53 protein-coding genes (1 of these 53 cut by a window edge) are annotated in these 56,464 nt (G+C 62.9%); 34 read left to right on the top strand and 19 right to left on the bottom strand.

The window, feature by feature from the left end; all coding sequences use genetic code 11:
* Positions 1 to 53: the 5' portion of a fatty acid desaturase gene (locus I554_RS0122550; RefSeq protein WP_029659314.1), read on the bottom strand. The gene continues 979 nt to the left of window position 1, outside the view; 53 of the gene's 1,032 nt are visible here — the first part of the coding sequence; the start codon lies at positions 51 to 53; its stop codon lies off the left edge, out of view.
* A 330-nt stretch (positions 54 to 383) separates the two neighbouring features.
* On the opposite strand from I554_RS0122550, the gene ykgO reads away from it, so the two are divergent.
* From ykgO to I554_RS0122520, 6 genes are all read left to right on the top strand, one after another.
* Positions 384 to 509 (top strand): type B 50S ribosomal protein L36, encoded by a 126-nt coding sequence (gene ykgO / locus I554_RS0122545; protein ID WP_002713372.1) that lies wholly within the window; start codon positions 384 to 386, stop codon positions 507 to 509.
* A 136-nt stretch (positions 510 to 645) separates the two neighbouring features.
* On the top strand, positions 646 to 1,302 hold the full coding sequence (locus I554_RS0122540; protein WP_024574276.1) for a tetratricopeptide repeat protein: 657 nt from the start codon (positions 646 to 648) through the stop codon (positions 1,300 to 1,302).
* 112 nt (positions 1,303 to 1,414) lie between these two features.
* Positions 1,415 to 2,383: an alpha/beta hydrolase gene (locus I554_RS0122535; protein ID WP_024574277.1), complete on the top strand. Its 969-nt coding sequence runs from the start codon at positions 1,415 to 1,417 to the stop codon at positions 2,381 to 2,383.
* A 176-nt stretch (positions 2,384 to 2,559) separates the two neighbouring features.
* Complete coding sequence (locus I554_RS0122530) at positions 2,560 to 2,949, top strand: hypothetical protein (protein ID WP_024574278.1); 390 nt, start codon at positions 2,560 to 2,562, stop codon at positions 2,947 to 2,949.
* 159 nt (positions 2,950 to 3,108) lie between these two features.
* The gene (locus I554_RS0122525) at positions 3,109 to 3,510 is read left to right on the top strand and encodes a phasin family protein (protein ID WP_024574279.1); all 402 of its coding nucleotides are present in this window, start codon (positions 3,109 to 3,111) and stop codon (positions 3,508 to 3,510) included.
* Between the two features lie 364 nt (positions 3,511 to 3,874).
* Positions 3,875 to 5,356 carry a DUF1254 domain-containing protein gene (locus tag I554_RS0122520; protein WP_024574280.1) on the top strand — a complete coding sequence of 494 codons (1,482 nt, stop codon included), beginning with the start codon at positions 3,875 to 3,877 and terminating at the stop codon, positions 5,354 to 5,356.
* A 16-nt stretch (positions 5,357 to 5,372) separates the two neighbouring features.
* Here I554_RS0122520 and pyk read toward each other — a convergent pair whose 3' ends face one another.
* Together pyk and I554_RS0122510 are read right to left on the bottom strand one after the other, a co-directional pair.
* Positions 5,373 to 6,809, bottom strand: a complete 1,437-nt coding sequence (pyk, locus tag I554_RS0122515) for a pyruvate kinase (RefSeq protein ID WP_024574281.1) — start codon at positions 6,807 to 6,809, stop codon at positions 5,373 to 5,375.
* Entirely contained in the window at positions 6,806 to 7,333 is a 528-nt protein-coding gene (locus I554_RS0122510) for a DUF1036 domain-containing protein (protein ID WP_034461535.1), read from the bottom strand. The genes pyk and I554_RS0122510 overlap by 4 nt, the downstream gene beginning before the upstream one ends.
* A 297-nt stretch (positions 7,334 to 7,630) precedes the next feature.
* Between I554_RS0122510 and I554_RS0122505 the strand changes: the two genes are divergently transcribed.
* Complete coding sequence (locus I554_RS0122505) at positions 7,631 to 7,933, top strand: DUF1244 domain-containing protein (RefSeq protein WP_024574283.1); 303 nt, start codon at positions 7,631 to 7,633, stop codon at positions 7,931 to 7,933.
* Between the two features lie 175 nt (positions 7,934 to 8,108).
* Complete coding sequence (locus tag I554_RS0122500) at positions 8,109 to 8,381, top strand: DUF2312 domain-containing protein (protein WP_024574284.1); 273 nt, start codon at positions 8,109 to 8,111, stop codon at positions 8,379 to 8,381.
* Between the two features lie 135 nt (positions 8,382 to 8,516).
* Here the strand turns inward: I554_RS0122500 and I554_RS0122495 are convergent, their stop codons facing one another.
* The 3 genes from I554_RS0122495 to I554_RS0122485 form a co-directional block, all read right to left on the bottom strand.
* A complete protein-coding gene (locus I554_RS0122495; RefSeq protein WP_024574285.1) occupies positions 8,517 to 10,145 on the bottom strand; it encodes a DUF882 domain-containing protein in 1,629 nt (542 codons plus the stop codon).
* 405 nt (positions 10,146 to 10,550) lie between these two features.
* Positions 10,551 to 12,653: a L,D-transpeptidase family protein gene (locus I554_RS0122490; RefSeq protein ID WP_024574286.1), complete on the bottom strand. Its 2,103-nt coding sequence runs from the start codon at positions 12,651 to 12,653 to the stop codon at positions 10,551 to 10,553.
* A gap of 332 nt (positions 12,654 to 12,985) precedes the next feature.
* Positions 12,986 to 14,500, bottom strand: coding sequence for a sigma-54 dependent transcriptional regulator (locus I554_RS0122485; RefSeq protein WP_024574287.1), 1,515 nt, complete (start codon positions 14,498 to 14,500; stop codon positions 12,986 to 12,988).
* A 154-nt stretch (positions 14,501 to 14,654) separates the two neighbouring features.
* Here I554_RS0122485 and I554_RS0122480 point away from each other — a divergent pair, with 154 nt between their 5' ends.
* The 5 genes from I554_RS0122480 to I554_RS0122460 all read left to right on the top strand — a co-directional run bounded on the left by I554_RS0122480 (position 14,655) and on the right by I554_RS0122460 (position 19,818).
* Entirely contained in the window at positions 14,655 to 16,532 is a 1,878-nt protein-coding gene (locus I554_RS0122480) for a M3 family oligoendopeptidase (protein ID WP_024574288.1), read from the top strand.
* Positions 16,533 to 16,720: 188 nt separating this feature from the next.
* Entirely contained in the window at positions 16,721 to 16,873 is a 153-nt protein-coding gene (locus tag I554_RS0122475; RefSeq protein WP_024574289.1) for an aa3-type cytochrome c oxidase subunit IV, read from the top strand.
* A 71-nt stretch (positions 16,874 to 16,944) separates the two neighbouring features.
* Positions 16,945 to 18,072: a Re/Si-specific NAD(P)(+) transhydrogenase subunit alpha gene (locus I554_RS0122470; RefSeq protein WP_024574290.1), complete on the top strand. Its 1,128-nt coding sequence runs from the start codon at positions 16,945 to 16,947 to the stop codon at positions 18,070 to 18,072.
* A gap of 11 nt (positions 18,073 to 18,083) precedes the next feature.
* A complete protein-coding gene (locus I554_RS0122465) occupies positions 18,084 to 18,404 on the top strand; it encodes a proton-translocating transhydrogenase family protein (protein WP_006022158.1) in 321 nt (106 codons plus the stop codon).
* A 13-nt stretch (positions 18,405 to 18,417) separates the two neighbouring features.
* A complete protein-coding gene (locus I554_RS0122460; RefSeq protein WP_024574291.1) occupies positions 18,418 to 19,818 on the top strand; it encodes an NAD(P)(+) transhydrogenase (Re/Si-specific) subunit beta in 1,401 nt (466 codons plus the stop codon).
* A 62-nt stretch (positions 19,819 to 19,880) separates the two neighbouring features.
* On the opposite strand, the gene I554_RS0122455 is transcribed toward I554_RS0122460, so the two are convergent.
* A complete protein-coding gene (locus tag I554_RS0122455; RefSeq protein ID WP_024574292.1) occupies positions 19,881 to 20,267 on the bottom strand; it encodes a VOC family protein in 387 nt (128 codons plus the stop codon).
* 132 nt (positions 20,268 to 20,399) lie between these two features.
* On the opposite strand from I554_RS0122455, the gene I554_RS0122450 reads away from it, so the two are divergent.
* From I554_RS0122450 to I554_RS0122415, 8 genes are all read left to right on the top strand, one after another.
* Positions 20,400 to 21,482, top strand: a complete 1,083-nt coding sequence (locus I554_RS0122450; RefSeq protein WP_244432830.1) for an ionic transporter y4hA — start codon at positions 20,400 to 20,402, stop codon at positions 21,480 to 21,482.
* Positions 21,483 to 21,618: 136 nt separating this feature from the next.
* The gene (locus I554_RS0122445; protein ID WP_024574294.1) at positions 21,619 to 22,083 is read left to right on the top strand and encodes a hypothetical protein; all 465 of its coding nucleotides are present in this window, start codon (positions 21,619 to 21,621) and stop codon (positions 22,081 to 22,083) included.
* Between the two features lie 61 nt (positions 22,084 to 22,144).
* Positions 22,145 to 22,435 carry a hypothetical protein gene (locus I554_RS0122440; protein ID WP_024574295.1) on the top strand — a complete coding sequence of 97 codons (291 nt, stop codon included), beginning with the start codon at positions 22,145 to 22,147 and terminating at the stop codon, positions 22,433 to 22,435.
* Between the two features lie 79 nt (positions 22,436 to 22,514).
* Positions 22,515 to 23,909, top strand: a complete 1,395-nt coding sequence (locus I554_RS0122435) for a TolC family protein (protein ID WP_244432829.1) — start codon at positions 22,515 to 22,517, stop codon at positions 23,907 to 23,909.
* Between the two features lie 13 nt (positions 23,910 to 23,922).
* Positions 23,923 to 25,320, top strand: coding sequence for a copper oxidase (locus I554_RS0122430; RefSeq protein WP_024574297.1), 1,398 nt, complete (start codon positions 23,923 to 23,925; stop codon positions 25,318 to 25,320).
* Between the two features lie 2 nt (positions 25,321 to 25,322).
* The gene (locus I554_RS0122425; RefSeq protein ID WP_029659318.1) at positions 25,323 to 25,796 is read left to right on the top strand and encodes a cupredoxin family protein; all 474 of its coding nucleotides are present in this window, start codon (positions 25,323 to 25,325) and stop codon (positions 25,794 to 25,796) included.
* A gap of 26 nt (positions 25,797 to 25,822) precedes the next feature.
* Positions 25,823 to 26,125, top strand: a complete 303-nt coding sequence (locus I554_RS0122420; protein WP_024574299.1) for a copper-binding protein — start codon at positions 25,823 to 25,825, stop codon at positions 26,123 to 26,125.
* 136 nt (positions 26,126 to 26,261) lie between these two features.
* Positions 26,262 to 27,140: a cell envelope integrity/translocation protein TolA gene (locus I554_RS0122415; RefSeq protein ID WP_024574300.1), complete on the top strand. Its 879-nt coding sequence runs from the start codon at positions 26,262 to 26,264 to the stop codon at positions 27,138 to 27,140.
* A gap of 73 nt (positions 27,141 to 27,213) precedes the next feature.
* Here I554_RS0122415 and I554_RS0122410 read toward each other — a convergent pair whose 3' ends face one another.
* Positions 27,214 to 27,660, bottom strand: coding sequence for a hypothetical protein (locus tag I554_RS0122410; RefSeq protein ID WP_024574301.1), 447 nt, complete (start codon positions 27,658 to 27,660; stop codon positions 27,214 to 27,216).
* 87 nt (positions 27,661 to 27,747) lie between these two features.
* The gene (locus tag I554_RS0122405; RefSeq protein ID WP_024574302.1) at positions 27,748 to 28,854 is read right to left on the bottom strand and encodes a substrate-binding domain-containing protein; all 1,107 of its coding nucleotides are present in this window, start codon (positions 28,852 to 28,854) and stop codon (positions 27,748 to 27,750) included.
* A gap of 113 nt (positions 28,855 to 28,967) precedes the next feature.
* On the opposite strand from I554_RS0122405, the gene I554_RS0122400 reads away from it, so the two are divergent.
* Positions 28,968 to 30,458: an aldehyde dehydrogenase family protein gene (locus tag I554_RS0122400; RefSeq protein WP_024574303.1), complete on the top strand. Its 1,491-nt coding sequence runs from the start codon at positions 28,968 to 28,970 to the stop codon at positions 30,456 to 30,458.
* A 104-nt stretch (positions 30,459 to 30,562) separates the two neighbouring features.
* Here I554_RS0122400 and rpsU read toward each other — a convergent pair whose 3' ends face one another.
* Entirely contained in the window at positions 30,563 to 30,862 is a 300-nt protein-coding gene (rpsU, locus tag I554_RS0122395; protein WP_002713348.1) for a 30S ribosomal protein S21, read from the bottom strand.
* Between the two features lie 270 nt (positions 30,863 to 31,132).
* Here rpsU and aqpZ point away from each other — a divergent pair, with 270 nt between their 5' ends.
* Positions 31,133 to 31,846: an aquaporin Z gene (gene aqpZ, locus I554_RS0122390; protein ID WP_024574304.1), complete on the top strand. Its 714-nt coding sequence runs from the start codon at positions 31,133 to 31,135 to the stop codon at positions 31,844 to 31,846.
* A gap of 54 nt (positions 31,847 to 31,900) precedes the next feature.
* Here the strand turns inward: aqpZ and I554_RS0122385 are convergent, their stop codons facing one another.
* Positions 31,901 to 33,007 carry a 5-(carboxyamino)imidazole ribonucleotide synthase gene (locus I554_RS0122385; RefSeq protein ID WP_024574305.1) on the bottom strand — a complete coding sequence of 369 codons (1,107 nt, stop codon included), beginning with the start codon at positions 33,005 to 33,007 and terminating at the stop codon, positions 31,901 to 31,903.
* A complete protein-coding gene (gene purE / locus I554_RS0122380; RefSeq protein ID WP_024574306.1) occupies positions 33,004 to 33,495 on the bottom strand; it encodes a 5-(carboxyamino)imidazole ribonucleotide mutase in 492 nt (163 codons plus the stop codon). Before purE ends, I554_RS0122385 begins: the two co-directional genes overlap by 4 nt.
* A gap of 106 nt (positions 33,496 to 33,601) precedes the next feature.
* Between purE and I554_RS0122375 the strand changes: the two genes are divergently transcribed.
* Complete coding sequence (locus tag I554_RS0122375; RefSeq protein ID WP_024574307.1) at positions 33,602 to 34,333, top strand: GGDEF domain-containing protein; 732 nt, start codon at positions 33,602 to 33,604, stop codon at positions 34,331 to 34,333.
* 27 nt (positions 34,334 to 34,360) lie between these two features.
* Here I554_RS0122375 and I554_RS0122370 read toward each other — a convergent pair whose 3' ends face one another.
* Positions 34,361 to 34,567, bottom strand: a complete 207-nt coding sequence (locus tag I554_RS0122370; RefSeq protein ID WP_024574308.1) for a DUF465 domain-containing protein — start codon at positions 34,565 to 34,567, stop codon at positions 34,361 to 34,363.
* Positions 34,568 to 34,923: 356 nt separating this feature from the next.
* Between I554_RS0122370 and I554_RS26595 the strand changes: the two genes are divergently transcribed.
* Complete coding sequence (locus tag I554_RS26595; RefSeq protein WP_081710847.1) at positions 34,924 to 35,100, top strand: DUF465 domain-containing protein; 177 nt, start codon at positions 34,924 to 34,926, stop codon at positions 35,098 to 35,100.
* 92 nt (positions 35,101 to 35,192) lie between these two features.
* On the opposite strand, the gene I554_RS0122360 is transcribed toward I554_RS26595, so the two are convergent.
* Complete coding sequence (locus I554_RS0122360; protein WP_024574310.1) at positions 35,193 to 36,314, bottom strand: NAD(P)/FAD-dependent oxidoreductase; 1,122 nt, start codon at positions 36,312 to 36,314, stop codon at positions 35,193 to 35,195.
* A 211-nt stretch (positions 36,315 to 36,525) separates the two neighbouring features.
* On the opposite strand from I554_RS0122360, the gene I554_RS0122355 reads away from it, so the two are divergent.
* From I554_RS0122355 to I554_RS0122335, 5 genes are all read left to right on the top strand, one after another.
* Positions 36,526 to 39,234: an EAL domain-containing protein gene (locus I554_RS0122355; protein ID WP_024574311.1), complete on the top strand. Its 2,709-nt coding sequence runs from the start codon at positions 36,526 to 36,528 to the stop codon at positions 39,232 to 39,234.
* Positions 39,235 to 39,297: 63 nt separating this feature from the next.
* Positions 39,298 to 40,743: a glycerol-3-phosphate dehydrogenase gene (locus I554_RS0122350; protein ID WP_024574312.1), complete on the top strand. Its 1,446-nt coding sequence runs from the start codon at positions 39,298 to 39,300 to the stop codon at positions 40,741 to 40,743.
* On the top strand, positions 40,740 to 41,843 hold the full coding sequence (locus I554_RS0122345) for an ABC transporter ATP-binding protein (protein ID WP_024574313.1): 1,104 nt from the start codon (positions 40,740 to 40,742) through the stop codon (positions 41,841 to 41,843). Before I554_RS0122350 ends, I554_RS0122345 begins: the two co-directional genes overlap by 4 nt.
* On the top strand, positions 41,840 to 42,751 hold the full coding sequence (locus I554_RS0122340; RefSeq protein ID WP_024574314.1) for an ABC transporter permease subunit: 912 nt from the start codon (positions 41,840 to 41,842) through the stop codon (positions 42,749 to 42,751). Before I554_RS0122345 ends, I554_RS0122340 begins: the two co-directional genes overlap by 4 nt.
* Complete coding sequence (locus I554_RS0122335) at positions 42,751 to 43,566, top strand: ABC transporter permease (RefSeq protein WP_024574315.1); 816 nt, start codon at positions 42,751 to 42,753, stop codon at positions 43,564 to 43,566. The genes I554_RS0122340 and I554_RS0122335 overlap by 1 nt, the downstream gene beginning before the upstream one ends.
* 97 nt (positions 43,567 to 43,663) lie before the next feature.
* Here the strand turns inward: I554_RS0122335 and I554_RS0122330 are convergent, their stop codons facing one another.
* A complete protein-coding gene (locus I554_RS0122330; protein ID WP_024574316.1) occupies positions 43,664 to 45,760 on the bottom strand; it encodes an AsmA family protein in 2,097 nt (698 codons plus the stop codon).
* Positions 45,761 to 46,088: 328 nt separating this feature from the next.
* Between I554_RS0122330 and I554_RS0122325 the strand changes: the two genes are divergently transcribed.
* Together I554_RS0122325 and I554_RS0122320 are read left to right on the top strand one after the other, a co-directional pair.
* Positions 46,089 to 46,790, top strand: a complete 702-nt coding sequence (locus I554_RS0122325; protein WP_024574317.1) for a CoA transferase subunit A — start codon at positions 46,089 to 46,091, stop codon at positions 46,788 to 46,790.
* Between the two features lie 23 nt (positions 46,791 to 46,813).
* The gene (locus tag I554_RS0122320; protein WP_024574318.1) at positions 46,814 to 47,464 is read left to right on the top strand and encodes a 3-oxoacid CoA-transferase subunit B; all 651 of its coding nucleotides are present in this window, start codon (positions 46,814 to 46,816) and stop codon (positions 47,462 to 47,464) included.
* 50 nt (positions 47,465 to 47,514) lie between these two features.
* Here the strand turns inward: I554_RS0122320 and I554_RS0122315 are convergent, their stop codons facing one another.
* Positions 47,515 to 48,102: a hypothetical protein gene (locus I554_RS0122315; RefSeq protein WP_024574319.1), complete on the bottom strand. Its 588-nt coding sequence runs from the start codon at positions 48,100 to 48,102 to the stop codon at positions 47,515 to 47,517.
* A 149-nt stretch (positions 48,103 to 48,251) separates the two neighbouring features.
* Here I554_RS0122315 and I554_RS0122310 point away from each other — a divergent pair, with 149 nt between their 5' ends.
* On the top strand, positions 48,252 to 49,322 hold the full coding sequence (locus tag I554_RS0122310) for an AI-2E family transporter (protein ID WP_024574320.1): 1,071 nt from the start codon (positions 48,252 to 48,254) through the stop codon (positions 49,320 to 49,322).
* On the opposite strand, the gene I554_RS0122305 is transcribed toward I554_RS0122310, so the two are convergent.
* From I554_RS0122305 to I554_RS0122290, 3 genes are all read right to left on the bottom strand, one after another.
* Positions 49,319 to 50,962, bottom strand: coding sequence for an iron ABC transporter permease (locus I554_RS0122305; RefSeq protein ID WP_024574321.1), 1,644 nt, complete (start codon positions 50,960 to 50,962; stop codon positions 49,319 to 49,321). The genes I554_RS0122310 and I554_RS0122305 overlap by 4 nt on opposite strands.
* 114 nt (positions 50,963 to 51,076) lie before the next feature.
* Complete coding sequence (locus I554_RS0122300; RefSeq protein ID WP_024574322.1) at positions 51,077 to 52,099, bottom strand: Fe(3+) ABC transporter substrate-binding protein; 1,023 nt, start codon at positions 52,097 to 52,099, stop codon at positions 51,077 to 51,079.
* Between the two features lie 142 nt (positions 52,100 to 52,241).
* Positions 52,242 to 55,733 (bottom strand): PAS domain-containing protein, encoded by a 3,492-nt coding sequence (locus I554_RS0122290; protein WP_024574323.1) that lies wholly within the window; start codon positions 55,731 to 55,733, stop codon positions 52,242 to 52,244.
* 325 nt (positions 55,734 to 56,058) lie between these two features.
* Between I554_RS0122290 and I554_RS0122285 the strand changes: the two genes are divergently transcribed.
* Positions 56,059 to 56,433, top strand: coding sequence for a phasin family protein (locus tag I554_RS0122285; protein ID WP_024574324.1), 375 nt, complete (start codon positions 56,059 to 56,061; stop codon positions 56,431 to 56,433).
* Positions 56,434 to 56,464: the final 31 nt, after the last annotated feature.

Here is a 56,464-nt window from a genome sequence, read left to right as displayed (position 1 = left end):
GCGGCGCCGGTCAGGGGGACCGCTTTCGCGGCCGCCGGACGATTGTTAGTCATTTCAGCGGTCAACGGGGGTCCAAACTGCCTTCCGGGTGGGGCCAAGGCCGTGTTTAACGCATGGACCGCCAAAGATGAAGAACGGCGGCTGCGAACGGCTCAGATGTCTGATTAGAGAGAGATTTAGGCCCCGGAAAGTCCGAAAAAGGGTTCCATTCGGGGCAATTTGACCCGGTTGTAGGGCCCTGAATTTGCCTGATCGGATTGACATTTGTGCCCCCGATGGCATAGAAACCGCCCTGTCCCGCGCGGCTTGGCCTGCGGGATATGCCCATCAACCAACGGTTTCATACTCGGCCTGCAACGCGGCCTTCCAGAGAGCATTGTCCCATGAAGGTCCGTAATTCGCTGAAGTCCCTGCGCGGCCGTAACCGCAACAACCGTCTGGTCCGCCGCAAGGGCCGGGTTTATGTCATCAACAAGGTTCAGCGCCGCTTCAAGGCGCGCCAGGGCTGATTCGTCGCCCGATTGTTCGATGATGTCGCCAGCCGCCAGCGGCTGGCAGGTCTATCCCAGAACTTCCCTCATATCACAGCCGTTTGACGCCGCTTGTGCTTTGCACGCGGCGCTTTCCGCGTTTAGACTTTCCGTCATGGCATCCAAGACGGAATGGACCACGGCTGTCCTGAAACTCGCGATCGTCGCTCTGACGCTCGTGGCGTTCGCTGCGACCCCCGCCGCGGCACAGGCTCCGCAGCTCACACCGCCCGGCAAGCAAAAGAAACTGCCGCAGCCGCCCGCCAAGCTCCCGCGCGTGATCGGCGACAAGGCCAAGAATCTCGATTTCCTGTTCGGCGCACTGAAGGCCGCTCCGGATCAGGAGAGCGCCAAAGCTGTCGAAGCCCGGATCTGGGCGGTCTGGACGGCGACGCCGAGCGATACCGCGGCGCTCTTGATGGCGCGGGCCAAGATCGCGCTGGATAGTAAAGACACCGATGTCGCGCTGAAGCTGCTCGATGCGGTCATCAAGTTGCGCCCCGATTACATCGAAGCGTGGAACCGGCGTGCGACGATCTATTATCTTCAGAACGACTACAGCCGCTCGATGGAAGACATCCGGCAGGTGCTGATCCGCGAGCCGCGCCACTTCGGCGCCCTGGCGGGGCTTGGCATGATCATGCAGGAGACCGGCGACGAAAAGCATGCGCTAGACGCCTTCCGCAAGGCGCTCGCCATCAATCCGTACCTTGAACGTGTCCCCGATCTCGTGAAGACCCTGTCCGAGAAAGTCGAGGGCCGGGATATCTAACCAGTCATTCATTGTATTCTGACCGGCATACCGGCCGGGTTGTTTTGACGTGAAACCTATTCACCGGTCGTTCGTATCTCCCGCCGTGCAGAAAATTCCCCGGATTCTTTCCATGATTGTTTTGGCGGCTGTGGTCACGCTGGCGGTGCTGGCGCTGATAACGCAGGCGGGCGTTTTTGCGCTTGAACGTGCCTATCCGCCGCAAGGGAGGTTCGTGGACGTCAAAGGTGCGCGGCTTCATGTCGTGGAATTAGGCCCGACTTACGCGCCCGGTCTGCCGATCGTCCTCATTCATGGCGCGAGTTCGAGTTTGCAAACCATGCGCCAGCCGCTCGGCGAGCGGCTGGCGAAAGATCATCGCGTCCTCCTGATCGACCGGCCGGGCCACGGCTGGAGCACGCGCGGCCGCACCGAAGATTCGACGCCCGCGATTCAGGCCCGGATGATCGACGAGGCCCTCGGCAAACTCGGTATCGATCAGGCGATCATGGTCGGTCACTCATGGGCCGGCGCGATGATGCCGACTATGGCGCTGGACCATCCGCGGCGTGTCGCCGCGATCATGATGCTGTCGCCGGTGGCGTATCCGTGGCCGGGCGGGGTCGGACGGTACAACAGGATCGCTGCCATTCCGGTGATAGGACAGTTGCTCGCCTATACGGTCACATTGCCGCTCGGGCTCTTTCTGGTTGATCCTGGAACGCGGTATGTGTTCGCGCCGCAGACGATGCCGGACGGCTATATCGATGCGACCGCGGTGCGGATGGTGTTGCGGCCGCAGGTGTTTCTCGACAATGCTTGGGACCTCACAACGCTAAAGGCGGAAATGGTCAGGCAGTCGCCAAAGTATCCGTCGATCCGGATACCGGTGACGATTGTGACCGGCGACGCCGACAAGACCGTTTCGACCGACATTCATTCGCGGCCATTCGCTGCCGCCGTGCCACAGACCAAACTCGTGGTGTTGCCGAACGGCGGCCACATGCCGCAAGTTTATGCAACAGATCTGATTGTTGCCGAGATCGAAGCGATCGCGGCCAAGGCCCAGGCTTTTTCCGCCACCGCGCGCAAGCCTGACTGACCCGCTCCGAACCGCTCGCGCTGACACGTCGGCGGGAAAAATTACCACGTAATTGCAAGCAATTTTGGTGGTAACGGAACCGGTGCGTTGATTTCTGCTCCCGCCATTGCTAGGTCGGCGTCTTTCGCAGCGGCGCGTGCCGCATTTCTCAATTTTGATTTTGATTGGAGATTTCCGTGAAAGCTTCGTCCTTGAGTTTCTTCGCCGCTGTCATCGCCGTTCTCGTCGGCATGTCCTGGGGCATCGTCATGGCGATGTCGCAGGACCATTCCGCCATGCCCGCGCACGCTCACCTCAACCTGCTCGGCTGGGTGTCGTTGTTTCTGTTCGGGATTTTCTATCGCCTTCATCCGGCGCTGGAAGTTTCGCGTATCGCGCTGACGCAGGTATGGATCTGGATCGTCGGCACGATCGCGTTGACCGTGGGTGTTGCGATGCTGCACGCGGGCAACAAGGCGGGTGAGCCTTATGCAGGCATCGGATCGTTTGTCCTGCTCGGCGATATGCTGCTGTTCGGCTGGCTGGTGGTTCGGAGCGAGCGCCGCGCGGCCGCCACGCCGCGATAAATCGTTCGCTCGGCTCGCACGCGCAACATGCATGTGCATCGGAGCGCACGAATCTTTTCATTCACGATGCGATGAGCATCATACTGCTGCCATCGATCGGTGATCGAGTGTCATTGTTATACGCGTCCTGTTCTCGCTCCAGCAGAATGAAGGTCGGACATGACAACCCCATCGAACAATGACAATGCTTTCAACAAAGTCGCGGAAACGATTCCGTTTCCCGATCTCGCGCGCGTCAGCGAGATGAACGGAACCATGCTGAACGAAATCGCGAAGTTCAACGCGCAGGTCAGCACCAACATGCAAGCGGTCGGCAAGGAATGGTCCGAGTTTGTCGGGATGCGGCTCCGTGAGGATGCCCAGTTCTTCCGCTCGATCCACGATTGCCGCTCGTTGCAGGATCTCCAGCAGGTCTATGCTCAGTTCTGGCAGACAGCTTTCACCCAGTACGGTGAGGAAGCACAGCGCATGCTGAAGCTCACTCAAGGGACTGTCGAGGATGTGAGCCGCACGGCGCGCGAAATCCGCGATACGGTCATCCATACCGACAAGGCTGCCTGAGATCAGCGTGCACCCGCGCCCCAGCCGTTACGACGCGCCCGACGAGATGCCGGGCGCGCCAATGCTCCTGCACCAAACTCTTCTTGTGTGGTGAGGCTCGGCTGTATCGCCGCGTATCACGCTAATCGATCAAATTTGATGCGCGTTGTCTCGAATGGTCATCCAGCCTGACCTTTCGAATTGCATTCGGTTGCTCGATCGGGAACCGTAGAGTAATTTTCAATGCGGGCGATTTTTCAGAGTGGCTGCGCCAGTGCCCTCTCCGATGCAGCGCACGAATGCCCGTGCTCTCTCTCTCTCTCTCTCTCTCTCTCTCTCTCTCAGTATTGCCAAGGGAAATTGAAAATCGAACGGAGGACGTGTGATGCTTACTCCCGTGAAGAAAGCTCATTTCAGCTTGAGACTGTTCGCTGCGCTGGCCGCGGCAGGAACATTGCAAATCCCAATCACCGCAACGGCACAGACCGCGCCGCTTTCCGAGCAGGAAGCCCTCGCGATCGCGACCGACGCCTACATCTATTTCTATCCGCTGGTGACGATGGATGTGACGCGTAAGCAACTGACGAACGCGGAGCCGGGTAGGGGAATTGGCGGACCTGCGAACACGTTTGCCAACATTCCGGAGTTTCCAGCGGCCGACATGAGGGCCGTCGTTCGTCCGAATTTCGATACGCTGTATTCCAGTGGCTATCTGGACATGACGAAGGGGCCCGTCGTCGTTTCCGCGCCGGACACGGCCGGCCGCTTTTATCTCCTTCCCATGCTCGACATGTGGTCGGATGTTTTCGCTTCTCCGGGATCGCGCACCACGGGAACGCAAGCCGGCAACTTCCTGATCGTGCCCCCGAACTGGCGGCCTGATCTGCGGGACCGGCTGGTCGAGGAGTTCAAGCTTCCAAAGGAAACGCAGGTCATTCACGCGCCGACGCCGCAGGTCTGGGTCATCGGACGCACCAAGACGGATGGCCCGCCGGACTATGCCGCGGTTCACAAGATCCAGGCCGGCTACAAGATCACGCCGCTGTCGGAATGGGGAAAGCCGGCAAAGCCGGTCGAGGTCAGAATCGACCCGTCTATCGATATGAAGACGCCGCCGAAGACCCAGGTCGATACCATGGCGGCCGGCAAATACTTCGCTTACGCGTCCGAGATTCTCAAGATCAACCCGCCCCACGACACCGACCAGCCGATCATTGCGCAGATGAAGCGGATCGGCATCGAGCCGGGGAAGAGTTTCGATATTGCGAGGGTTGATCCGGCGGTGAGGAAGGCGATCGAATCCGCCCCGGAAGCTGCGCGAAAGCTGATGGAATGGAAGGTGCCGACGCTCGCCCGTGTTGTGAACGGCTGGTCGATGAACACCGACACGATGGGCGTGTATGGAAACTATTATCTCAAGCGGGCCATCGTCGCGCAGATGGGTCTCGGCGCGAACCTGCCTGAGGACGCGATCTATCCGCTCAATCTTGCGGACGACACCGGCAAACCGCTCGATGGCGCCCACAAGTATACGATCAATTTCGACAAGGGCAGCATGCCGCCGGTGAACGGTTTCTGGTCGTTCACGCTGTATGATCCTGACGGTTTTCAGGTTGCCAACACCCTCAACCGGTTTGCTGTCAGCAGCTGGATGCCCTTCAAGACCAATCCGGATGGCTCGCTCACGCTGTATTTCCAGAACGAGAGTCCGGGGGCGGACAAGGAGGCGAACTGGCTTCCTGCACCAAAGGGTGCATTCAACCTGACGATGCGTCTCTACGGTCCTCAATCGGACGCGTTGACCGGGAAATGGAATCCGCCGCCCGTGATGCGGGTCCAGGAAACGGTGGGCCAGTCGACGAAGTAGGACGAAGCTATCGTTCTCAGATGTCGGCGTCGCGCTCGGGGCCGACATAGGCGATGCGCACCATGTTCGTCGTCCCCGGCGTGCCAAGCGGCACGCCGGCGACGATGATGACGCGCTGGCCGGCCTTTGCGAAGCCGTCACGGAACGAGATACGCGCCGCACGGTCGATCATGTCGTCCTGATCGTGGGCGTCTTCGGCGATCACGCAATGCACGCCCCAGACCAGCGATAATTTCCGGCCGGTATTGACGCTCGGTGTGATGGCGACCACCGGTGGCTTCGGCCGTTCGCGCGCAACGCGCAGCGCGGTCGAGCCGGAGCTGGTCCAGCAGACGATGGCGGAAAGATCGAGCGTCTCGGCGATCTGCCGCGCCGCGTCGGCAATGGCGTCGCCGGCGGTGGCTTCGGGTTCGGGCCGCTGCGCGGCAATGACGCCGCGATAGGTCGGGTCGCGTTCGCATTCCTCGCCGATGCGGTTCATGGTCAGTACCGCTTCGACCGGGAACTTGCCTGCGGCAGATTCCGCCGACAGCATGATGGCGTCCGCGCCTTCGAATACAGCGTTGGCGACGTCGGAGACTTCGGCGCGTGTCGGCACCGGTGACGTGATCATCGATTCGAGCATCTGCGTCGCGATCACCACCGGTTTGCCGGCGCGCCGCGCCATGCGCGTCATCTGCTTCTGAAGTCCGGGCACCCGTTCGGCCGGCAGTTCGACGCCGAGATCGCCGCGCGCAACCATCAGCGCGTCGGAGGCTTCCATGATTTCGGCAAGACGGTCGATTGCCTGCGGCTTCTCGATCTTCGACATGATCGCCGCGCGGCCGCGCACGAGCTTCTTGGCCTCGATGACGTCGTCTGCGCGCTGCACGAACGACAACGCGACCCAGTCGATGCCGGTTTCTAACGCGGCCTCGAGATCGGCGCGGTCCTTCGGTGTCATGGCGGACACCGGCAGGTCGGTGTCGGGCAGGCTGACGCCCTTGCGGTCAGACATCTTGCCGCCTGTCACGACGCGGACCAGTGCGTGATCGGGGGATGTTTCCTCCGCGATCAGGCGAAGCTTGCCATCGTCGATCAGCAGCGCATGCCCCGGCCGCAGCGCTTTCAGGATTTCCGGATGGGGAAGATGGACGCGATTCTTGTTGCCCGGCGTCGTATCCGAATCGAGCGTGAACATCGCGCCGTTGTTGAGTTCGACAAAACCGTTCTCGAAATTGCCCAGCCGCAGCTTCGGTCCCTGAAGATCGACCAGGATGCCGATCGGCCGTCCGTAGCTGCCTTCCACATTGCGGATCGTCGCCACAAGCTCGCGCATCTTGTCGTGCGGCGTGTGGCTCATGTTGATGCGGAACACGTCCGCGCCGGCCTCGAACAGCTTGCGGATGGAGGCGCTGTCCGACGATGCCGGTCCAAGCGTGGCTAGAATCTTGATGCGTCGCAGACGTCTCATTTAGGATTTCCAGGAGCTGCACCGGGAAGTGCGCCGGGTTGTGCAGCCCCCGGCGCATTCGGCATGCCGGGAAGGCCTGGAGTACGCGGGTTCTGTTCGTTGGATTCGGTCAGTTGCACGGTCCATGCCCGCTGTTCGCCGGTATCGACCTCGAAATAGCCGGTGCGGTCGAAACCGCGTGCCAGACAGTCTTCCGTGCCCTTGATGGTGAATTCCTTGTCGCGTGAACACATGAAGGCTTGCCCCGACCACTCACCGCCGCGGTCATAGTCGATGGCGTAGATATAATAGTATCGTGCGACAAGCGTTCCACGGAGCAGGGTTTCGCAGGCCCGCGACGACACGTTCCACCAGCCCTCCGTAACCCAGCCCTCATTGTCCTTGTAACCAAGCGCGATGCCGACCCGGCTCGAGGTGTTGTTGCAGAGCCGGAAATCCGCGGCCGCCGGTGCGCTCCACGCGCACAGTCCGATCAGCGCTACAAGCCCGGTGAGGGCGGCGGTAATCGTGCGGGAAAGCGTCATGCGGTGGGAAATCGGGGCTGTCATCTAACCAAGTACTATCAACCGTTCGTTGATTTCGCGTAACACATTGACCATGATCGGCAAAAGTCGGAGATCCCATGTCGGTCAGGCCCGCTCACTATAAGGGGGCTTCGCGGTTTCGCCAAACCATGCGCACCCGTTAATAGGCCACTTGCCGCGCTGCGGCGCGGGCCGGTTTGGTTTTTTCCACCATATGGAAAATCACCGGATACGGTCCCATGTTAGAAGCCCTTATGGGACGGCTCATACGACGGATGAAATGGCGGAAAAATGACCATGGCCATGGATGACAAGACCCGGACAGAATTGGAAGCAGCGGTTTTCCGCCGGCTTGTCGCGCATCTGCGCGGACGGACCGACGTGCAGAATATCGACCTGATGAATCTGGCGGGCTTCTGCCGCAATTGCCTGTCGAACTGGCTGAAGGAGGCCGCCGACGCGAAGGGTGTGGCGCTGACCAAGGACGACAGCCGCGAGGCCGTCTATGGCATGCCCTATGAGACCTGGAAGGCGACCTATCAGACCGAGGCGACGCCAGAGCAGGTCGCGGCCATGAAGAAAAGCCACGCCGGTCACTGAAACACGCAAGCGAAATCGGCGCGCCAGCGCCGGCTTTTCTTTCTTCTGTGGGTCACTGTGGATGACCGTGACTCTGCCTTGACGGGACAGCCCCCACTCTTGAGTGTGACCCGCCAATGACGTGCGGCCGCGCACGCTTTCCTAAAGCCCCATATCGAGTTCAGGAGTATCTCCGATGGCTATGCCTGCCGAGAAAGACAACGACGACACCGCGCATAGCTTCGCCAAGGGTCAGCTCAAGGCCATCATCGAGCGGATCGAGAAGCTCGAGGAAGAAAAGAAGGCCATCAGCGACGACATCAAGGACGTTTACGGCGAGGCCAAGGGTAACGGCTTCGATGTGAAGGCACTGCGGACCATCATCCGCATGCGCAAGCAGGATGCCGACGAGCGCCAGGAACAGGAAACGATCCTGGAGACCTACATGCAGGCGCTCGGAATGCTGTGAGGCATACACATACTGTTTGTCAGGCGCGGGCTTGACCCGCGCATCCATCCAGAGATCTTGAGAAGATGGATTGCCGGGTCATAGGCGAGCGAAGCGACGCCGTTCTTCGAACGGCTATTGCCCGGCAATGACGGTTTACCGCAGCGCGGCGGTGCGCATCGCGAACGATGTGGTCGACAGCGTCGCGGTCGCAGGTCCCGTGAACTTCTCGCAGACGATGCCCATCTGCGGATCTTCCGAGAACGTCATCGCCACCGCCGCGTTCGGCTTGACGAAGTGGACACGCATCACGGTCATGTCCTGATCGCCGAGCGACGAAACGGACAGCGACGTGCTGGCGCTCGGCGCGAGGATCATCGCGCGCATCCAGATGTCGTTGGTCTGGGAGGCCTGCTTGATACGGGCCGCGGTCGCGACCGGGCCCTGACGGTTGGCCTTGATCTCTGCGCCGGACATCGGATTGGGTGCGAGTGCGGCGAGGCGCGGGTTGCTGCGCGGAACGGGCGCGCTGGCGGCGACGATCTGGGCGCGGTCGAGCGGGGCATCCGCGGGCGCATAGGCCAGCGCCTGCGATACGTTCTGCGGCAGGCTGGCGGTGAACTGCGGATCGGAGGCGACCACTGCGCCGCGGGCCTTAAGGGCGGCGATCTGGGCCTGTGCAACTGCAGGCTTCGGCGCCGGCTCGTTATCCCAGAAGCCGCGGGCGTTGATGATATCGATGGGAGATTGCGGGGCGTATTCGTCGGCAGGAACTGGTTTGAGCGCCGGCTGGGCTTTCGCGAGGGCGACGGCCTTGGGTTCGGCCGAAGCGACCTGATAGGACGTCGCGCCTGCGGGCTTCGCGCGGGGCAACGGCACGCGTTCGAGAACCTTCTCGGCGGCGGTGACGGTGGCTTGCGCAGCGTCCTTGGCCTTGTCGGCTGCGGCCATCGCCACCTGCGTAACCTTGCCGCCACGTGCGACATCGTCGTTGCCGACCTCTTCCTCGTCGTCCGCCGTCTTGCGGCCGAACAGCGAGGCCAGGAAACTCTTCGACTTCGACGGCGCGGCGATGTCCTCGCCGTTGCCGCGGCGCTGAATGTCGGCCAGCGCAAGCTCATAGTTCTTCAGCGGCTTGCCGTCGGACGGCACATGCACGGTGCGGCCATCGGGGAACACGCGCGCGAGTTGGTCGTGGGTCATGCGCGGCCAGTGGCGGATGCTGCCGACATCGAGATGCACGAACGGCGATCCGGAGGTGGGGTAGAAGCCGACGCCGCCGCGTTGCAGGCGAAGTCCGGCGTAGCGGATCTGTTCGAGGGGCACGCCGGGGATGAAGAAATCCATCGCGTGGCCCTGCATATGCTGGCTGTGGCGCGCCACTCCCGAGGAGCGGCGGCGGAGCATGGCGTTGGTGGCGGGCGAGCGATAGGCGGAAATGATCTGGATCGGCTGCTTGCCGTCGACGTCGCGGTAGACTTCCCAGACGATGTCGAACAGCCGGCGGTCCATGGTGGTGGAGTCTTGGCTGCGCCAGTCGCGCAGGAAGTGATTGAGTTTCTTCAGCGAGGCTTCGTCGTAGCGGCCGTTGCGCTTGAAGGTGACGGTGAGGTCTTCGCCGGAATGGGTGTGGTGGAAGGAGAGGGTGCGGGTATCGCCGTCGGCGGTGGCGTTGTGGACGGAGCGGGCGTTGGTCGCGACCAGCAGCAGCGAGGCAAGGCCGACGCGCACCGAAGTGCGCGAAAGCCATTCAAAGCCAATGCCGCGTGGAAAACCGCCCGCCACTCAGAATCCCGTCAGCCGTCAGTCTGTTAGGTGATCCCCCGCTACCCCACGCAACGGGAGAGGATGAACATAGTCCTAAGGCAGGAGGGTTAATCGATATTTACCAATCCCCACGCCTTGCAGTCAGGTCTACCCAAGTCTTCGTTGCCCAAGTCTTCAGTTGCCCAAGTCTTTAGCGATCCCAAGTCTTAATCAGTCTTGCCCAAGTCAATCTTACCCAAGTCTGTCACAGGCCTGTGAAGGGCCAAGTATGCCGCTGCGAGTATGGCAAAAAAGGGCCGGTAGGCCGATCGGGGGCGGAATGCTTTGTGGGCAATGGTTAACAAAAAGGGCCCCGCGGTTGGCGGGGCCCCTGGAACTTGGAAAACCGTGTAAAATAAACCCGTTTTCGGCCGAATCCGGCGCTTAGCGAACCACGCGGCGCTGGCCGCGGACCGGGGCAGGCGGCGGGGTCGGCGCCCCGAACAGGCGTTCAAAGAAGCCCATGCCGCTGTTGCTGGCGAAGCTGTCTCCGGGAACCCGAACGTTGGTGGGGCGGACATAGTTCGGCTGGGCATGTGAGACGGCCATTTCCATCTCCTTGCCTTCGCTGCCCTTGAGCATCGAGATCACCCGGGCATCGCGGCCGTAGATGTCCTTGCGGAATTCGAGCTTGCCCGCGTCGTCAACGAACGCCGTCTGATAGGTGATGTTGACCGGGATCGGCGTCGGGAAGTTGATGTTGAGTTCGCTGCGGCCGTACATCGCCTTGATCTTCTCGGGCGTGTAGCCCTCCTTCGGCAGCGCGATGCTCAGCAGATTCGCTGCGTACTGATCCGGGTTCTGCACGCGCATGCAGCCGTGGCTAAAGGCGCGCTCTTCCTTGGCGAACAGGTGCTTGTCCGGCGTGTCGTGCTGATAGACGAGGAACTTGTTCGGGAAGTTGAAGCGGATGCGGCCGAGCGCATTGGCTTCGCCAGGCGGCTGCGAGATGCGGACGCTGCCGTCGGCGGCGCGCGCGAGCTTGAGGCCCATGCGGTCGAGCACGGTCGGGTCCTGTGCCAGCGCAGGCAGATACTCGTTGTAGATGATCGACGGCGGCACGTTCCATGTCGGATTGACGGTGATGAACTTCATCGTCTCCGTCAGTTCAGGCGTGGCGTGTTTGCCCGGCTTGCCGACGACCACGCGTGTGGTCCAGACCTGCTTGCCGTTGTGCATTAGCTTCAGCGTATAATCAGGAATATTGAGGATCACGTAGGCATCGCCGAGCTGCTTCGCGCCGAGCTCACGCGGCAGCCAGCGCCAGCGTTCCATGTTGGCGCGAACGATGTCGATCTTGCGGTCGTTCTTCGGGCCGTTCATGGCGCGGACGGTGGCGTTGTCGAGGACGCCGGTCGCCTTCAGATCGTTGTTCGACTGGAACTTGCGAACCGCGTCCGCAACCGCTGCATCGTAACGCTTATCGTCGGCGTTTTCAGTGACGTGAAGCTTCGCGCGCAGAGCCGGCACGCGCTCGTCTTCCATCACAACCGGGTTCGCATTCTTCTTCGTCGGCTTGACGAACTTCAGCACGTCGCCTTCGGCGATATGCTTGGACGTGTCTTCCGTGATGCCGCGCAGATCGGCGAGCTTCGCTTTCAGGGCCTTGTAGCCCTTGTGCGGCGGGTTGTAGCCCTCGAGTGCCGCCGAGGCATCCTTCGCCGTCGAGACGTTGATCAGGACCTCGACCGGATCGACCGGATGTTCGGGATAGGAGATATCCGCACTGACGCGCGACCAGTGCATGCGGCCGCTCTGGGCGTGGCGCGCGTAGTCGAGCATGCTTTCGGTCAGACGCAGTTCGGCTTCGGCCTGTGCATCAGGTGTGGAGGCCGCGGCGAAATCCGGCGTCGGATAATCGGCTGGGTTCAGGCCTTCGCTGCTCGCATCCTTGAGACGCGCAATCACGCTCTTGGCGCGCGCGGTGACTGCACCGGATTCGCTCCACAGCGGCGCGTAGCTGCGGTCCTTGTAGAAGTTCTCGACGGCGGTGCGCTCGTTCTTGCGGTCGAAGTAGCGCGCACCCTTGGTTGCAATCAGGTCGCGCAGCTTGTCGGCGACCGGCTGATCGGCGGCCGCAACAGCGGGAGCGGCTTTGGCGGGCTCAACGGCCGGCGCGGCTGCTGCGGCTGCCGGCGGCGTGGTGGCTGGCGGCGTTGCGGCCGGCGCGGTCGCAGCCGGGGGAACGGTTGCGGTGGTGACCGGAGCCGCAGCGGGGGCAGCTGCCTCTTCCTTCTTCGGAGCTGTCGCGGCCGGTGCAGCCGTCACGGTGTCCAGCTTGAAATCGCTGACCGTCGGCGGCGGCACGTTGGCGGGTTCGGGAAGCGGCACGGCCGCGTCGATGGCGAGATCCGCAGGGCTCTTTGACGGGCCGGACTGAGCGACGGCGGTGCTTGCGGCAACCGTGAGGAAGGTGGCCGCCACGGCCATCAGAACCCGGTCGAAGCCTTGAAGGCCCTTGCGGTGGCCGGTCGAAAAGTCATGCATTCTCGCACCCCTTGGACGACACTGCTCCCGCATGGAACAGCTCATGATGGTTTCCGTCAGTACCTGTTGCAAAAGCGCCGGCTTGATCGGACTTTGCTACGCAATCCCGCATTGAAAACACTGCGAAACGGTACACGCGCCAGCTTGAAGCGGCCAGTCGCCGCCGGATCAACTCGAAGTCAACTCCAGAGAAATGACTTCAATTCGGCATTTCTTGCAACGATTTGCGCGCATTGCCGCGCGCTTTTCCTCTGTCTGTCACCGGCTCGCAACGGTTCAAACAGAGAAGCGAAAAAGCCGTGCATTCGTTCCATGTCAGGGCGTGATTCGCGTTAGCGTGAGGGGGCGATGGGTTCCCTGCCGGAGGCCGCAGCCTCGTCGATTTTCCGGTACAGCGTCGAGCGTCCGATTTTCAGCCGCCGCGCGACTTCGGACATTTGTCCGCGGTAATGGGCGATGGCGAACCGGATGGTTTCGGCTTCCATGTCGTCGAGCGGCCGGACCTCGCCATCCTCGCCCAGCATGGCCAGGGTGCCGTAGACCGGCGCCGACCGATGGGGCGCAGAAGCAGGAGCGATAGGTATTTCGGCACCGGAAACAACATCAGTCGGCGACGAGGGGGGACTGTCCAAAATCACCGGTTCGGCGTCGGTCATTGCAGCCGCCGGCACCCCACCGGTCTGGGGAAAGTCATCCGGCCCGAGCTGGCCGCCATCGCTCATGACGACGGCACGGTACACGGCGTTTTCGAGCTGACGGACATTGCCCGGCCAGGGCATCTGTCCGAGCAGCGACATCGCTTCGCCGCTGACGCCGGTGACCGGCCGGTTCTCTTCGGCGGCGATGCGCGCCATGAAGTGACGGACCAGATGCGGGATGTCCTCGCGGCGCGTCCGCAACGGCGGAATCGTCAGCGGCAGCACATGCAGCCGGTAAAACAGGTCTTCGCGGAAGGCGCCGGCCTTCACCTGATTGAGCAGATTGCGGTTGGTCGCCGATACGATACGGACATCGACCTTGACCGGCTTGCGCCCGCCGACGGCTTCGACCTCGCCCTGCTGCAAGGCGCGCAGCAGTTTCACCTGCGCCGCCAGCGGCAGTTCGCTGATCTCGTCGAGGAACAGCGTGCCGCCATTGGCTTCAACGAATTTGCCGGCGTGGCGCTCGGTGGCGCCGGTGAACGCACCCTTCTCGTGACCGAACAGCAGCGACTCCACGAGATTGTCCGGGATCGCGCCGCAGTTCACGGTGATGAACGGCTTGGCGCTGCGCTCGGAGGAGCCGTGGATGGCGCGGGCGATCAGTTCCTTGCCGACGCCGGATTCGCCCTCGATCAGCACCGGAATCGTGGACGATGCAGCCTTCTTGCCCATCGCGATGACATGATTCATCGTCTCGGAACGGGTAACGATGTCGGCGAAAGTGAGCTTGCCTTCGCGGCGGTGGCGGATGCGCTGCAGTTCGCCCTTCAGCGCGCTGGCGTTAAGCGCGTTGCGCAGCGACACCTGCAGGCGCTCGATGCCGACCGGTTTCACCACGAAATCGTGCGCCCCGGCCCGCATCGCGGACACCACATTGTCGATGCCGCCATGGGCGGTCTGCACGATCACGGGCAGATCGAGGCCGAGATCACGAATCTTGGCCAGCACGCCCATACCGTCGAGGCCGGGCATGACGAGATCGAGCACCAGGGCATCGACGGGTTTCGTGTCGGGATCGATCAGATGGGCGAGGGCGGCATCGCCGCTGTCCACTGTCACGGCGTCGTAACCGCAGCGCTGCACCATGTTCTCGACGAGGCGCCGCTGTACGGCATCGTCGTCGGCAATCAGAACAGTCGCAACCATGGCATTCCCCGCAACTCTGGACTATCTCAACAACATGTCTCGAATCGGGGCACTCTGGCCGACGCAGATTAACGACCTCTTAAGAGTTGGCTTTGTCCACAACTGCTGCAATCGTCACGCGTCCCGCACGATCTTGAACATCACGGATTGAAATATGGCTTCGCGCACATCGGCTCTCCGCAAATCTCCGGCAAAATCGAAAACCGCTCCCAAGGCGAAAGCTCCTGCCAGAAAGGCGTCCGGTGCGCCGGGCAAGGCAGCCAAATTGCCCGAGTGGAATTTGACCGACCTCTATCCGGCGATCGATGCGCCCGAGGTGACACGCGATCTCGACAAGCTTGATGCCGACTGCGTGGCGTTCGAGAACGCCTATAAGGGCAAGATCGCGGAACAGGTTGCTGCGTCGGACGGCGGTGAGTGGCTTGCCGAAGCGATCAGAAGCTATGAGGCGATCGACGATCTCGCCGGGCGGCTGGCGTCCTATGCCGGGCTCGCGCACGCGGGCAACACGGTCGATGCGGCGATCTCGAAATTCTATGGCGACATCTCCGAGCGCATCACTGCAGCTTCGACCCATCTCCTGTTCTTCGCGCTCGAACTCAACCGCGTCGATGACGAGGTGATCAAGCGCGCGATGGGAACGCCATCGCTCAATCATTACCGGCCGTGGATCGAGGACCTGCGCAAGGACAAGCCGTATCAGCTCGAGGACCGCGTCGAGCAACTGTTCCATGAAAAATCGCAGACTGCCTATGGCGCGTGGAACAGGCAGTTCGACCAGACCATCGCAGGCCTGCGTTTCAAGGTGGCGGGCAAGGAGCTGGCCATCGAGCCCACGCTGACGCTGTTGCAGGACCGTGCGCCGGACAAGCGCAAGGCTGCCGCACAGGCGCTGACGAAAACCTTCAAGGCCAACGAGCGCACCTTCGCGCTGATCACCAACACGCTGGCCAAGGACAAGGAAATTTCCGATCGCTGGCGCGGCTTTCAGGACATCGCGGATTCGCGGCATCTGGCGAACCGGGTTGAGCGCGAGGTCGTCGATGCGCTTGTCGCCTCGGTGCGCGCGGCGTATCCGCGGCTCTCTCACAGATATTACAAGATGAAGGCGCGCTGGTTCAAAAAGAAGACGCTGCCCTACTGGGACCGCAACGCCCCGCTGCCGTTCGCTGCGAAAAGCCAGATCGGATGGAATGACGCCAAGAGCACGATTCTGAAAGCCTACGGCGATTTCTCGCCGCAGATGGCGAGCATCGCGGAACGCTTCTTCGATGATCGCTGGATCGATGCGCCGGTGCGTCCGGGCAAGGCGCCGGGCGCGTTCTCGCATCCGACCACGCCGTCGGCGCATCCCTATGTGCTGATGAATTATCAGGGCAAGCCGCGCGACGTCATGACGCTCGCGCATGAGCTTGGCCATGGCGTGCATCAGGTGCTTGCTGCAAAGCAGGGCGCGCTGATGGCGCCGACGCCGCTGACGCTGGCCGAGACCGCCAGCGTGTTCGGCGAGATGCTGACCTTCAAGCGGCTCTTGGCCCAGACCAAAAACGCGAAGGAGCGTCAGGCGCTGCTCGCCGGCAAGGTCGAGGACATGATCAATACGGTTGTGCGCCAGATCGCGTTCTACTCGTTCGAGCGTGCGGTTCACACCGAGCGACGCAACGGCGAGCTCACCGCCGAGCGTATCGGCGAAATCTGGCTCAGCGTGCAGGGCGAAAGCCTTGGCCCCGCGATCGAGATCAAGCCAGGCTACGAGACGTACTGGATGTACATCCCGCATTTCATCCATTCGCCTTTCTATGTTTACGCCTATGCCTTTGGCGACTGTCTCGTAAATTCGCTTTATGCGGTCTACGAGAATGCCTCGGAAGGCTTCGCGGAGCGTTATCTCGACATGCTTTCGGCGGGCGGCACGAAACATTATTCCGAATTGCTCCAACCGTTTGGGCTGGATGCCAAGGATCCCAGGTTCTGGGACGGCGGGCTGTCGGTGATCGAGAGCCTGATCGCCGAGCTGGAGACGATGGGGTAGCCTCTATTTGAAGCAATGGCCCGGTGTGGAGGCCCTCCCGTTCCGCATTGCGGAAATTTTCCGCGGGGGCCATTGCATGGCTTGCATGCAGGCGTGTTTAATCCTGAATGCACCTACGACGAAAGTTGCCCTTGTCTCGCAATTGGGCTAATTCGCGTCACAATTGAGGATGGCGCTGGAGGGGATCGATGGCCGACCACAACGAAGTTGCGTACACCACGGCGGATGGCATGGACTATCCCGCGCACGAGCAGACCTACGAAGGTTTTCTCATGATGACGAAGTACGGCACGATCGCCGTCGTCGCCATCGTCGCCCTGATGGCGATCTTTCTCACCTGATTGAAATTCGTTGTACCGGCAGCGTGGCCGGTGATTAAGTCATGCGCGGCCGAACGGCTGCGGGAGGCGTCATGAAAATTGCGATAGCCAAGGAAGTCGATGCGGCGGAGCCGCGTGTTGCGGCGACGCCCGACACAGTCAAGAAATTCAAGGCGCTGGGGATCGACGTTGCGATCGAGCCTGGCGCGGGCATCAAGTCCGGCGTGCTGGACGCGGACTATGAGGCTGCGGGCGCTGTTGTCAGCGCCGATGCGGTGAAAGACGCCGACATCGTCATCAAGGTAAAGCGTCCCGAGGCATCTGAAGTTGCCAGGTACAAGAAGGGCGCCCTGGTCATTGCGATCATGGACCCCTACGGCAACGAAGCCGCGCTGAAGGCGCTGGCCGATGCCGGTGTCTCGGCCTTCGCGATGGAGCTGATGCCGCGCATCACCCGCGCGCAGGTCATGGACGTGCTGTCCTCGCAGGCGAACCTCGCCGGCTACCGCGCCGTGGTCGAAGCGGCTGAAGCCTTCGGCCGCGCCTTCCCGATGATGATGACCGCGGCCGGCACTGTGCCCGCGGCGAAGGTCTTCGTGATGGGCGTCGGCGTCGCCGGATTGCAGGCGATCGCGACCGCCCGCCGCCTCGGCGCCGTGGTCACCGCGACCGACGTGCGGCCTGCGACGAAGGAGCAGGTTGAATCGCTGGGCGCCAAGTTCCTTGCCGTCGAGGACGAGGAATTCAAGAACGCGCAGACCGCCGGCGGCTACGCCAAGGAAATGTCGAAAGAGTATCAGGCCAAGCAGGCCGCGCTCACGGCGGAGCACATCAAGAAGCAGGACATCGTCATCACCACGGCGCTGATCCCGGGCCGTCCGGCGCCAAAGCTCATCACCGCCGAGATGGTGGCGTCGATGAAGCCAGGGTCCGTGCTGGTCGATCTCGCGGTCGAGCGCGGCGGCAACGTCGAGGGCGCGAAGGCCAACGAAGTGGCTGATGTCGGCGGCGTCAAGATCGTCGGCTACACCAATCTGGCCGGCAAAGTCGCGGCATCGGCATCGAGCCTTTACGCACGCAACCTGCTGTCGTTCATCGAGACGCTTTACGACAAGGCCGCCAAGTCGCTCGCCGTGAAGTGGGACGACGAACTGGTGAAGGCCACCGCGCTGACCAAGGACGGCGCTGTCATCCATCCGAATTTTCAGCCGAAAGCATAAGGAGAGCCGACATGCATGGAATTGAGGCTGTCGACCCGTTTGTCTTCCGGTTGTCGATTTTCGTTCTCGCGGTTTTCGTGGGTTATTTCGTGGTGTGGTCGGTGACGCCTGCGCTTCATACGCCGCTGATGTCGGTCACCAACGCGATTTCGTCGGTCATCGTGGTCGGTGCGCTGCTGGCGACCGGCGTTGCGCTGGTCGGCAACGACGACGGCCCGCTCTGGGCCCGCGCGTTCGGTTTCGTCGCGCTGGTTTTCGCATGCATCAACATATTTGGCGGCTTCCTTGTCACCCAGCGCATGCTGGCGATGTACAAGAAGAAGCAGAAGTGACGGGGCGGGGCACATGAACGCTAACATTTCGGCGCTGCTCTATCTGGTCGCAGGCGTCCTTTTCATTCTCTCGCTGCGCGGCTTGTCGAGTCCCGCGTCCTCCCGCCAGGGCAACTTCTTCGGCATGGTCGGCATGACCATCGCAATCGCCACCACGCTGGCGGCGCATCCGCCGTCGGGCCAAATCGGCTGGATTCTCGTGATCCTCGGTATCGCCATTGGCGGCGGCATCGGCGCGGTGATCGCCCGCCGCGTGCCGATGACCTCGATGCCGGAACTGGTCGCTGCCTTCCACTCGCTGGTCGGTATGGCGGCGGTGCTGGTGGCAGCCGGCGCGTTCTACGCGCCTGCCGCGTTCGACATCGGCACCCGTGGCAACATCCACGCCTCCAGCCTTGTCGAAATGTCGCTCGGCGTCGCCATCGGCGCTCTCACATTCACAGGCTCGGTAATCGCGTTCCTGAAACTGTCGGGCCGCATGAGCGGCGCGCCGATCATCCTGCCGGCACGCCATATCATCAACATCGTGCTTGCGCTGGCGCTGGTCTATTTCATCTACGGCCTCGTGGTGTCGCAGAGCCAGGTGGACTTCTGGCTCATCACCATCATCGCGCTGGTGCTCGGCGCCCTGCTGATCATTCCGATCGGCGGCGCGGACATGCCGGTCGTGATCTCGATGCTCAACTCGTATTCGGGCTGGGCGGCGGCCGGCATCGGTTTCACCCTCGGCAACTCGGCGCTGATCATCACTGGCGCGCTGGTCGGCTCGTCGGGTGCGATCCTGTCCTACATCATGTGCCACGCGATGAACCGTTCCTTCATCTCGGTGATCCTCGGCGGCTTCGGCGGCGAGACGGCCGCGGCCGGTGCCGCTGGCACCGGCGAAGTGAAGCCGGTCAAGCTCGGCTCCGCCGACGATGCGGCCTTCATCATGAAGAACGCGCAGAAGGTCATCATCGTGCCGGGCTACGGCATGGCGGTGGCGCAGGCGCAGCACGCCCTTCGCGAAATGGCCGACACGCTGAAGAAGGAAGGCGTCGAGGTGAAGTACGCGATTCATCCGGTGGCAGGCCGCATGCCCGGCCACATGAACGTGCTGCTGGCCGAAGCCAACGTGCCTTACGACGAGGTGTTCGAGCTCGAGGACATCAACTCGGAATTCGCGCAGGCGGACGTGGCTTTCGTGATCGGCGCCAACGACGTGACCAACCCGGCGGCGGAAGAAGATCCGAAGTCGCCGATCTATGGCATGCCGGTGCTGCAGGTCTGGAAGGCCGGCACCGTGATGTTCATCAAGCGCTCGCTGGCGTCCGGTTACGCCGGCGTCGACAACCCGCTGTTCTATCGTGACAACACCATGATGCTGCTGGGCGACGCCAAGAAGATGACCGAAAACATCGTCAAGGCGATGTAGGCGCGCATCAGCCTTTCCATTCGCGAAAGCAAAAGGCCGTGCTGCATGCACGGCCTTTTTTGTTACGCCTCTCTTGGCAATCGATGGATCGCGCAGAGCTTGTTGCCGTCCAGGTCGCGCAGATAGGCGATGTACAGCTTGACGCCGCCGCCTTCGCGAATGCCCGGCGGATCTTCGCAGGTTGTGCCTCCATTCGCGATCCCGGCCGCATGCCAGGCATCGGCCGCTTCGGTCGAAGCGGCAGCAAACCCAATCGTCCCGCCATTGGCTGGGGTGGCAGGCTTGCCGTCGATGGGCCTGGAAACCGAAAACGTCCCGGTTTTGGTGCGGTAAAAGATGCGATGGCGATCGACGATGGCCGGCGGCACGCCGAGCGTGCCCAGCAGATTGTCGTAGAAAGCCTTGGCGCGATCGAGATCATTTGTCCCGACCATGACGTGAGAGAACATTCTTTTCGTTTCCTTCCCAAAAACAGTCCTTTTTGGTTAAGGCATCTTGCTTCCGGGTGCAAATTTCCCCCTAGCTGGCTAGGTCTTTTGCAATCGTGCCGTTAGAGTGAACGCATGAGGGGACAAACACACATGCCGCGGTCAGCCTGGGTCTATCCCGCGCTGGCCGTTTTGCTTTACATCGCTACCGAAATTCCCGGGCTTGGCATCGGTTTTACCCGCTCTCCCGCCGGGCTTGTCTTTGCAGCGGTGCTGCTTGTCGTTCTGTTCGGCACTGTGTTTGCCGCCGTGCACCACGCCGAGGTGATCGCTCACAGGATTGGCGAGCCGTTCGGCACGCTGCTACTGACCCTCTCGGTCACGATCATCGAGGTTGCGCTGATCGCCACCATCATGCTCGGCGAAAGCGGCGTACCGACGCTGGCGCGCGATACGGTGTTCGCGGTGGTGATGATCGTGTGCAACGGCCTCGTGGGTATCTGCATTCTCTTTGGCAGTTTGCGCTATCGCGAGCAGGATTTTCAGGTCACCGGCGCGAACGTCTATCTGAGTGTGCTGATTGTGCTTGCTACCATCACGCTGATCCTGCCGAACTACACGGAAACCACGCCGGGCCCCGTTTATTCGGCGAGCCAGCTCGGCTTTGTCAGCGTTGTGACCATCGTGCTATACGGCGTGTTCCTCTACACCCAGACCATCCGGCACCGTGACTACTTCATCGCAGGCGCAAGCGATGAAGATGACGGTCACATGCCATCCAGCCGTATGCTGACGATCAGCGGGATTCTTTTGCTCGTGTCGCTGGTCGGCGTGGTGATGCTGGCCAAGAAGTTTTCTCTGGTCGTCGATGCGGGGGCTGCCGCCATCGGTGCGCCGCCGGCGTTTGCCGGTGTTGTCGTGGCGCTGTTGATCCTGTTGCCGGAAGGCGTCGCCGCGCTGTCGGCCGCGCGCAAGAACGACCTGCAGAAGAGCATCAACCTCGCGCTCGGCTCCTCGCTGGCCACCATCGGTCTGACCGTCCCGGCCGTTGCGATCGCCACCTACATCCTCGACAAGCGGCTGGTGCTCGGTCTTGAGACACGCGACACCATGATGCTGGTCATGACCTTCCTGGTCAGCCTTGCCACATTCGGAACGGGCCGCACCAATATCCTGTACGGCCTGGTCCATCTGGTGATGTTCGCGGTGTTCCTCTTCCTGGTGCTGGTGCCGTAGCGCTCAATTGACCGTGATGCATTGTCGCGATTGGGCAAATGGGTTCTAACCGTCCTTGCCTGATCCTCAATCTGACAGTATCGGTCGATGTCGAACGGTCGCCGTCCGCGCGGTCGTCATGGGGTTCCGGTTCCGGATGCTGAACAGGCTGGGCAGAGCAGCAAGGGTCAACGCGGCGCGCGTTCTCGTCGCGCTGTATGCCCTGTGCGTTCTTATGCCGGTCGCCGGATTTGCAATCGGCAACAGCGCCGCGGCGCTGCATTGCCTGACGGAAGGCTCGCCGGTTGTCGTGCAGACCCAGCACTCCGGACATCAGCACGAGGCGATGGCGCATCAAGGTCATGCCGATCACGGTCATGATCATAGCGCGATGGCGATGGCAGATGATACCGGCGCGCCTGCCGATCATGCCGGCATGAAAGGCGGCAGCGCACCGGCCTGTTGCGGCATGATGTGCGTCAGCGCGATTCCTGCCAGCCTGTTTGAGCTGACACCGCGAGCGATGATCCACGCGTCGATCGCTGCGTCGTCCGATGCCGGCATTTCCGGCGAAGCTCCCGAGCTTCTCTACCGTCCCCCGATCGTCCTCCTGTCGATGTGATCGCCGGTGTAGCGGCTGACCAGCCGCGCGCCTTCGAAGCCGTTTGACATTCGAGGATAAGATGCCCGCGCAAAATCTGGCAAGGCTCGCTGCCGTTGGTTCGGTGGCGATGGCGCTCGTGCCACGACGATTCAATGCCCCGTTCCTGCTGGGTGCCCTGCTGCTGGTTGCGGGGTGCGCCGCGCGGCCTCCGGTCTCGGTGGGGCCGGACCCGTCTGACCCCGGTGCGCGGACGCCGCGCACAGGCTACAGCTCCACCATCGGGCGCTACACGAGCCAGCGGCCGGTGGCCCCGTCTGCCTGGAAAAAGCAGAACGAGCAGGTCGCACCTGCGCCGAAGTCCGGCGGGTAGGTGCACCATGATCAATCTGGATGTCTTAACTTCCGTTTCGAATGGTCGCCACGCTCTGAGCGGCATCAGCCGATGGTTGATGGCAGGCACGGCGCTGCTGTTGTCAGGCTGCGCGTCGTTTTCGCCCGATGGCGGCATGAGTGTTGTCACGGCGACGGTCTCGAAGGATCTCGGCAAGGAGGCTTCTGCGCAACGCACGCCCGAAGAATCGGAATCCGCGCGCAATGTGACCAAGCAATTGCTTGCGAAACCGCTGTCGGCGGATGCTGCCGTGCAGATCGCGCTGCTCAACAATCGCGGATTGCAGGCGGCCTACAACGAACTCGCCATCTCCGAAGCGCGGGCCGTAGAAGCGAGTCTGCCGCCGAATCCCGCCATCTCGCTGTCGCGGATCGCGGGCTCGGTGGAAGTTGAAGTCGAGCGCAAGATCGTCGCCAACGTGCTTGCGCTTGCGACATTGCCGGTTCGCTCCGAGATCGCGGCCGCGCGCTTCCGGCAGGCGCAGATCATTGCCCTGAGCGAGACGCTGCGGATCGCGGCTGACACGCGACGGGCTTATTATCGGGCGGTCGCCGCGCGTGAACTCGCCGAATTCCTCGCGCAGGCGCAGTCCGGCGCGGAGACCGCGGCGAAGTTCGCCACGCGTCTCGGCGAAACTGGCGGCATGAACAAGCTCGATCAGGCGCGCGAGCAGGTGTTCTACGCCGATCTCACCGCGCAGCTCGCCGCCACGCGTCAGCGCGCGGCTAGCGAACGCGAAGCGCTGATCCGCGCCATGGGGCTGTGGGGCGGCGATCTGGCGTTCAAGACGGCTGCGGCGTTGCCGCCGCTTCCGTTGCGTCCGCAATCATTGCCAGGAATCGAAATCGAGGCGGTTCGCCGTCATGTCGATCTGCAGATCGGACGGATCGAACTGGATGCACTCGCCAAGTCTTATGGCCTGACGCGGGCGACCCGTTTCATCAATGTGCTCGATGCCGGGCTGGCCGGAAAGACCACGCGCGAGAAAGCAACCGGAGAAAAGAACCGCGAGCGCGGCTTTGATGTCGAGCTGCAGATTCCGATCTTCGATTTCGGCGAGGTTCGCGTCAGGGAAGCCGAGGCGACCTACATGCATGCGGTCAACCGCCTGATGGAGCGATCGGTCAATGTCCGCTCCGAAGCGCGCGATGCGTATCGCAGCTACAGGTCAGCTTACGACATCACCATGCACTACCAGAAGGAGGTCTTGCCGCTGCGCAAGATCATCTCCGACGAAACCCTGCTTCGTTACAACGGAATGCTGATCGATGTGTTTTCGCTGCTGGCGGAAGCGCGCCAGCGTATCGCTGCCACGACGGCGACAATCGAAGCGAAGCGGGACTTCTGGCTGGCCACCACCAATCTCAACACCGCTGTCATGGGCGGAGGCGTCTCGGCGCGCGTCGACACGGCGTCGGCACCCGGCGCGTCCGCCGAACCAGCGCAGCATTAAAGGAGCGCGAACAATGATCTCACGAAGAGCAATTCTCGGATCGGCTGCGATCCTTGCTGGCGCCAGCGCCGTCAGCGGCCGTGTTCAGGCCGCCGGTATTCCCGAAGCACCAATGTCGACCGCAAACACGATGCAGCCGCCGCTCGTTCCCACGAGCGGTCCGGACTATCAGCCTGTCGTTACACTGAACGGCTGGACGCTGCCGTGGCGCATGAACGGTGACTGGAAGGAATTCCATCTCGTCGCCGAGCCGGTGGTCCGCGAACTCGCTCTAGGCATGGTGGCGCATCTGTGGGGTTACAATGGCCAGTCGCCCGGCCCCACAATCGAGGCGGTCGAAGGCGACAAGGTGCGGATCTTCGTCACCAATAAGCTGCCGGAACACACGACAGTGCACTGGCACGGCATTTTGCTGCCGAATGGCATGGACGGCGTGACGGGCCTGACGCAGCCGCCGATCGGCGTCGGCAAGACCTTCGTCTACGAATTCGTGCTGACGAAAAGCGGCACGTTTATGTACCACCCGCATGCGGACGAGATGATCCAGATGGCCATGGGCATGATGGGCTTCTTCGTGGTGCATCCGAAGGACCCGGCGTTCCGCCGTGTGGACCGGGACTTCGTGTTTCTGATGTCGGCTTACGACATCGATCCCGGCACCTATCTGCCGAAGGTGTCGGAGATGACCGACTTCAACATGTGGACCTGGAACAGCCGTGTCTTTCCCGGCATCGATCATCTTGTCGCGGCGAAGGGCGATAAGGTGCGCGTCCGGTTCGGCAATCTCACCATGACGAACCACCCGATCCACATGCACGGCTATGACTTCAAGGTGTCGTGCACCGATGGCGGCTGGGTGCCGGAGACGGCTGCATGGCCTGAAGTCACTATCGATTGCGCGGTCGGCCAGATGCGGGCGTTCGATTTCGTCGCGGACAATCCGGGTGACTGGGCGATTCACTGCCACAAATCGCATCACACCATGAATGCGATGGGGCATGACCTTCGCAATTTCGTCGGTACGAAAAAGAGCGATCTCGTCAAGTCGGTGCGCAAGCTGGTGCCGGATTACATGCCGATGGGCAACGCCGGCATGGCCGACATGGGCGAGATGGAGATGCCGCTGCCGGACAACACGCTGCCGATGATGACCGGCTTCGCGCAGTTCGGTGCGGTCGAGATGGGCGGCATGTTCTCGGTGGTCAAGGTGCGCGAAGGTCTCGCATCCGGCGACTACAAGGATCCGGGCTGGTTCAGGCACCCGCAGGGCACGGTCGCCTACGAGGTTGCGAGCGCGGCCGCCCCGCCGCCATCGAAGTACGCGGTCCCGCGGCCCAAGCAAAAACCCGCAATCGAGAGGAACGTTGTCAAACCTTCCAAGACTCCTTCCATGAACCACAAGGGACACTGAAGATGCACGCTTTACAAATTTCCAGAACGATCAGGATCGCAGCTGCGCTTGCCGTGCTGTTGCCGGCAATGGGCGTACGCGTACTGGCGCACGACAACCATGCATCTTACGCCGCCGGCGAACCCGGAGATCCGAAGAAGCCCTCGCGCGAGATCGTCGTAGAGATGGGGGACCGGTACTATCGCCCCAAGCAACTCCAGGTGAAGCGCGGCGAGCAGGTCCGCTTCGTGCTTCGCAATGACGGCTATGAGGACCACGAATTTCTGCTCGATACCACGGAGGCAAATCTCAAGCATGCCGAGGCGATGCGGAAAAATCCCGGCATGGAGCATGGCGAGCCGAACGGGGTTCAGCTCGCGCCGAAGAAATCCGGAGAGATCCTCTGGAAATTCACCAAGACCGGGACGTTCGAGTTTGCGTGTCTGATAGCCGGGCATCGTGAGGCCGGCATGATCGGCACCGTCGTCGTGAAATAATCGAACCGAAAACCAGAGGAAAAAATATGCGGAAGCTCATTCTTGCGACGTCTTTCTCCATGGCGCTGTCGGCCCTTGTCCTTGTGACGCAGGCCTATGCTCAGGCACTTCCGGTCAACGGAACGGTCACCAAGATCGACGAGGCGGCCGGGAAAATGACCATCAAACATGGTCCTATCCAGAAAATGGATATGGAGGGAATGACCATGGTTTTCCGGGCCCAGACCTCGGAGATGCTGAGGCGGGTGAAGGTCGGCGACAAGGTCAGGTTCGACGTCGACAAGATCAACGGGCAGATGACCCTGACCGGAATCGAGAAGACGAAATAGCCCGGCGCGGGAGCGCCGGGTACGGCCTGACAAAGCCGTCACCCGGCGTTTTCCCGGCCTTTGCCACCGATCCGTCGCAGTTGATCCCTCAATCGGCCCAAAAGTTCCCTCATCCATCTCCGCGCGGGGAGTTGCGATGATCAAGAAGCTGTTCACCAAGTACTTTTTAGAAGTCATTCCGTCGATCGTGGCGACGGTGGTCGGTGCGTATATCGTCACCCACTACATCAACGCCAAGTCGGAAACGGACAAGCCGAAAGCTGCGATCTCGGCCCCCGCCGGGACCTCGAAGGATGCCGCCCCGCAAACGCTGAAAGCAGACGACTCCGGCGACAGGGTCTCAAAAGAGAGCGCGAAGGCCGAGGCCGCCAGGCTCAAGGCGGAAAAGCTTGCCCTCGAAAAGGCTGCGGCCGAGCGGTCGGCGGCTGATCGGGCCGAGAACGCGAAGCGGGCCGCCGAAAAACTTGCCGCCGAGAAAACCGCCAGCGAGAAGGCCGCTGCCGAGAAGCAGGCAAAGCCGGTTACGAAGTCCGCGCCCGTTGTGCCGCTGCCCGCCGAAGCCAATGCCGCCTCCGACGACAGGCGCGACGCCAACGATCTGGCGCGGGCCGCGATCGAACGGCTGCGCAATGCCAAGACCTCCGAACAGCCGCGTGCGCCGGAAGCCGCGCGTGCCGAGGAACAGCCGAAAGCGGAGCGCGCCAGGGTCAACAGCGTTGTTTATGCGCCGGCAGCCGCCCCGCAGCAGCCGGCGATGCAGCCGCTGCCGCCCGCGGTGACTGTTGCGCCGGGACCGAGCGAAGCGGCAGTCACGCCACCGAAACCCTTCCCTGAGCCCATTTCCGGATCATCCGACATCCGGGCTGACGATGGTTTGCGGCTGACGCCGCCCGCGGATATTCCTTCGCGGCCGCTGGATTTGCGCGCGAAACAGGGCCGGATCTCGTCTGTGACGGAAGATGTTGTCTCGGCCGCGAAGTCGGTGTTTCACGCCGTGGTGCCGGAATCGAACTAGACGTGTCGCTTCGACGCTCGGATGAGAGAACTGCTGCATCTCTCATTCAAGTGGGCGTGTTGTCCTGAGCCGCTTAATAGCACCGCGTGATATTCACGCTGACGGTTTCTTCCGCGCCTTCGCGCCGCGGGACCTTGACGGTCTGCCTGGTGCATTCCTGCACATAAGGTCTGTCGGACGGCGCGACCGCCGGCGGAAACCGGTGTGACCAATCCCAGGGAACGTCATAGGTGTACGTGTAACGGACGTCGCCCGATGATGGCGGCACGGCATCCACCACGCCCGGTTCGGCATATGATGGTTCGTAGAACAGGCCTGCCGTGCCCGGCCAGAAAGTCCCTGCGTGGTGTCCCCGGTGACGATGCAGCGGCCGGCCCGCTGACGGACGGAAAGCCGGCCGCGCCGAACCGGAGCTTCCAGCATATGCGATTGCCGGATCGGCAAATGTCTCGTTCGGGGCAAGGACAAGCGCGACTGCGCCAAGAGAGGCGATAAGCGCTCCGTAAATTCGATACGTCATGGCACGCACCAGTTCCAAGTTGCGAGCAGCACTCATGGCACGCTAGGTCCGGCTTTTCGGGCCCGCAAACTCAGACTTAATAATTGGTTAAGGCTTAATCTTAATGGGCCGGCTGGTGGCGTCGACGATATCCAGAAACTCCTTCACCGTGCTGACCGCTCCGGGGCTCGCTGCGAGATAGCCGGGAAGTTGCGTGACCGCATCGCGGAACGCATCGCCCTTCATGATGTCGAGCACGCGCTGCATCGGTTCGGTGTCCAGAAACGCGCGGCGGCAGACGAAGAAATAGTCCTCCGTCAGCAGCCGGACGAAATCGAGTCCGAACTGTCTGGCGGCGGCTTCGACGCCGAACGCCGCATCCGCCATGCCGCTCGCCACATAGGCGGCCACGGCGGCATGGGTGAATTCCATCTGCTGCGCGCCATTGATCCTCGCCTCGTCGATCTTGTGCAGTTTCAGCAACTGGTCGAACAGCGTGCGTGTGCCGGAATCGTGGTCGCGGTTGACGAAGCGCGCCCTGGTTTCGACGAGGTCGCTCAGCGATCCGATCCTGAGCGGATTGCCGGACTTCACCATCAGGCCCATCTCGCGGGTCACGAAGCTGATGACGCGATCCTCGCGCGGATCGAGCCATTCCCGGCAGGCCTTGACGCTTTGTGCGCGCAGCTCGCCACGCGGGATGTGGACGCCGGACAGATCGCAGGCACCCTGCGCCAGCGATACCAGCGAGTTCTGGTTGCTCACATAGCGCAGATCGACGCCGATGCCGGGTTCCTTGTCGAGCAGCTCGCGCAGCTTTGAGACCGCGAATCCATGGCTTGCGTGCACGCGGATGACTGACGGGCGCTGATGCAGGAAGGGCTTGATCTCGGTGGCGAGTTCCTGAGCGAGGTTTTCGAGTTGAGGGCCGAGCCGCGCCTGCATGCGTTGTCCGGCCCACACCAGTTTCTCGCCGAATGCGGTCAGCGTCGTGCCTTTGCCGCGATGGGTTTCGACCAGCGGCACGCCGAAGAACTCCGACCATTGCTCGACCAGATTCCAGACATGCCGATACGAAAGCCCGGCGTGGTCTGCGGCACTGGTGAGTTTGCCGGATGTGCGGATGTCGTTGAGCACGCCGAGCATCACGACGGCGGTCTGCGGGCTGCCTTCCTTGTGAAACCGCCAGACGGGTTCGATCTCGATCTGCAGCATCGTGACGTCCTTATGAATCCAATTTCATATGATCGTGAGCCATTGGCACATCATATCATATTTACTGTGGGATTTCTAATGAACAAACTCAAGAAAAGAACAGGAGAAATATGATGTCAATTGCATATGATTACTCCCACGGTACGACCGCGCACGACAATGCCGTCGTTCTCCGCAAGCAACTCCTCATCGACGGTCGCCACGTCGAGTCGGTCTCGAGGCGGACCTTCAACACGCTCAATCCCGCCACCGGGCAGGTGATCGCGACCATCTCGGAGGGCAATGAGGCCGATGTCGACCGGGCGGTCGATGCAGCGCGCCGCGCCTTTGAAGGGATTTGGGGCACCATGCGTCCCGCAGAACGCGGCCACATCCTGTTTCGTTTCGCGGAGCTTCTGAAGAAGCACGGCGCAGAGATTGCCGAACTGGAAAGCCGCGATGCGGGCAAGCCGATCGCCGCCGTGCTGCGGCAGGATCTCCCCGCCGCCGTCGACACGCTGACCTATTACGCGGGCTGGGCCGACAAGATTCACGGCGACACCGTGCCGACCCGCAGCGATGCGTTGACCTATACCGTGCGCGAGCCGGTCGGTGTGGTCGCGGTGATCGTGCCATGGAATTTCCCGCTGATGATCGGCATGTGGAAGCTGGCGCCAGCGCTGGCCTGCGGCTGCACCATTGTCATGAAGCCTGCCGAGCTGACGTCGCTGTCGGCGCTGCGCCTTGGCGAGCTTGCGCTCGAGGCAGGTCTGCCGCCGGGCGTGCTCAACATCGTGCCTGGTCCCGGCCGTGTGGTCGGCGACGCGCTGGTCAATCATCCCGGCGTGGATAAGGTGACTTTCACCGGTTCGCCCGGCGTTGGCCGCGGAATTCTCAAAGGCGCGGCAGGCAACTTCAAGCGGGTGTCGCTCGAACTCGGCGGCAAGTCGGCCAACGTGATCTATGACGACGCCGATCTCGATGCGGCGACCAAGGCCGCAGCCGCAGGCATCTTCTTCAATGCCGGGCAGGTGTGTTCGGCAGGCTCGCGCGTCCTCGCGCACGAGAAGGTCTATGAAGAAGTGGTCGCGCGGCTCACCGCCCGTGCCGAAGCACTGCGCATGGGCGACACCGCCGACAAGACCACAGCGCTGGGGCCCGTGATCTCCGAGAAGCAGATGAAGTCGATTCTCGAGTATGTCGATATCGGCCAGAAGGAGGGCGCGACGCTTGTCACCGGCGGCCAGCATGTCGGAGATCGCGGCTACTACATCAGCCCGGCGGTGTTCGCGAATGTGAAGCACGAAATGCGGATCTCACAGGAAGAAATCTTCGGCCCGGTGGTCAGCGTCATCAGGTTCAAGGACGAGGCCGATGCGATCCGCATCGCCAACGGCACGGCGTTCAGTCTCGCGGCAGGCGTATGGAGCCGTGACATCGGACGCACGCAGCGTTTCGCGAAAAAGGCAAAGGCCGGCACGGTCTGGATCAACACCTATGGCTATACCGATGTGCGGTTGCCATGGGGCGGTGCGGGCGACTCGGGCTTTGGCCGCGAACACGGCACCGAAGCGCTGGCGAATTTCACCGAGCCGAAAGCGGTCTGGATGAATCTGAACGTTTGAAATCTCCCTCTCCCCGTGAACGGGGAGAGGTGAAGAGGCACCGTTCAAACAAAAACGCGGGCCGTGAGGCCCGCGTTTTGATATTCAAAATTCGATTGAAGCGCTTAGCGCGGTCCACGCGGCGCACCAGCGCCGCCACGGCCGCCAGCACCACGGTCTGCGCCCGGACCGGCACCGAACACGGGCTTCGGCTTCATCGGCAGCAGGCCTTCGCGCTGCAGCTTCTTGCGCGCGAGCTTGCGGGCGCGGCGAACGGCTTCCGCCTTTTCGCGGGCCTTCTTCTCGGAGGGCTTTTCGTAATGACCGCGGAGCTTCATCTCGCGGAAAATGCCCTCGCGCTGCATCTTCTTCTTCAGCGCCTTGAGAGCCTGGTCGACATTGTTATCGCGGACGAGAACCTGCACGCGGCATCCTCTTTGGTTTCAATCAGGAAATTCTGGAGACGACAAAGGACTGGCTAAAGGCCACGCCCTTCCCATCGAAGGCGCGGATGTACCAGATCAAACCGCGAATGTCCACTGTGGACCGGGGTTTTTCAGGGGCCGGAGCGGCCGATTTTCGGGCAGAATCCCGGTGCCGGGCCGCGATTCGGAGGGGCTGGAAAGCCCCGGATACCGGGTTCCTGCGGTCCCCGCCGCCGGATAGTCCTGCGGCACGATCAGGGGAGAATCAATATGAACGCGAAAAAGTACACCGCCGAGGTCATCGGCACGTTCTGGCTGACGTTTGGGGGGTGCGGCAGCGCGGTCCTTGCAGCGGCCTTTCCGCAGGTCGGCATTGGCCTGCTTGGGGTCTCGTTTGCCTTCGGCCTGAGCGTTGTCACCATGGCGTTCGCCATCGGCCACGTGTCCGGCTGCCACCTCAATCCCGCCGTCACGGTCGGGCTCGCCGCCGGCGGACGGTTCCCGGCCAGTCAGATCGTGCCTTATGTGATTGCTCAGGTGATCGGCGCAGTCGCCGCCGCCGGGCTGCTCTATGTGATCGCCAGCGGCAAGGCCGGTTTCGATCTCGCCGGCGGCTTCGCGTCCAACGGTTACGGTGATCATTCGCCGGGCAAGTACAGCCTCATGTCAGGCTTCGTCATGGAAGTGACCATGACGGCCATGTTCCTCTTCATCATCATGGGCGCGACCCATGGCAAGGCACCGGCCGGTTTCGCGCCGCTCGCCATCGGCCTTGCGCTGGTGCTGATCCATCTCGTCAGCATCCCGGTCACCAACACCTCGGTGAACCCGGCGCGCAGCACCGGTCCCGCCCTGTTCGTCGGCGGCTGGGCCATTCAGCAACTCTGGCTGTTCTGGGTCGCGCCGCTGATCGGCGGTGTCATCGGCGGCGTGGTCTATCGCTGGCTGAGTGACGAGCCGGAAGGAGTCGTCGCGGGCAGGTAACGCCTGATCTTCAGATAAAGACGGAGGCTGTCGCGAGCGATCGCGGCAGCCCTTTTATTTCTGCTTTTGGGGAGCCTTGACCTCGGTCACATGGCCCATCTTGCGGCCGGGGCGCGGCGCGCCCTTGCCATAAAGATGCACAGTGGCGCCGGGGACGCCCAGCCACTTGCCGTAATCGAGGATGTCGTCGCCGATCAGGTTGGTCATGGTGACGTCGCCATGCCGGACCGGATGCGCCAGCGGCCAGCCGGCGATGGCGCGGATGTGCTGCTCGAACTGCGACACCGACGCGCCGTCCAGCGTCCAGTGGCCGGAGTTGTGCACCCGTGGCGCAATCTCGTTGACCAGCAGGCTCGGGCCGTCCTTGCCGGGCACCACGAACAGCTCCACCGCCAGCACGCCGACATAGTTCAGCGCGGTCGCGATCTTCTCTGCGATCACGCGGGCCTGTGCCGCGAGCTCATCGGAAATGCGCGCCGGGGCGTGGGAATACTTCAGGATGTGGTCGCGATGCTCGTTCTCGGTGACGTCGTAGCAGACCACTTCGCCACTGGCGCTGCGCGCGGCGACCACGGAAATCTCGCGTTCGAACGGCACGAAGGCTTCGAGGATTGCGGAGCGTGTTTCAAGATCGGCCCACACCGTTTCCGGATCGTCGCCTTCGCGGACCACGACCTGACCCTTGCCGTCGTAACCGAAGCGCCGGGTCTTGAGCACGGCGGGCAGCCCGATCTGGGCGATAGCGGTTTTCAGATCCTGCGCGGAGGAGACATCGGCATAGCGTGCGGTGGCGATGCCGAGCTTGCTCACGAAATTCTTTTCCGCGAACCGGTCCTGCACGGTTTCCAGCACCTGCGGGTCCGGCAGCACCGGACGGCGGGCCGACAGGATCATCGCGGTCGAGGAGGGGATGTTCTCGAACTCGTAGGTGATGACGGCGACATCGGATGCGAACAGTTCGAGCGCCTCGACATCGGCATATTCCGCGCAGGTCGCGTTCTGCACCACGTCGAAGGCCGGCGAATCCGGATCCGGCGAAAACACCTGCGCCTTGAGGCCGAGACGTGCTGCGGCGAGCGCGAGCATCCGGCCCAATTGTCCGCCGCCGAGAATTCCAATGGTGTCGCCTGGTTTCAGCGTCACCCGACCTGAAGATGTCACTTAGTTTCTTCCTTTGGGCGCTCGCTCACGGCCTCGGTCTGTTGCTTGCGCCATGTCGCAAGCCGGGTTGCAAGGCCGGCATCGTTGAGAGCCAGCACACTTGCGGCGAGCAGGGCGGCATTGATAGCGCCCGACTTTCCGATCGCCAAGGTGCCGACGGGGATTCCGGCGGGCATTTGCACAATGGAGTACAGCGAATCCACGCCTGACAGCGCCTTGGATTCCACCGGCACGCCGAACACCGGGAGTTCCGTCAACGCGGCTGCCATGCCGGGCAGATGCGCAGCGCCTCCGGCACCGGCGATGACAACCTGGAACCCGGCCGCCTTGGCCCCCTTGGCGAAGCTGTAGAGCCGCTCGGGGGTGCGGTGCGCCGAGACGATGCGCGCCTCGTGCGCGACGCCGAGCGCGGTCAGGGTCTCTGCGGCATGGCGCATGGTTTCCCAGTCGGACTGGCTTCCCATGATAATGGCAACGAGGGTGGTCATCTGGAATCTTCAAAAAGGGCCGAAAAAGAGGGCGGATTATAGGGTTGCGCCCCTGCGAGGCAAGCTAATGCGACATCGGCGCGAATCCGTTATCCTTTCATGGTCAATGGCCGCGCCGGTCAAGCGGATTAGAGGCGGAAACTTGAAGAAAGCGCGCGGCAAAATGGCGTCACGGGGGCGGGCGGCGAAGAAACCGGCCAGCCGGAGCAAAACCGCAAAATCCGCCCCGCCGAAGCCCGAGCGCAAGCCGCCGGCCGATCCGCTGGCCAAGGCCAGGCGGCAGGTCGCGGCCCTGAAGGTGGAACTTGCCGCTGCCGAGGCCCGGATCGACGAACTGCAGGCCTGGGCCGATACCGACTTCCTGCTGAACATCTACAACCGCCGCGGCTTTGAACGCGAACTCGACCGCTCGATCGCCTACATCCGTCGCTACAAGGCGGGCGGCGCGCTGATCGTGCTCGACGTCGATCGCCTCAAGCCGATCAATGACACCTTCGGTCACGCGGCCGGCGACATCGTGCTCAAGGGTGTGGTCGCAGTGCTAATGCGCCATGTCCGCTCGTCGGATGTGGTGGGCCGTCTGGGTGGCGATGAATTCGGACTGCTGCTCTGGAATTTGACGCAGGCCGATGCGCAGGCGAAAGCGGCGGCGCTGGAGCAGGCGATCGATCAGCTCACATTTGTGTTCAAGGGAAGGCCTGTGGTCGCAGGCGCATCTGCAGGTGTTGCGCTGATCGGCGCTGCGGACAGTGCTGCGGATGTGATGGAGGCGGCGGATCGCGCAATGTATGCGCGAAAGGCATTGCGGCGGGGAGGCCGCGCGCTGGCAGCGCTCTGACACCATGCGGCAGAGTCGTCACGCAGCTCAGGCGATGATGTCTGGCGTGATCTGGTCTTCGATGAATGAAATGCGGTCGCGCAACTGAAGCTTGCGTTTTTTCAAACGCTGCAATCTGAGCAGGTCCGGCGCGGGCGACTGATGCAGCGCTTCGATGGCGGCGTCCAGGTCGCGATGCTCCTGCTGCAACTGCGCCAGTTCAAGCGCGTATTCGTTGTTGTCCTGATCTACCATAACCGTCATTTGACTGAATTCGCCCAGACTTTCAGGTAAGTGTCTCAGAACGCTTCCGCATGACCGTCATTGCAGAAAATTGTTACCAACTCCAGTAGTCCAGTTCCAACATTTGCATCCGTTTCGGCGGGCGTTTCGCGCATGTTGGATCAGCGAGCCCCAGAGGATTTAAGTCGGCTCGCGGACGCGCGATATACCGGTGACGGTATCGCGGGCCGGGTTCCCTCACAATTCGTTTCCTTTGTGCACGAAAATTTTGAACGGCTCTTTTAACTCCGCTGTCGACAGACCGCCTCGGTCATGTAGACTTAACCGTCCAGATCCGATCTGAGGTCCACTTAGCAGAGGAGACTTCTATGGCGATTCAGGCGCATCTCGTTGAACTGGAACGTAAACACGAAGTTCTGGAAAACGAATTGCACGATGCTCTCCAGCATCTTTCTACCGACGACCTCCAGATTATCGAACTCAAGCGCCGCAAGCTGGTGCTCAAGGATCAAATCGAGCGCATCAAGCTCTCTACGGTCCACTGACTTTTCCACCATTTAATCGCACGGAAATTCAGCGCGATGCTCGTAACGGCAGCAGGTGCCGTTGCGAGGTGCGGTGATGCCTGCGGCCGAGGCTACGTTACCCCGGCGACGCGGGCGGCTTCGTCTGCGATTGCGAGGGATGAGGTCAGGCCGGGCGACTCGATCCCGAACAGGTTGACCAGCCCCGCGAGGCCATGGTCCTGCGGGCCCTGGATCACGAAATCCTGCCGTGCGATGGCGGGCGGCACGATCTTTGGCCGGACGCCGGAATAGCTCGGTGTCAGCGCGCCATCCGGCAGCGCCGGCCAGTAGCGGCGGATTGCCGGGTAAAACCGCTCTGCACGTGCCGGATCCACCGCATAGTCGAGACTTGCCGCGTCGGGACTGTCGACCCATTCGACATCGGGGCCGAATTTCGCCTGTCCGCCGAGATCGATGGTCAGATGCACGCCAAGTCCGCCTGGCTCCGGCACCGGATAGATCAGGTGCGAGAACGGCGCGCGCGTGCTGCAACTGAAGTAGTTGCCCTTGGCGTAGTAGCTTACCGGAATGCGGTCGGCGGGCATGCCGTCGATGGCGCGGGCAATGGCAGGCGCGTTCAGCCCCGCCGAATTGATCAGGATGCGGCACTTCAGCGTCATCGGCGCGTCGCCGCCGATCTCGACTTCGAAGCCATCAGAAACAGCGGTCGCGCGCTTGAGCGGTGCATGAAATGCGAGTGCTCCGCCCGCATCTTCGATCTCGCCGCGCAGTGCCAGCATATAGGCATGGCTGTCAACGATGCCGGTCGATGGCGAGAGCAACGCGCCGGTGCAATGCAGGGCAGGCTCGAGGGCGCGCGCTTCGGCAGCCGACAGCACCCGCATGTCATCGACGCCGTTGGCTTCGGCATGCGACTTGATCGAGACCAGCTTCTCGTCCTCATTGCTCGCGGTCGCCACGATCAGCTTGCCGCAGCGCCAGTACGGCACGCCATGGGCGTCGCAGTATTGATAGAGCGCCTGCTTGCCGGCAACGCACATCCGCGCCATCAGGCTGCCCGCCGGATAATAAATCCCGGCGTGGATCACCTCGCTGTTGCGCGAGGATGTGCCGGTGCCGATGTCCCCGGCGGCCTCGACCACCACAACCTCAAGACCCGCGCGCGCCAGTTTGCGTGCAACGGCGAGCCCGACGATGCCGGCGCCGACCACAACACACTCAATTCTGTCCATGGATGTTTCGCCCTGCTGGAACGATTCGTTTCTTGCTCATTCTATGTTCAGCGCGCCACTTTGCGATGCTGTCCGCGTTAGGGCTTGGTTAAGCATAAGTGGCCAATTGCCCGCATTTAAGTCACAATGTGAGGGAGCCGCGATTACGCGTTTACCCGATCCAAAGAGGTACAGCCAGACACTGCGGGATGAAGAATTCCGCGGAATGGTAATGACCGGCTGGCAGAAGCAAGCACGAGCGACCACAGCGAGCCCGGTGTGGGCCGCTGCATGTCTCTGCGCCATTTTGGCGCCGGGCAGCGCGGCCTCGCAGATCGTCGCCAATCCCGATGGCTCGTTCTCTGCAACGGCTCTGGAAATCTCGAATACCGCGCTGGTATGGCAGGTGGCAATGGGCGGCTTCGTTGTCGCCGCGTTTCTTGCCGCCATCATCCTCTGGGTTTCGACCGCGCTGCGGCGTGCACGTCATGCCAATATCAGGCGCGCCGCATTCGTTTCAAGCGCGCTCAACAATCTGACGATCGGCATTGTCATGGTCGACGCGCGCAAGCGCATCGTCTTCTGCAACGACCGCTATCTGGAAATGTATGGGTTCTCCCGTGCGGATCTCGTGCCCGGAATGACCGGCCGCGATCTCACCGCACTGCGTGCGACACGAGGCATGCTGTGCGACGACATCGAAGAGTACTACCGCAACGTCAAAACCGCAGAAGGGCATATCTGCGAGTTGCGCGACGGGCGCTCAATCGTGATCAAGCATCGCGAACTGTCGAACGGCGGGGTCGTCTCGACCCACGAGGATTGCACCGCGCAGCGCAGGATGTCGCGGAAGCTTGCAACCACCACGCACTTCCTTGAATCGGTCATCGACAACATTCCGGTCTGCGTCGCCGCCAAGAGCATCGAGGATGGCAGGTACATTCTCGCCAACCGCGCGTTCGAGCAATTCTCCGGATTGAGCCGCGATCAGATTATAGGCCACACCGCGGAGAAGGTTTACGTGCCGGAAGCGGCGCAGATGGTCACGGAGGCGGACCGCGACGCGATCGCTTCGCCGACCGGGCAGACGCGCACCGAATTGTCCATCGAGCACAATGGCGGCAGACGCCTGATCGCCTGCAACCGCATGATCGCGCGCGACGAGAAAGGCAAACCGGAATTCCTGGTTTCCCTGTTCGAGGACGTGACCGATCGCCGCTCCCTGTCGCGGGAAGTCCAGAGCGCGAAGAAATTCCTGGAACAGGTGGTCGACAACATCCCGGTCTCGCTCGTCGTCAAGCGGCTCAGCGATGGTCAGTACGTGCTCGCCAACCGCGCCGCCGAAGCCATGCTGACGCGCCGGCGCGAGGACGTGATCGGCTCCACGCTCGAGGACATCTACAACCCGGCCGACGTGCAGTTCATTCTCAAGCGCGATGAGGAGGCCGTCCGCAAGAAAGGCGTCGTCACCGAGGAACATCCGATCCAGACCGAAAACGGGCTGCGTCTGTTCCTGACTCGGCGCGTGACCGTTCTCGACGAGGCCGGTGAGCCGCAATATCTCATCAAGACCAACGAAGACATCACCGACCGGCGCGAGACCGAGTCGCGCATGGCCCACATGGCCTATCACGATGCGCTGACGGAATTGCCGAACCGCGCGGCGTTTCTGCAGGCTCTGGAGCAGATGATCGACGCCTGCGAGGACACCGACGAGGAATTCGCGGTGCTCTCGCTCGATCTCGACCGGCTGAAGGAAATCAACGATGTGTTCGGCCACGAGGTCGGCGACCAGTTGCTGATCGAATTCTCGCGGCGTCTTGAATCGGTCATTTCCGGCGGCGTGGTTGCGCGTCTCAGCGGCGACGAGTTTGGTCTCATCATCGACGGTCTTCAGCCCGATTCCGCCAAGGCGCTCGCCACGCGCCTGATGCAGTCGATGCAGACCGAATTCACGTTCGACGGGCGCGCAGTCCGCATCGGTCTCACCATCGGAATCTCGGTGTATCCGCGCAATGGCCGCGACGCCGAAACATTGCTCACCAACGCGGACGCCGCTCTGTTCCGGGCCAAGACCAAGGCGCGCGGCTCGATCAACTTCTTCGATATGGAGCTCGACCAGCAGCTCCGCGACCGCCGCGCGTTGCATCAGGATCTGTCGACTGCGATCAGGAACGGCGAACTGTCGCTGCACTATCAGCCGCAGGCCCGTGCGCGCCACAAGATGAAGTCCGATCACGTTCTCGGTTTCGAGGCGCTGGCGCGGTGGACCCATCCCGTGCGCGGTTTCGTTCCGCCCGGCGACTTCATTCCGCTGGCGGAAGAAAGCGGCCTGATCGTCGAGATGGGCGAGTGGATTCTGCGCGAAGCCTGCCGCGAGGCGGCGTCGTGGCCGAAGGATCTGCAAATCTCGGTCAATCTGTCCCCGGCGCAGTTCATGCACGGCGATCTCGTCGGGCTGGTCCATTCCATTCTGATCGAAACCGGTCTCGCGCCCGGCCGGCTAGAGCTTGAAATCACCGAGGGCGTGCTGATCGAGGACTTCGACCGCGGGCTTTCATTGCTGCGGCGGCTGAAGGCGCTCGGCGTGCGGATCGCGATGGACGATTTCGGCAGCGGCTATTCCTCGCTGACCTATTTGCAGGCGTTCCCCTTCGACAAGATCAAGATCGACCGCGCCTTTGTCATGAATCTCGGACGCAATCCGCAATCGGCCGCCATCATCCGCGCGATGATCGGTCTTGGCCACGGGTTGAACATTTCCATTGTCGCCGAAGGCGTGGAAACCCAGGAACAGCTGTCCTTCCTCGCGGACGAGGCCTGCGATCAGGTGCAGGGCTATCTCCTTGGCAAGCCGGCGCCGATCGAGACCTATGCGGAATGGATCGGCCGCACCAAGAGCGTTTCCAACGTCTCGAACCTGCCGCGCAGGGTTGGCTGACGAACATCTGTCGCTAATCCCCGGGCTTGACTTGCGATGATCGCCATCGGAGATCATCGCGGCATGGCTGATGTCGACATTGCGATCATCGGAGGCGGCCTCAACGGCGCGAGCGTCGCGCGCGATGCTGCCGGACGCGGTTTGCGGGTGGCGCTGTTCGAGCAGAACGATCTCGGCAGCGGCGGGACGGCAGCCGCTCCCCATTTGATGCATGGCAATTTCATCGATCTTGAACGGGGGAATGCGCTGCGGGTGCGCGCCGCGCTGGCGGAGCGGGACATCGCGTTGCGTATCGCGCCGCATCTGGTGCGTCCGGCCCGTTTCGTGCTCCCGGTTCATTCCGAAGAGCGGCCTCCGGCTATGCTGCGCGGCGGGCTGTTTGTTTATAGCCTTCTTGCCGCGAGAAGCCCGTTACCGCGGTCCGAAGTCCTCGACCTGACGATCGACGAAGCGGGTCATTCGCTCAAGCGATCGCTCGGGCTGGCGCTGGCATATTCCGACTGCACCGTGGACGAAACGCGGCTTGTCGTTCTCAATGCGGCCGACGCCGCAGCCCGCGGCGCCGCGATCCGGACCGGCGCACGCTGCGTGTGGGCTGAACGCTCCGGGACCTGGCGGCTGGCGGTCGTCAACCGCGGCCGGCGCGAAACCGTCACCGCGCGGGCTCTGGTGAATGCGAGCGGCGCGTGGGCGCGGCAGGTCGCCGAAACCGTCTTGCATTTGCCTGCCGTTCAAGCGAGCTTCGTGAAAGTCAGCCAGATCGTCGTGAGGCGGATGTTCGATGGCGACAATGTCTATGTGCTCCAGAACGACGACCGCCGCATGGTCTATGCCATTCCCTATCATCGCGATTTCACGCTGATCGGAACATCCGAGCGGAGCTTCGCCGGAGATCCGGCGATGGCCTCGGCAAGTGCTGACGACATCGCCTATCTGTGCGCGGCGGCGAGCCGCTATTTCCGGGTGCGGATCGAAGGAGCCGACGTGATGCACGCGATGGCCGGCTGCGACGCCACGGGCCATCGCAACGGCATCGTGAAACGGGACCGGAAGTCCGGCAAGGCGCCGTTGCTGACCATGATCGGCGGCGCGACGACAACTGCGCGTCGGCGGGCGGAAATCGCGCTGGCGCAGCTTGCGTCGTTTTTCGAGTTGCCGCCGTCTCGGACTGCGTCCGAACCGTTGCCCGGTGGCGATTTCGGGTGGGATACGTTTGGCGATCAGGTGGACACTGCGCGCCAGCGCTGGACATTCCTCAGCGAGCGTCATGCGCAGCGGCTGATCGCGTCATACGGCACGCGGATCGAGCGGATTCTGGGTGCGGCAAAAAGCATGGATGACCTTGGGCCACGGTTCGGCGATGACCTCACCGGCGTGGAGGTGCGTTATCTGATGACGGAAGAATTCGCCCGGTTTGCCGACGACATTGTGTGGCGGCGCTCCAAACTCGGCCTGACGATGTCGCGGCAGGACCGCGAGGCGCTCGAAACATTCATGGCGACGGCATGACGGCTGGCGTTGTTAAAAGCCCGCTGCTGCGGATCGCATCGGTGGTGAAGCGCTTCGGCGGCTTCACGGCGGTGGACGATCTGTCGCTCGATATCGCTGCCGGAGAATTCTTCGCGCTGCTGGGGCCATCAGGCTGCGGCAAGACCACGCTGCTGCGCATGCTGGCGGGGTTCGAGACGCCGGACGCGGGTGCGATCCATCTTGATGGTGCGGATATCGCGCATGTGCTGCCGCATGAGCGTCCCGTCAACATGATGTTCCAGAATTACGCGCTGTTTCCGCATCTCACCGTTGAGGGCAACATCGCGTTTGGGCTGAAGCGCGCAGGATTGCCGAAAGACGAGATCGCCGCGCGTGTCGCCGAAGTGGTGGCGCTGGTGCGCCTGGAGGGACTCGAGAAACGCCGCCCCGACCAATTGTCGGGCGGCCAGCGCCAGCGCGTGGCGCTGGCACGGTCGCTGGCGCGCCGTCCGCGGGTGCTGCTGCTCGACGAGCCGCTGGCCGCGCTCGACAAGAAGCTGCGCGAAAGCACGCAGGCCGAATTGCTGGACGTACAGCGTCGTCTCGGCATGACCTTCATCATCGTGACCCACGACCAGGAAGAGGCGATGACGGTGGCCGACCGCATCGGCGTGATGAATAAAGGCAGATTGGTGCAGGTCGCGCCGCCGCGGGAACTCTACGAAGCGCCGAATTCGCGCTGGATCGCCGGCTTTGTCGGCGACATCAATCTGATTGAAGGGCAGGTGGCCGCGCGTCAGGCGGGTCACTTTACGATCGCGACGCAGAGTGCGGGTACAATTGTCGCGTCGCATGCGCCGTCATCGGGAACCAGCGTTATCTGCGTGGCGATCCGCCCGGAAAAAATCCGGATATCCAAGGAGGCGTCCGGCGAACCCGCCGTCAACACATTCAGCGGCGATCTGACATCCACTGGGTTCCTCGGCGGCGTGTCGGTCCATGCGGTCAAACTCGATGGCGGCGCGGTCCTGCGGGTGGCCGCGGCGAACGCGACGCGAGCATCCGCCGATGGGTTTGTGGTGGGGCAACGGGTGACCGTTTCATTCGCGCCCGACGATGTCGTGGTGCTGGACCGATGAGCGGGCGGCGCATCTTCACCCGCCCGGCGCGGCTTGCGGCCATCGCGCCCTATCTCTGGATGGCGCTGTTTTTCCTTGTGCCGTTCGGCTTCGTGCTGAAGATCGCGCTGTCGCAAACCGCCATCGCCCAGCCGCCCTACGTTCCGGTGTTCGATCTTGCTGCGGGTTGGGATGCCTTTAAGGCGGGCTTGAGCGCGCTGTCGTTCGACAACTTCAAGCTGCTGGCGTCGGACGATCTCTATGTTTTCTCTTATGTCCGCAGCCTCAAGGTCGCGATCACGTCCACCGCGATCCTGCTGCTGATCGGCTATCCGGTGGCTTACGGCATGTCGCGGCTGCCGCAGCGGTGGCAGCCCATCGCGATGATGCTTGTGATTGTGCCGTTCTGGACCTCGTTCCTGATCCGCATCTACGCCTGGATCAATGTGCTCCAGCATGACGGCTTGCTGAACAAGGCCCTGCTCGCGCTGGGCATCATCGACAAGCCGCTGGTCTGGCTCTCGACCGACGCAGCGATGTATCTCGGCATCGTCTACTCATATTTCCCGTTCATGATCCTGCCGCTTTACGCGACGCTGTCGAAAATGGACGACGCGCTGCTCGAAGCCGCCGCCGATCTCGGCGCCTCGCGGCTGAAGGCCTTCTGGCTGGTGACTTTCCCGCTATCGCTGCCGGGCATCGGCGCGGGCGTGCTGCTGTGCTTCATTCCCATCGTCGGCGAGTTCGTGATTCCCGATCTGCTGGCGGGCTCCGATCGCATGATGATCGGTCAGACGCTGTGGCTGGAGTTCTTCACCAACAAGGACTGGCCGGTGGCATCGGCGATTGCCGTCGTGCTGCTCGTCGTATTGCTGGTGCCGCTGTTGATCTACGAGAAGCTGCAGCGCCGTCATCTGGAGCAGCGCTGATGGCTGCGCGGCAAGCTCGCTTCTCCACATTCAATCTCGCCGCGGTGGCGCTGGGGCTGGCGTTTCTGTACCTGCCGATTGCGATCCTCGTGATCTATTCGTTCAATGCTTCTCGCCTTGTCACGGTGTGGGGCGGCTGGTCGCTGCGCTGGTACATCGAATTCTTCAACGACGAGGCCATGCTGTCGGCGGCATGGATGAGCCTGCGCGTGGCGTTCTGCTCAGCGACCGCCGCGACCTTGCTTGGCACGCTGGCGGCCCTCGGGCTGGCGCGCGGGGAGCGCTTCAAGGGGCGCACGCTGTTCTCGGGGATGCTCTATGCGCCGCTGGTGATGCCCGAAGTCATCACCGGGCTGTCGTTGCTGCTGCTGTTCGTCGCCATCGATGCCGGACGCGGGTTTTGGACCGTCACCGTCGCGCACACCACGCTCACCATGTGCTTCGTGACGGTGGTGGTGCAGTCGCGGCTGAGCACGCTGGATCGCAGTCTTGAGGAAGCCGCGATGGATCTCGGCTGCTCGCCGGTTCAGGCGTTCATCGCGGTGACGCTGCCGCTGATGTTACCGTCGATTGCGGCGGGCTGGATGCTGGCCTTTACGTTGTCGCTGGACGACCTCGTGATCGCCAGCTTCACCACCGGGCCGGGATCGGCAACGCTGCCGATCCGGATCTATTCCGAGGTGCGGCTCGGCGTGAAGCCGGAGATCAACGCGATCTGTACGCTGGTGATCGCGGTGGTAGCGCTGGTGATCGTCGCCGCGTCGCTGGCATCGAAGCTGTCGAGCGAGCAGGGCGAAAGCGCCGCGCCGCTTTAGTCTGAAAGACCTGCCGCAACGGCCTGTCTCTGAAATGCGACTTGCCGGTGTGGTGCTGATCCTGGCAGGGGGCCGCGGCTCTGAAACTGGCGCTGGCCTAGTCCGCCTTGTCGGATTTTGATTCCGTGGCGGCCGGTGGTGTGGGATTCTCGGGCGTCTCGGTGGACTGCGTCGGAACGGGGGCTTCCGCAGCGGGCGCAATCGGAGCAGGCAGCACCGGCACCGGCAAGACAACGGCAGCGGGGGCGCTCGGTTGCGGGGCTGCGGCCTGAGGCTGCGCCGCCGCCGGTTCGGCGGGAGCTTTTCGACCGCCGGTGAAACGATCGATCACCGATTTCACCGCGTCGCGCGTCTTGCGGTCCTTCAGGGAATCCAGCAGCGGCGCGGAGGCCGGCGAACGGCGGAGCAGCGATTCCGAATCCGGGAACACCAGCGGGTCATCCCACGGCCCTTGCACCACGAACGGCAATTGAAACGCCGGCGGCACATCGCTCGCGACGACAAGGCTGGCAACGCCCTTCAGATCGTATTCACGCGACGGCACCGACGCCGTGCCGGTGAGCAGGACGCGTATGGTCGGCCCTTCGATCCGCGCATCTTCTGCGGTGGCGACGCCGTCATTGAAGCGGATCGCGATATTCAGCGTCTCGAACGGCGTCGAGCCGCTGCGGAAATTGCCGGCGCCCGACAACGGGCGGCGCTCGAGACGCTTCAGAAGTTGTTCGACATTGAGTCCGCTGATCGCGCCGTCATGCCCCGTCAGTGTCGCGGTGCCGTCGAGCGACTGCGCCAGCGCAAACGGGCTGGCGCCCTTGGCTTCCAGCGCGAAGTTGAGATTGCCGCGCCCCGTCAGCTTGTTGACGCCGAACAGTTCCTGCACGCAGCTTGCCAGATCGACATCGGTGAACTGGAACTGGGCTTTGACATCCGCATCGGGATCGGTCCGGGTAATGCCGAACGAGCCCTTGAGGATGCCGCCGTAGATCTGCGCTTCGCCGATGCTCAGCGCCAGCGTGCCGTTGCGCAGATTGGCGCCGAGCGCGGTGCGGCCGAGCCGGGATGTGCCGATGGTGACCTTCGCAGCCGACAGACGCATGTCGAGATCGGTGGCGGAGAGGCCGCGCAGATCGAACAGTTGCCGGTTCCAGTCGCGGGCGCCGCTCGCGAGCAGGCGAATGGTCTCGATATAGGGCGAAAAGTCGAGCGTGTCGGCGGCCAAGGTCGCCTGCACGGTCTGGCGGTCGTTGTTGCTGTAGGTGATGACGCCTTCGGCGGTGTTGCCATCGAGCTCGAGATTGACATTGGTCAGCGCGATGGATTCGCCGACCACATTGGTGCGGGCCTTCAGCGAAAACCGTCCGAGGCCGCCGGTGCCGGGAGGGGCCTGTCCCGCCCAGCGCATGGCGTTGCGCAGCGAGGGGCTGTCGGCGGTCAGCGTGCCTTCCATCAGGAGGCTGGTGCGGTTGGCGATCGCACCGTCGAAAGCGAACTTGAGCGGCGCGCTCGCGACCCGGACCTTGATGCCGGATCGGTCGCCGGAGAGCGCGGCGATGAAGTCGTTGATGCTCAGGCTGCCGTCGACCAGTTCGCCCCGCCAGTTGAACTGACCGGTGGCGGCGAAGGAGCGCGAGATCGACGGCCATGCCAGCGACAGGTCGATCGCGTTGACGGTCTCGGCGATATCGCGGGCGTCGTTCTGATAGGTGAGGACGCCGTCCTTGATGCGGATTTCGGAGAACGACACCGGACTGTCGACGCCGGGCTTCACGGTGCGTGCCAGCGTTTCGACGATAGCCGACCAGTTGCTGCGGCCATCGGCGCTGCGCTTTACGTTGATCCGCGGATTCTGCAGCGTTACGTCGGCGATTTCATAGCGCCGCATCAGGAGCGGCAGCAGGCGCAGGTTGGCGGTCAGTTCGTCAACGGTCAGCGGCTCATCGGCGATGCCGCCGCCGCGCGAACTCGCGCCTTTCAGTCCGACCTGCCGGAGGGTGATGGAGCTACCGGGAAAAACCGAGACGCGGACGTCGCCGCCAACCTTCAGGTCGAGACCGGTCGCTGCGCGAATCTGCTTCTCGACCGAAAGCCGCACGGCGTTCTCGTCGATCATCCATGAAATGGCGATCAGGCCGATCAGCGCGGCAGCGAGAAATGCCGCAACCGGCATCCCGAGGCGCTTTATCCCTTGGGCCATCGTCAATGAGTTCATCCGGTAAGGTTGCTGTGTCGGGCATCGGCGGGTTTCCCTGCGCCGGGCAACCGCAACTTGATTGCTTTTCTTGACGCTTTCAAGGCCATCCGAAGCCTTAAACCCCGCAATCGCGCCCCAAAAGCAAAGGTATTCGAAGGTGTTCGGACGATGCGTCGCATTAAGCGGGATCGCAGCCGGCCGAACCGGCGGGACGCCGCGACGCGATTGACGCGCCTTGAAAATTCCGCCTAATAATCGGCCCCAACTCGGACTTGCCAACCACCACTCGAGCGGCTTGCCCGCCTGTTTTCCTCCATCAGGTTGCACCCCCATGAACAAGGTTTACCCCGACGCGAAATCCGCGCTCGATGGCGTTGTTAAAGACGGCATGATGGTCATGTCCGGCGGTTTCGGTCTCTGCGGCATTGCCGAGACCCTGTCCGACGCGCTGCGCGAAACCGGCGTCAAGAACCTGACGGTCGTCTCGAACAATGCCGGTGTCGACGGCATCGGCCTCAGCCGCCTGCTGGAAACCCGCCAGATCAAGAAGATGATCTCGTCCTATGTCGGCGAGAACAAGCTGTTCGCGCAGCAGTACCTCGCAGGCGAGCTCGAACTCGAGTTCAATCCGCAGGGCACGCTCGCGGAACGTATCCGCGCCGGCGGCGCAGGCATTCCGGGCTTCTACACCAAGACCGGCGTCGGCACGCTGATCGCCGAGGGCAAGGAAGTGAAGGAATTCAACGGCGAGAAGTACATCATGGAGACCGGCCTCGTCGCCGATCTTGCCATCGTTCACGCCTGGAAGGGCGATACCGCGGGCAACCTTGTGTACCGCAAGACCGCACGCAACTTTAACCCGATGATGGCGACCGCCGCGAAGGTCACGATCGCGGAAGTCGAGCATCTGGTGCCTGCGGGCGAGATCGATCCCGATCACATCCACACACCCGGCATTTTCGTCCAGCGCATCATCGCCGTGGATCCCGCGTTGAAGCGGATCGAGCAGCGCACCACGCGCAAGCGCGCATAACAGATTTCCTTAAGGAGAGCCCCATGGCCTGGACCCGCGAACAGATGGCAGCGCGCGCCGCGAAGGAACTGCGCGACGGCTATTACGTCAACCTCGGCATCGGCATTCCGACGCTGGTGTCCAACTACATTCCCGCCGGCGTCGATGTGTCCCTGCAGAGCGAGAACGGCATGCTGGGCATGGGTCCGTTCCCCTATGAGGGCGAGGAAGATCCCGACCTCATCAACGCCGGCAAGCAGACCGTGACCGAACTGCCGGACACCAGCTACTTCTCCAGCGCGGATTCGTTCGCGATGGTGCGCGGCGGCCATATCGATCTGTCGATCCTGGGCGCGATGCAGGTTGCCGAGAACGGCGACCTCGCCAACTGGATGATCCCCGGCAAAATGGTGAAGGGCATGGGCGGCGCGATGGATCTCGTCGCGGGCGTCAAGCGTGTCGTCGTGGTCATGGAGCATTCCGCCAAGGACGGCGCGAAGCTGCTGCATCGCTGCAACCTGCCGCTGACCGGCGAGCGCGTGGTCGACATGGTCGTGACCGATCTGGCGGTGTTCACCATCGACAAGCACGGCAACGACGGCATGGCGCTGATCGAACTTGCCGACGGCGTCACGCTCGATGAGGTGAAGGCCAAGACCGAGGCAACCTTCCGTGTCGCGTTGAAGAACGCCTGAACGCCTGGACCGTCATGACAGCGCAGCGCGGCCTCATTGGCCGCGCGACGCTATCGCCGGCCGAAGATGCCGGGATTGTGCGCGAACGGCGATTGCGCGCGCAAGTCGGTGTCGAGGGTTGGGTTCGACTGAACGAAACTGCCTGACAGCGACAGAGTGACGTTGGAGGTCGGCTTGAATTCGACCCCGGCGTTGACGCTGGTGGCAAGCGTGCCGCTAGGCTGCAGGCCGGGCGTGACAATCGATGTAAAGACGTCCGGTGTCGTTCGCAGCGAGCTGACACCTCCGAAGAGTGTCACTGGTGTGTCGCCAATGCCCTTAAAGCTGTAGCCGTATTGCGCGCCATCGGACGACAATCCGCTCCCGACAGTGAATGCGCCGGCGCTGAACGGGACGTTGAATGAATTTGCCGGTATGCTGTAGCTGCTGAACGAGAAGCCCTTGCGGAAACCGTCCTCGTCCGGAGCGTTGTCCCAATACTGCGTCGTTGTATCGCCGCCGAGCCCGAAAGGCCCGCCTGGGATCCAGTACCGGATGGGTGCGACCTGAGCCTGGGCGGCAGACGCGGCCAGAGTCAGTACAGCGGCGAGAGCAAGGGCGCACTTGACGGCGATTCGATATTTCAGAAGTTCCATCATCTCACGCATTATACGGTTGCGGCAGGTCCAAGCACAGCAAGTTAAGAATAAAATATGCTAGGTCTGACGGTATATCCGAGGCTCTTTCGATGCTGCGACGTCGTTGCGGCGTTTTTTCGGCGGCGCGCTCAACTGCAAAGGACAATCTCATGCGCGGCAGCATCGAAGACAAGGCCTTCCTGATCCTGATCGTCGTGGTGTCGCTGGCCTTCGGCTGGATTCTCACGTCGTTCTATGGCGCGATCCTCTGGGGCGTGGTGATCGCCATCATGTTTGCACCGCTGTACCGGCGGTTGCTGCAGCGGATGCCGGAGCGGCCGACTCTTGCGGCGGTGGCGATGATCTTGCTGGTCGTCATGATCGTGATCCTGCCGCTGACGCTGATCGCCGCGTCGCTCACCCAGCAGGCAGCCGCAGTGTTCGCGAAGGTGCAGTCCGGCGAACTCAACTTCGTCAGGCTGTTTCAGCAGATCCTGGATGCGCTGCCGCAATGGGTAACCAGTGTGCTCGACCGCTTCGGTGTCGCAAGCCTCGGCGGGATGCAGGAGAAAATCGCGGCCGGGCTGCTCAAGGGCAGCCAGCAGATCGCGGCCCAGGCCTTGAACATCGGTCAGAGCACGCTCGAATTCATCGTCAACGTCGCGATCATGCTCTACCTGCTGTTCTTCCTGTTCCGCGACGGCGGCGCGCTGTCGCGGCGCGTCAAGGACGCGATTCCGCTGCGCGCCGAGCTGCGCGATGCGCTGCTGGAGAAGTTTACGGTCGTGATCCGCGCCACGGTGAAGGGGAGTCTTCTGGTCGCCATGGCGCAGGGCGCGCTCGGTGGTCTGATCTTCTGGATTCTCGGCATCAATGCGGCGCTGCTGTGGGCGGTGTTGATGGCGTTCCTGTCGCTGCTGCCCGCCGTCGGAGCGGGACTGGTCTGGATGCCGGTCGCGCTTTATCTGCTGGCCACTGGATCGTTTCTTCAGGGCGTGATTCTGATCGCCTACGGCTTTCTGGTCATCGGCCTTGTCGACAATCTGCTGCGCCCGATGCTGGTGGGCAAGGACACCAAGCTTCCGGACTATGTGGTGCTGATCTCGACGCTGGGCGGCATCGAAGCCTTCGGGCTCAATGGCTTTGTCATCGGCCCGGTCATCGCTGCGATGTTCATCGCGGTGTGGGATATCTTTTCGATATCGCGGAATAAGGCGCGGGCTGCTGAGACCGATCTCTAGGCCGGTCCCTGCGGAATATCCGAGAACCGCGTCAGCCATGCCACCGGGCCGATGCTCGCCGCCACGATCAGAAGCGCGGCGAGGGCGCCGTCCTCGAAGCTGCCGCGGCTGGCATACTGATAGATCGAGGTCGCCAGCGTCTCGACATTGAGCGGCCGCAGCAGCAGCGTCGCGGGCAGTTCCTTCAGGCAATCGACGAACACCACAATCGCGGCGCCCAGCAGCGCCGGGCGCAGCAGCGGCAGGTGAATCCGCCGCATGGCGGTGATCTGCCCGGCCCCTGCGCTGCGCGCGCTGTCGTCATAGTCGAACGGAATGCGCTCGAAGCCGGCCCGCAGAAATCCGGTCGGCACTGCGAGAAAGCGGATCACATAGGCCATGACCACGGCCGCGCCCGAGCCCATCAGCACCAGGCCGGGCAGCGCGAGTCCAAGCCACGCCGCGATTGTGTTCAGCACGTTGTCGATTGTCAGCACCGGCGAGAGCAGGCCGAGCGCCAGCACCAGTCCCGGCAATGCGTAGCCGGTCTGCGCGATGTTGGCGGAGAATGTGCGCCATGAACCGGGACGCCAACGCGTGGCGAGGATTGTCGCCAGTCCGAGACCCAGCGCGACGAAGGTGGCGAGCGCCGCGAAACTCACCGAACTGAATGCGTCGCGCCAGATAGCGGTATCCATCGTCACCGACGATCGATGGATGCTCTGATACAGCAGAAACAGCAGCGGCACGACGAAGCCGAGCAGCGCAGGCAGGGCGCATGCGGTGAAAGCCAGCCAGCCTCTGAGTCCGGTAAACGGCGTGCGCGGCGTCAGCCGGGGACTCTCGGACGAAAATTCCGTGACGGCGTTGCGGCGGCCATAGCGCTCCAACGCGATCAGTCCGCCGACGATCACCAGCACCAGGCATGACAGTTGTGCTGCGCCCGCAAGGCTGCCGCGATTGAGCCAGGTGGTGAAGATCGAGACGGTGAGTGTCCGCACCCCGAGATACTCGCTGGCGCCGATGTCGTTCAGCGTTTCCAGAGCGACGAGCGCGAGGCCGACCGCCAACGCCGGACGGGCCATCGGCAGCGAGATGCGGCGAAACACATCCCAGCGTCCCGCGCCGAGGGTGCGCGCGGCTTCGGCAAACTCGGCGCTCTGCAACTGGAAGGTCGCGCGCGCGGAGAGATAGACATACGGATAGAGCACAATGCCGATGATGAAAATCGCGCCCGGCAGGGAGCGCAGGTTCGGTAACAGCGCCAGCGCATCGCGCGGCGGAAGCCACAGCGTCAGCGCGCGGTGGATCAGGCCGAGCGGTTCGAACAGATCGACATAAACGTAAGCCGCAATGTAGGTCGGAATCGCCAGCGGGAGCGGCAGCAGCCAGAGCAGCAGTCCGCGTCCCGGGAAATCGTGCGATGACACCAGCCACGCGGTGCCCGCACCTGCGAGCAGTGCGATTGATCCGACGCCGATCAGCAGCGCGGCTGTGTCGCGCAGCGCCAGCGGCAGCACGTACTCGATAAGATGCGACCACAGACCGGGCGCGGGCTGTGCCGCGATCACGACGATCGCCAGCACCGGCAACGCAACAAGCGCCGCCGTGAAGACCGCCAGCGCCGAGACGGCGGGCTCTGCGACGCGCGTGGTGGTCACGTGTCCTCACTCCCTCTCCCCGCATAACCCGTCGAAGACGGGCGTAAACGCCCTTTCGCTGGGGAGAGGGTTGGGGTGAGGGGCTTTTGGTATCGGTCGATCAGAACGAGCGCCTCAATTGTCGAAGCCGACCTTGTCGACCAGCGTGGAGGCGGCCTTTCGGCTCGCTGCGATCTTCGCGATCGGCAGCGTGTCGGCGGTCAGCTTGCCGTAGCCTGCGATGGTCGGATTGACGGCGACGCCGGCGCGGACCGGATATTCGTAGTTGGCATCGGCATAGAGGTGCTGCGCGTGTTCGCCGGCCAACCATTCGATGAACTTGACTGCATTGGCGCGGTTGGGCGCGTTCTTCGCCAGCAGTACGCCGGACAGATTCACATGGGTGCCGCCGCCCGCGAAGGTCGGCAGGATCACCCTGGTGGCTTCCGCCCATGGCTTCTTGTCGGGGTCGTTGTTCATCAGCGCCCAGTAATAGGTGTTGCCGATGGCGAGGTCGCACTTGCCCGCCGCGACGTCGCGCGCCTGCTCGCGGTCGCCGCCGGACGGCTTCTGCGCGAGATTGGCCTTGACGCCGCGCAGCCATTCTTCGGCTTTCGCTTCGCCGTGATGCGCGACATAGGCCGCGAACAGCGCGTTGTTATAGATGTGCTGACCGGAGCGGATGCAGATCTTGCCCTTCCACTTCGGGTCCGCGAGTTCCTCATAGGTGATGGCGTCCTGCTTGACGCGGTCTTTGGAGGCGTAGATCACGCGCGCGCGCATCGAGATGCCGGCCCAGTGGCCGTCGGGATCGCGATATTGCGCCGGTACGACCTTGTCGATGACGTCTGACTTGATCGGTTGGGTCACCCCGGCCTGCACGGCTTCATCGATGCGGCCGATATCGACCGTCAGCAGCACGTCGGCGGGACTGTTGGCGCCTTCCGACTTGATGCGCTGCTCAAGGCCGGAACTCGCCGAGACGATATTGACCTTGATGCCGGTGTCCTTGGTGAAGGCGTCGATCAGCGGCTGCACCAGCTTGTTCTCACGATAGCTGTACACGTTGACCTCGCCGGATTGGGCGAATGCGGCCGCATTCAGGGTCATCGCGGAAGCGATGACGGTTGCGGCGGCGAGAATGCGAGATCGTGACATGATGAGGCTCCGGCAGCTTTGATGAGCGTCGCGGCGCTGAGCGTTGCAGCGCGCGGTGCCGGTTCTGTAGCGCAGAGAGCGCGCACATTCACGCGGCGCGATGTCGCGAGATCGCTGATTTAGAGAGATTCCAGAGTGGCGATCAGGCGATCGCGCTGGCGTGCGAGAACACGACCTCGATCAGCGTGCCCGAATGCGGCGCGGTCTTGATGTGGAATTGCGCGCGGTTGGCTTCGACCAGCGCCTTGGTCAGCGACAGGTTTACCACCGAGCCATCCGCCGTCTGGTCCGATGCGCCCGTCGTGCGGAACGGCGCCATGGCGGCGGCGATCTCGTTGTCGTTGAGACCGGGGCCGGTGTCGCGGACGCGCAGCACGATGTCGCCGAAATCGGTGGTGGCGGTCGAGACGATGACCTGCCCGCCGGCATTGGCCAGATGAATCGAATTGCCGATCAGGTTCAGCGCGATCTGGCGCAGCGCGCGGGCGTCGGCCTTTACGGTCGGCAGCGCGTGGGCGAGCGATGTGCGGATGATGATGCGTTCGCGATTGGCCTGCGGCTGCATCACGGCGACGCATTGCTCGACCATGCTGTTGAGGTCCTGGCTCGCGAACGACAGTTCCATCCTGCCGGTTTCGATACGCGACAGATCGAGCAGATCGTCGATGATCGCCATCACGCGCTGCCCGGAAGCGCGGATGTCCTTCATGTATTCGACATAGCGTTCGTTGCCGAGCGGGCCGAAGCGCTCGTCGATCATCACGTCGGCGAAGCCGATGATGGCGTTCAGCGGCATACGGACCTCATGGCTGATCCGTCCGAGGATGTCCGCTCGCGCGTTCACAGCGCGCTCGACCTGCCGCTTCGCCTGCACCAGTTCGCCTTCGCTTTTCCGTGTCTGCGACTGGTTACGGAAGATCGCGAAAAGGCGTGCGCCGTCCGGCCGTGTGCGGCCCAGGGTCATCGACAATGGAATGACGCTGCCGTCACGGGCGCGGCCCAGCATCTCGCGGTCGTGGTTGAGCAGACTCGTCACCGCGGCGGTCCTGACCTCGCTCACATAGTCCTGCACGGCGCGCTGGCTGTCCGCTGCGAACAGATCGGTCAGACCGAGCGTCGCCATTTCGTTGTCGTCACGGCCGAACAGTATCTCGGCGCTGCGATTGCAGGAAAGGACGCGGCCCTGAGCGTCGAAGACAATGACGCCCTCGGCGGTGTTGTCGAGAATCGTGCCGAGTTCTTCGGCCTGTGTGGTGTCGTCGCTGGCGACCGTGACCGGCGTGATGGCGATTGCCGGCGCGGGTTCGATCCTCGGTTCGCCTCTTGGCTCGGCGCGCGGACCGGAAAACACCAGCGCATGCGCCGGCTCGTTGTCCCATGTGATGGCGAACAGCCGGGCGTCGGCGGGCTCGCCCTTGTCCGGGCCGCTCTTGCTGGTGGCCGCGATCACGACAGGCGTGCCGGTCTCGGAGGTGCTGCTGGCAGAGCCCGCACCGGCCTCGACAGTCAGCGCATCGAGACCGCCGGCCTCTGTCAGCGCGTGAAGGTCTTCATAGCCGGTGGAGGCGAGAAACGCCTTGTTGGCGTAGATCAGCCGGTCGAGCCGATACACCAGCACACCGACCGGCAGGCGGTCGAGCAACAGCGAATCCTGTGCGGCATTGGCACGCGGCAGGATTGGCTCGGGCTGGAGAAATGCGGGAGGATGTTCAAGCGCGGGCGGTTCGGACACGGGTGCATGGGGCGGCGCAGCGTCGTCGGCAGCAAACAGTTCTGCGACGGAGGCGTCGGTGAGCGTTTCGTCCTCGGCTGCATTCTCCAGACGCGCCGACAGCCGCCGCGCCAGTTCGTCGAACGCGTTGCTTTCGACAGCCGTCAGCGTCGGCGATTTCGGTTCGGCCACCGGGAATGGCACGACGTTCTGCGGAGTGTCCACCATGGGCTTCTGCTCCGTTTTCGGGACACTGTCCCTTGGGAAGTTATCTTGCACGCTGTCCGCGGCATGCACCACCGTCTCTGACGGAAGCACGCTTGCTGGCGGCTCGTCCACAATGTGTTCGTTGACCGGCTCGGGCGCCGTCGTGTCTTGCCGCGGCGGTTCGCCGGGCTGCGCCGCCGCCGGAGGCTTCGGCGCGTACAACACGTCGTCATGGCGCTGGGCGGCGAGCCTCGCCATGCCTTCGACGTCGCGGCAGATGCCGAAGCCGCGATAGCCCAGGAAATTCCCGGCGCGGTCGTAGAGCGGCAGTCCTGACAGTTCGACCGGCAGCCGGGCGCCCGCGCCGTCGGCAGGCCAGTTCACGACAATGCCGCTCCAGGTGTCGCGGGTGGCGACGGCGGCCGCGACCTGGCCCTCGGGATCGAGGCCGAGCGCATCGGCGATCTCGCCCCACGGCCGGCCAAACGCGGCAGCCGTGCGCGCGCCGATCAGGCGGCTGAATTCGTCGAAGCCAAGCGAGAAGCGGCTGTCCTCGTCCATGTGCCACATGAAGCGCAGCGGATGCCGCCGCGGCGTCAACGGCGGGCCGTCCATCTCAAGCAGCGTTGCCGATACATCGCCGGCGTCGGCCGAAGCAGAGGGTTGGCGTCGTTCGTCATCAATATAGATGCGCGTGACGTTTTCCGCTGGCCTGTCGTGATGCGTGGGCTCTCCGCGCGGCGCGTCTGCATCTGCGGCTGGCTCAGGTTCTTCGCTCGCGATGTGCCGAGGCGCTGCGGTGTCCGCAACAGTCTGAGCTGGCGCTTCCGGTTCGGACGAGTCATCGAACACGGATTCGAAAAGATCGACCGGGGTCACGCCGGCGGCGTGTGCGGTTGTCTGGCCGGAAACCTGTGCTGGCGTTTTTGTTTCAGCCGGAGCGGGTTCAGCGGGTGCAGTCTGCTCAGCATGCTCCGTGCCGCTTGCGCGCACCGGCTCCGCCGCTTCCGGCGCCAGCACCACTGGCGTCGGCTTGGGCACCGGCTTGGGCACGATCACGGGATCGATCAATGCAACCAGGGCGGTTTCGTCGCCGCTGCCGACGCGATGGACCGTGACGCGGCTGGAGTCCATTTGCAGGATCGATTGTCCGTTCCGCAGGGCGCCGGTGCGTGCGTCGTCGAATCCGGGCCCGGTCAGATCGTTGAACAATCCGGGGAATGTCTTCGCAGCTTCGTTCGCGCCCGCCAGCGCGCCGTTCGGTGTGAATGTCATGGCCGGCATGGCAATGCTGTCGACCAGATGCGCAAGCCGCTCGGTGAGCGGCATCGGACGTCCGGCAGGATCGGCGGCGGCGATGAGAATCCCGGCGCTTCCGTCCGCGAAGGTGAGCCGCGCGCAGGAGCATGTCAGCAGGCGGCCGAGCGGCGCGCCGAAACCGCGCAGCCGTTCAAGCCGTGATGCGCCTGACGGTGACAATCGCGCTGCCAGCTGAGCGGCCTGGCGGCGATGCGGGTCGGCGGGGCCGATGGTTTTCTCGGCGAGGGCGGCGGCGTTGCGTTCGCCGAACAGCCGCGCTCCGACTGTGTTGGTCCAAAGAATGTGCGCGCCGTCGAGCGACCAGACCCACGCAGGCAAGCTGCTTGTCGCGTGAACCGCAAGGCGCGGATCGCGGATGCCATGGAGCTGGAAGTCGGCTTCGCGGGTCTTGGGCAACGGGTCTGTGTCTCGCTTTCGTGGCGCCCTGATTGGGGCGCGGGAGGTGGATCGGACAGCCTTAACAAATGATTAGTATGGCGCGGCTGCCGCAAGGTCCACCAGTGCGGCGCGAGACTACCGCTCCAAACCAGCGATAACGTTAATTCCCTCGGGCCTGCGCTGAACCCCGACGCCGCTCGGACGTTGGGTGTTGCAAAAGATATTCAAACGTTCACGATGGACATGCAGGAACTGTCGTTGCGCTGCGTCATATGTGGTGCCACCCGGCGGTGAATTGCGGACACGGGTCCGGCAGGACCCGAATGTAACAGGAGGGCGCGATATGACTGGCAATCAGTTCGAGATTCCGAAGGAAATGCGATCGATGGCGGAAGCGAGCCTCGAACAGGCACGCAAGGCATTCGAGACCTTCATCAGCAGCGCGCAGCAGACGGCGGCGGCGTTCGGCGGCTCGGCGCTTGGTGGTCCGGGCAGCACCGCCAAGGAGATCAGCGCCAAGGCCATCGCGTTTGCGGAAAAGAACGTGCAGACCTCGCTGGCCTATGCGCAACAGCTGATTCACGCCAAGGACCTCACCGAGGTCATGCGTCTCCACACCGAATACGTGCAGGGGCAGATGCGGGCGCTGGCGGAGCAGGCCAGTGAAATGGGGCAGACCGTGACCCGTGCCGCCATGGATGCCACCAAGCCCAAATAACCTGTCCGGCACAGGCCATTTTGGAGGGTCG

It is taken from the genome of Afipia sp. OHSU_II-C1, from assembly GCF_000497575.1.
Classification (GTDB): Bacteria; Pseudomonadota; Alphaproteobacteria; order Rhizobiales; family Xanthobacteraceae; genus Afipia.
This window is presented reverse-complemented; position numbering and strand designations above follow the sequence as displayed.

Coding starts and splice junctions, on each gene's coding strand:
- ykgO (WP_002713372.1), top strand. CDS start 384: ATGAAGGTCCGTAATTCGCTGAAGTCCCTGCGCGGCCGTAACCGCAAC.
- I554_RS0122540 (WP_024574276.1), top strand. CDS start 646: ATGGCATCCAAGACGGAATGGACCACGGCTGTCCTGAAACTCGCGATC.
- I554_RS0122535 (WP_024574277.1), top strand. CDS start 1,415: ATGATTGTTTTGGCGGCTGTGGTCACGCTGGCGGTGCTGGCGCTGATA.
- I554_RS0122525 (WP_024574279.1), top strand. CDS start 3,109: ATGACAACCCCATCGAACAATGACAATGCTTTCAACAAAGTCGCGGAA.
- I554_RS0122520 (WP_024574280.1), top strand. CDS start 3,875: ATGCTTACTCCCGTGAAGAAAGCTCATTTCAGCTTGAGACTGTTCGCT.
- pyk (WP_024574281.1), bottom strand. CDS start 6,809: ATGAGACGTCTGCGACGCATCAAGATTCTAGCCACGCTTGGACCGGCA.
- I554_RS0122510 (WP_034461535.1), bottom strand. CDS start 7,333: ATGACGCTTTCCCGCACGATTACCGCCGCCCTCACCGGGCTTGTAGCG.
- I554_RS0122505 (WP_024574283.1), top strand. CDS start 7,631: ATGGCCATGGATGACAAGACCCGGACAGAATTGGAAGCAGCGGTTTTC.
- I554_RS0122500 (WP_024574284.1), top strand. CDS start 8,109: ATGGCTATGCCTGCCGAGAAAGACAACGACGACACCGCGCATAGCTTC.
- I554_RS0122490 (WP_024574286.1), bottom strand. CDS start 12,653: ATGCATGACTTTTCGACCGGCCACCGCAAGGGCCTTCAAGGCTTCGAC.
- I554_RS0122485 (WP_024574287.1), bottom strand. CDS start 14,500: ATGGTTGCGACTGTTCTGATTGCCGACGACGATGCCGTACAGCGGCGC.
- I554_RS0122480 (WP_024574288.1), top strand. CDS start 14,655: ATGGCTTCGCGCACATCGGCTCTCCGCAAATCTCCGGCAAAATCGAAA.
- I554_RS0122475 (WP_024574289.1), top strand. CDS start 16,721: ATGGCCGACCACAACGAAGTTGCGTACACCACGGCGGATGGCATGGAC.
- I554_RS0122470 (WP_024574290.1), top strand. CDS start 16,945: ATGAAAATTGCGATAGCCAAGGAAGTCGATGCGGCGGAGCCGCGTGTT.
- I554_RS0122465 (WP_006022158.1), top strand. CDS start 18,084: ATGCATGGAATTGAGGCTGTCGACCCGTTTGTCTTCCGGTTGTCGATT.
- I554_RS0122460 (WP_024574291.1), top strand. CDS start 18,418: ATGAACGCTAACATTTCGGCGCTGCTCTATCTGGTCGCAGGCGTCCTT.
- I554_RS0122455 (WP_024574292.1), bottom strand. CDS start 20,267: ATGTTCTCTCACGTCATGGTCGGGACAAATGATCTCGATCGCGCCAAG.
- I554_RS0122450 (WP_244432830.1), top strand. CDS start 20,400: ATGCCGCGGTCAGCCTGGGTCTATCCCGCGCTGGCCGTTTTGCTTTAC.
- I554_RS0122445 (WP_024574294.1), top strand. CDS start 21,619: ATGCTGAACAGGCTGGGCAGAGCAGCAAGGGTCAACGCGGCGCGCGTT.
- I554_RS0122440 (WP_024574295.1), top strand. CDS start 22,145: ATGCCCGCGCAAAATCTGGCAAGGCTCGCTGCCGTTGGTTCGGTGGCG.
- I554_RS0122435 (WP_244432829.1), top strand. CDS start 22,515: ATGGCAGGCACGGCGCTGCTGTTGTCAGGCTGCGCGTCGTTTTCGCCC.
- I554_RS0122430 (WP_024574297.1), top strand. CDS start 23,923: ATGATCTCACGAAGAGCAATTCTCGGATCGGCTGCGATCCTTGCTGGC.
- I554_RS0122425 (WP_029659318.1), top strand. CDS start 25,323: ATGCACGCTTTACAAATTTCCAGAACGATCAGGATCGCAGCTGCGCTT.
- I554_RS0122420 (WP_024574299.1), top strand. CDS start 25,823: ATGCGGAAGCTCATTCTTGCGACGTCTTTCTCCATGGCGCTGTCGGCC.
- I554_RS0122415 (WP_024574300.1), top strand. CDS start 26,262: ATGATCAAGAAGCTGTTCACCAAGTACTTTTTAGAAGTCATTCCGTCG.
- I554_RS0122410 (WP_024574301.1), bottom strand. CDS start 27,660: ATGACGTATCGAATTTACGGAGCGCTTATCGCCTCTCTTGGCGCAGTC.
- I554_RS0122405 (WP_024574302.1), bottom strand. CDS start 28,854: ATGCTGCAGATCGAGATCGAACCCGTCTGGCGGTTTCACAAGGAAGGC.
- I554_RS0122400 (WP_024574303.1), top strand. CDS start 28,968: ATGTCAATTGCATATGATTACTCCCACGGTACGACCGCGCACGACAAT.
- aqpZ (WP_024574304.1), top strand. CDS start 31,133: ATGAACGCGAAAAAGTACACCGCCGAGGTCATCGGCACGTTCTGGCTG.
- purE (WP_024574306.1), bottom strand. CDS start 33,495: ATGACCACCCTCGTTGCCATTATCATGGGAAGCCAGTCCGACTGGGAA.
- I554_RS0122375 (WP_024574307.1), top strand. CDS start 33,602: ATGGCCGCGCCGGTCAAGCGGATTAGAGGCGGAAACTTGAAGAAAGCG.
- I554_RS0122370 (WP_024574308.1), bottom strand. CDS start 34,567: ATGGTAGATCAGGACAACAACGAATACGCGCTTGAACTGGCGCAGTTG.
- I554_RS26595 (WP_081710847.1), top strand. CDS start 34,924: ATGGCGATTCAGGCGCATCTCGTTGAACTGGAACGTAAACACGAAGTT.
- I554_RS0122360 (WP_024574310.1), bottom strand. CDS start 36,314: ATGGACAGAATTGAGTGTGTTGTGGTCGGCGCCGGCATCGTCGGGCTC.
- I554_RS0122355 (WP_024574311.1), top strand. CDS start 36,526: ATGACCGGCTGGCAGAAGCAAGCACGAGCGACCACAGCGAGCCCGGTG.
- I554_RS0122350 (WP_024574312.1), top strand. CDS start 39,298: ATGGCTGATGTCGACATTGCGATCATCGGAGGCGGCCTCAACGGCGCG.
- I554_RS0122345 (WP_024574313.1), top strand. CDS start 40,740: ATGACGGCTGGCGTTGTTAAAAGCCCGCTGCTGCGGATCGCATCGGTG.
- I554_RS0122340 (WP_024574314.1), top strand. CDS start 41,840: ATGAGCGGGCGGCGCATCTTCACCCGCCCGGCGCGGCTTGCGGCCATC.
- I554_RS0122335 (WP_024574315.1), top strand. CDS start 42,751: ATGGCTGCGCGGCAAGCTCGCTTCTCCACATTCAATCTCGCCGCGGTG.
- I554_RS0122330 (WP_024574316.1), bottom strand. CDS start 45,760: ATGGCCCAAGGGATAAAGCGCCTCGGGATGCCGGTTGCGGCATTTCTC.
- I554_RS0122325 (WP_024574317.1), top strand. CDS start 46,089: ATGAACAAGGTTTACCCCGACGCGAAATCCGCGCTCGATGGCGTTGTT.
- I554_RS0122320 (WP_024574318.1), top strand. CDS start 46,814: ATGGCCTGGACCCGCGAACAGATGGCAGCGCGCGCCGCGAAGGAACTG.
- I554_RS0122315 (WP_024574319.1), bottom strand. CDS start 48,102: ATGATGGAACTTCTGAAATATCGAATCGCCGTCAAGTGCGCCCTTGCT.
- I554_RS0122310 (WP_024574320.1), top strand. CDS start 48,252: ATGCGCGGCAGCATCGAAGACAAGGCCTTCCTGATCCTGATCGTCGTG.
- I554_RS0122300 (WP_024574322.1), bottom strand. CDS start 52,099: ATGTCACGATCTCGCATTCTCGCCGCCGCAACCGTCATCGCTTCCGCG.
- I554_RS0122285 (WP_024574324.1), top strand. CDS start 56,059: ATGACTGGCAATCAGTTCGAGATTCCGAAGGAAATGCGATCGATGGCG.